General features: G+C 66.7%; 61 protein-coding genes (1 of these 61 cut by a window edge). 27 read left to right on the top strand and 34 right to left on the bottom strand.

Going from position 1 to position 53,989, the window contains the following annotated elements; all coding sequences use genetic code 11:
* The 5 genes from ATO6_RS00300 to ATO6_RS00280 all read left to right on the top strand — a co-directional run.
* Positions 1-1,375, top strand: the 3' portion of a protein-coding gene (locus ATO6_RS00300; RefSeq protein ID WP_088621966.1) for an acyl-CoA dehydrogenase. 341 nt of this gene lie to the left of the window's left edge; only the last 1,375 of its 1,716 coding nucleotides appear in the window; its start codon lies off the left edge, out of view; its stop codon occupies positions 1,373-1,375.
* Positions 1,375-2,424 carry an MBL fold metallo-hydrolase gene (locus ATO6_RS00295; protein WP_088621965.1) on the top strand — a complete coding sequence of 350 codons (1,050 nt, stop codon included), beginning with the start codon at positions 1,375-1,377 and terminating at the stop codon, positions 2,422-2,424. The genes ATO6_RS00300 and ATO6_RS00295 overlap by 1 nt, the downstream gene beginning before the upstream one ends.
* Positions 2,421-2,888, top strand: a complete 468-nt coding sequence (locus tag ATO6_RS00290) for a DUF6173 family protein (RefSeq protein ID WP_088621964.1) — start codon at positions 2,421-2,423, stop codon at positions 2,886-2,888. Before ATO6_RS00295 ends, ATO6_RS00290 begins: the two co-directional genes overlap by 4 nt.
* 102 nt (positions 2,889-2,990) lie before the next feature.
* Entirely contained in the window at positions 2,991-3,125 is a 135-nt protein-coding gene (locus ATO6_RS00285; RefSeq protein ID WP_088621963.1) for an aa3-type cytochrome c oxidase subunit IV, read from the top strand.
* Between the two features lie 34 nt (positions 3,126-3,159).
* Positions 3,160-3,768: a hypothetical protein gene (locus ATO6_RS00280; RefSeq protein WP_254919034.1), complete on the top strand. Its 609-nt coding sequence runs from the start codon at positions 3,160-3,162 to the stop codon at positions 3,766-3,768.
* Positions 3,769-3,771: 3 nt separating this feature from the next.
* On the opposite strand, the gene ATO6_RS00275 is transcribed toward ATO6_RS00280, so the two are convergent.
* Together ATO6_RS00275 and ATO6_RS00270 are read right to left on the bottom strand one after the other, a co-directional pair.
* Positions 3,772-4,098 carry an AzlD domain-containing protein gene (locus ATO6_RS00275; protein WP_088621962.1) on the bottom strand — a complete coding sequence of 109 codons (327 nt, stop codon included), beginning with the start codon at positions 4,096-4,098 and terminating at the stop codon, positions 3,772-3,774.
* Positions 4,095-4,823 carry an AzlC family ABC transporter permease gene (locus ATO6_RS00270; protein WP_088621961.1) on the bottom strand — a complete coding sequence of 243 codons (729 nt, stop codon included), beginning with the start codon at positions 4,821-4,823 and terminating at the stop codon, positions 4,095-4,097. The genes ATO6_RS00275 and ATO6_RS00270 overlap by 4 nt, the downstream gene beginning before the upstream one ends.
* Before the next feature lie 102 nt (positions 4,824-4,925).
* Between ATO6_RS00270 and mobA the strand changes: the two genes are divergently transcribed.
* A complete protein-coding gene (gene mobA, locus ATO6_RS00265; protein ID WP_088621960.1) occupies positions 4,926-5,528 on the top strand; it encodes a molybdenum cofactor guanylyltransferase MobA in 603 nt (200 codons plus the stop codon).
* Here mobA and ATO6_RS00260 read toward each other — a convergent pair.
* From ATO6_RS00260 to ATO6_RS00245, 4 genes are all read right to left on the bottom strand, one after another.
* Entirely contained in the window at positions 5,525-6,001 is a 477-nt protein-coding gene (locus tag ATO6_RS00260; protein WP_088621959.1) for a lytic transglycosylase domain-containing protein, read from the bottom strand. The two genes, mobA and ATO6_RS00260, sit on opposite strands and share 4 nt — an antisense overlap.
* Positions 6,002-6,094: 93 nt before the next feature.
* Positions 6,095-7,117 carry a hypothetical protein gene (locus tag ATO6_RS00255; RefSeq protein WP_088621958.1) on the bottom strand — a complete coding sequence of 341 codons (1,023 nt, stop codon included), beginning with the start codon at positions 7,115-7,117 and terminating at the stop codon, positions 6,095-6,097.
* Positions 7,118-7,188: 71 nt separating this feature from the next.
* Entirely contained in the window at positions 7,189-7,659 is a 471-nt protein-coding gene (gene greA, locus ATO6_RS00250) for a transcription elongation factor GreA (protein ID WP_088621957.1), read from the bottom strand.
* A 217-nt stretch (positions 7,660-7,876) separates the two neighbouring features.
* Positions 7,877-8,263: a VOC family protein gene (locus tag ATO6_RS00245; RefSeq protein ID WP_088621956.1), complete on the bottom strand. Its 387-nt coding sequence runs from the start codon at positions 8,261-8,263 to the stop codon at positions 7,877-7,879.
* A gap of 83 nt (positions 8,264-8,346) precedes the next feature.
* Here ATO6_RS00245 and soxR point away from each other — a divergent pair, with 83 nt between their 5' ends.
* The 4 genes from soxR to ATO6_RS00225 all read left to right on the top strand — a co-directional run bounded on the left by soxR (position 8,347) and on the right by ATO6_RS00225 (position 13,258).
* Positions 8,347-8,811 (top strand): redox-sensitive transcriptional activator SoxR, encoded by a 465-nt coding sequence (gene soxR, locus ATO6_RS00240; RefSeq protein WP_088621955.1) that lies wholly within the window; start codon positions 8,347-8,349, stop codon positions 8,809-8,811.
* A 134-nt stretch (positions 8,812-8,945) separates the two neighbouring features.
* Positions 8,946-10,592, top strand: coding sequence for an electron transfer flavoprotein-ubiquinone oxidoreductase (locus ATO6_RS00235; protein ID WP_088621954.1), 1,647 nt, complete (start codon positions 8,946-8,948; stop codon positions 10,590-10,592).
* A 127-nt stretch (positions 10,593-10,719) separates the two neighbouring features.
* Complete coding sequence (locus ATO6_RS00230) at positions 10,720-12,420, top strand: tetratricopeptide repeat protein (RefSeq protein WP_088621953.1); 1,701 nt, start codon at positions 10,720-10,722, stop codon at positions 12,418-12,420.
* Positions 12,407-13,258 carry a 4-(cytidine 5'-diphospho)-2-C-methyl-D-erythritol kinase gene (locus ATO6_RS00225; RefSeq protein ID WP_088621952.1) on the top strand — a complete coding sequence of 284 codons (852 nt, stop codon included), beginning with the start codon at positions 12,407-12,409 and terminating at the stop codon, positions 13,256-13,258. The genes ATO6_RS00230 and ATO6_RS00225 overlap by 14 nt, the downstream gene beginning before the upstream one ends.
* Before the next feature lie 4 nt (positions 13,259-13,262).
* Here ATO6_RS00225 and ATO6_RS00220 read toward each other — a convergent pair whose 3' ends face one another.
* Genes ATO6_RS00220 through ATO6_RS00205 form a run of 4 tightly spaced genes read right to left on the bottom strand, consistent with a single transcriptional unit; the run spans position 13,263 to position 16,177 of the window.
* Positions 13,263-13,868 (bottom strand): pyridoxamine 5'-phosphate oxidase family protein, encoded by a 606-nt coding sequence (locus ATO6_RS00220; RefSeq protein WP_088621951.1) that lies wholly within the window; start codon positions 13,866-13,868, stop codon positions 13,263-13,265.
* Complete coding sequence (locus ATO6_RS00215) at positions 13,837-14,601, bottom strand: 1-acyl-sn-glycerol-3-phosphate acyltransferase (protein ID WP_254919033.1); 765 nt, start codon at positions 14,599-14,601, stop codon at positions 13,837-13,839. The genes ATO6_RS00220 and ATO6_RS00215 overlap by 32 nt, the downstream gene beginning before the upstream one ends.
* The gene (locus ATO6_RS00210) at positions 14,598-15,503 is read right to left on the bottom strand and encodes an ABC transporter permease (RefSeq protein WP_088621950.1); all 906 of its coding nucleotides are present in this window, start codon (positions 15,501-15,503) and stop codon (positions 14,598-14,600) included. Before ATO6_RS00210 ends, ATO6_RS00215 begins: the two co-directional genes overlap by 4 nt.
* On the bottom strand, positions 15,500-16,177 hold the full coding sequence (locus tag ATO6_RS00205) for a cell division ATP-binding protein FtsE (protein WP_088621949.1): 678 nt from the start codon (positions 16,175-16,177) through the stop codon (positions 15,500-15,502). Before ATO6_RS00205 ends, ATO6_RS00210 begins: the two co-directional genes overlap by 4 nt.
* 161 nt (positions 16,178-16,338) lie before the next feature.
* On the opposite strand from ATO6_RS00205, the gene ATO6_RS25295 reads away from it, so the two are divergent.
* The gene (locus ATO6_RS25295; RefSeq protein WP_217898951.1) at positions 16,339-17,379 is read left to right on the top strand and encodes a zinc-ribbon domain-containing protein; all 1,041 of its coding nucleotides are present in this window, start codon (positions 16,339-16,341) and stop codon (positions 17,377-17,379) included.
* Between the two features lie 40 nt (positions 17,380-17,419).
* Here ATO6_RS25295 and ATO6_RS00195 read toward each other — a convergent pair whose 3' ends face one another.
* The 5 genes from ATO6_RS00195 to argH form a co-directional block, all read right to left on the bottom strand.
* Complete coding sequence (locus ATO6_RS00195; protein ID WP_088621948.1) at positions 17,420-20,050, bottom strand: TIGR02302 family protein; 2,631 nt, start codon at positions 20,048-20,050, stop codon at positions 17,420-17,422.
* A gap of 52 nt (positions 20,051-20,102) precedes the next feature.
* Positions 20,103-21,368 (bottom strand): diaminopimelate decarboxylase, encoded by a 1,266-nt coding sequence (gene lysA / locus ATO6_RS00190; RefSeq protein WP_088621947.1) that lies wholly within the window; start codon positions 21,366-21,368, stop codon positions 20,103-20,105.
* 129 nt (positions 21,369-21,497) lie between these two features.
* A complete protein-coding gene (locus tag ATO6_RS00185) occupies positions 21,498-21,812 on the bottom strand; it encodes a DUF2834 domain-containing protein (protein WP_088621946.1) in 315 nt (104 codons plus the stop codon).
* A complete protein-coding gene (locus ATO6_RS00180; protein WP_088621945.1) occupies positions 21,812-21,967 on the bottom strand; it encodes an argininosuccinate lyase in 156 nt (51 codons plus the stop codon). The genes ATO6_RS00185 and ATO6_RS00180 overlap by 1 nt, the downstream gene beginning before the upstream one ends.
* Positions 21,964-23,355 (bottom strand): argininosuccinate lyase, encoded by a 1,392-nt coding sequence (gene argH, locus ATO6_RS00175; RefSeq protein ID WP_088621944.1) that lies wholly within the window; start codon positions 23,353-23,355, stop codon positions 21,964-21,966. The genes ATO6_RS00180 and argH overlap by 4 nt, the downstream gene beginning before the upstream one ends.
* Positions 23,356-23,376: 21 nt before the next feature.
* On the opposite strand from argH, the gene ATO6_RS00170 reads away from it, so the two are divergent.
* Positions 23,377-23,940, top strand: a complete 564-nt coding sequence (locus tag ATO6_RS00170; RefSeq protein WP_088621943.1) for a TlpA disulfide reductase family protein — start codon at positions 23,377-23,379, stop codon at positions 23,938-23,940.
* Positions 23,941-24,074: 134 nt separating this feature from the next.
* On the opposite strand, the gene ATO6_RS00165 is transcribed toward ATO6_RS00170, so the two are convergent.
* Positions 24,075-24,689 (bottom strand): DNA-3-methyladenine glycosylase I, encoded by a 615-nt coding sequence (locus ATO6_RS00165; protein ID WP_088621942.1) that lies wholly within the window; start codon positions 24,687-24,689, stop codon positions 24,075-24,077.
* A gap of 71 nt (positions 24,690-24,760) precedes the next feature.
* Between ATO6_RS00165 and ATO6_RS00160 the strand changes: the two genes are divergently transcribed.
* The 4 genes from ATO6_RS00160 (at position 24,761) to ATO6_RS00145 (ending at position 28,821) form a co-directional block, all read left to right on the top strand.
* Complete coding sequence (locus ATO6_RS00160) at positions 24,761-25,627, top strand: EAL domain-containing protein (RefSeq protein ID WP_088621941.1); 867 nt, start codon at positions 24,761-24,763, stop codon at positions 25,625-25,627.
* 127 nt (positions 25,628-25,754) lie between these two features.
* Positions 25,755-26,930, top strand: coding sequence for an acetyl-CoA C-acetyltransferase (locus tag ATO6_RS00155; protein ID WP_088621940.1), 1,176 nt, complete (start codon positions 25,755-25,757; stop codon positions 26,928-26,930).
* Between the two features lie 181 nt (positions 26,931-27,111).
* Positions 27,112-27,834: an acetoacetyl-CoA reductase gene (phbB, locus tag ATO6_RS00150; RefSeq protein ID WP_088621939.1), complete on the top strand. Its 723-nt coding sequence runs from the start codon at positions 27,112-27,114 to the stop codon at positions 27,832-27,834.
* A 102-nt stretch (positions 27,835-27,936) separates the two neighbouring features.
* Positions 27,937-28,821 carry a DMT family transporter gene (locus ATO6_RS00145; protein ID WP_088621938.1) on the top strand — a complete coding sequence of 295 codons (885 nt, stop codon included), beginning with the start codon at positions 27,937-27,939 and terminating at the stop codon, positions 28,819-28,821.
* On the opposite strand, the gene ATO6_RS00140 is transcribed toward ATO6_RS00145, so the two are convergent.
* From ATO6_RS00140 to ATO6_RS00130, 3 genes are all read right to left on the bottom strand, one after another.
* Positions 28,814-28,975, bottom strand: coding sequence for a YdcH family protein (locus ATO6_RS00140; protein WP_088621937.1), 162 nt, complete (start codon positions 28,973-28,975; stop codon positions 28,814-28,816). The two genes, ATO6_RS00145 and ATO6_RS00140, sit on opposite strands and share 8 nt — an antisense overlap.
* Positions 28,976-29,078: 103 nt before the next feature.
* Positions 29,079-29,843: a tRNA1(Val) (adenine(37)-N6)-methyltransferase gene (locus ATO6_RS00135; RefSeq protein ID WP_088621936.1), complete on the bottom strand. Its 765-nt coding sequence runs from the start codon at positions 29,841-29,843 to the stop codon at positions 29,079-29,081.
* Positions 29,836-30,051 (bottom strand): DUF2007 domain-containing protein, encoded by a 216-nt coding sequence (locus ATO6_RS00130; RefSeq protein ID WP_088621935.1) that lies wholly within the window; start codon positions 30,049-30,051, stop codon positions 29,836-29,838. Before ATO6_RS00130 ends, ATO6_RS00135 begins: the two co-directional genes overlap by 8 nt.
* A gap of 66 nt (positions 30,052-30,117) precedes the next feature.
* Between ATO6_RS00130 and ATO6_RS00125 the strand changes: the two genes are divergently transcribed.
* A complete protein-coding gene (locus tag ATO6_RS00125) occupies positions 30,118-31,113 on the top strand; it encodes a polyprenyl synthetase family protein (protein ID WP_254919032.1) in 996 nt (331 codons plus the stop codon).
* Between the two features lie 100 nt (positions 31,114-31,213).
* Here ATO6_RS00125 and lpdA read toward each other — a convergent pair whose 3' ends face one another.
* From lpdA to ATO6_RS00055, 15 genes are all read right to left on the bottom strand, one after another.
* Positions 31,214-32,602, bottom strand: coding sequence for a dihydrolipoyl dehydrogenase (gene lpdA, locus ATO6_RS00120; protein WP_088621934.1), 1,389 nt, complete (start codon positions 32,600-32,602; stop codon positions 31,214-31,216).
* Between the two features lie 102 nt (positions 32,603-32,704).
* Positions 32,705-33,094 carry an MAPEG family protein gene (locus tag ATO6_RS00115; protein ID WP_088621933.1) on the bottom strand — a complete coding sequence of 130 codons (390 nt, stop codon included), beginning with the start codon at positions 33,092-33,094 and terminating at the stop codon, positions 32,705-32,707.
* Between the two features lie 15 nt (positions 33,095-33,109).
* On the bottom strand, positions 33,110-33,499 hold the full coding sequence (locus ATO6_RS00110; RefSeq protein ID WP_088621932.1) for an MAPEG family protein: 390 nt from the start codon (positions 33,497-33,499) through the stop codon (positions 33,110-33,112).
* 3 nt (positions 33,500-33,502) lie between these two features.
* A complete protein-coding gene (locus ATO6_RS00105; RefSeq protein ID WP_088621931.1) occupies positions 33,503-33,769 on the bottom strand; it encodes a DUF3303 family protein in 267 nt (88 codons plus the stop codon).
* A gap of 26 nt (positions 33,770-33,795) precedes the next feature.
* On the bottom strand, positions 33,796-34,182 hold the full coding sequence (locus ATO6_RS00100) for an MAPEG family protein (RefSeq protein WP_088621930.1): 387 nt from the start codon (positions 34,180-34,182) through the stop codon (positions 33,796-33,798).
* A gap of 186 nt (positions 34,183-34,368) precedes the next feature.
* Complete coding sequence (gene odhB, locus ATO6_RS00095; RefSeq protein ID WP_088621929.1) at positions 34,369-35,907, bottom strand: 2-oxoglutarate dehydrogenase complex dihydrolipoyllysine-residue succinyltransferase; 1,539 nt, start codon at positions 35,905-35,907, stop codon at positions 34,369-34,371.
* A 3-nt stretch (positions 35,908-35,910) separates the two neighbouring features.
* Positions 35,911-38,871 (bottom strand): 2-oxoglutarate dehydrogenase E1 component, encoded by a 2,961-nt coding sequence (locus ATO6_RS00090; protein ID WP_088621928.1) that lies wholly within the window; start codon positions 38,869-38,871, stop codon positions 35,911-35,913.
* A 37-nt stretch (positions 38,872-38,908) separates the two neighbouring features.
* Complete coding sequence (locus ATO6_RS00085) at positions 38,909-39,667, bottom strand: S9 family peptidase (RefSeq protein ID WP_088621927.1); 759 nt, start codon at positions 39,665-39,667, stop codon at positions 38,909-38,911.
* The gene (locus tag ATO6_RS00080) at positions 39,667-40,209 is read right to left on the bottom strand and encodes a DUF805 domain-containing protein (protein ID WP_088621926.1); all 543 of its coding nucleotides are present in this window, start codon (positions 40,207-40,209) and stop codon (positions 39,667-39,669) included. Before ATO6_RS00080 ends, ATO6_RS00085 begins: the two co-directional genes overlap by 1 nt.
* Positions 40,210-40,249: 40 nt before the next feature.
* Entirely contained in the window at positions 40,250-41,002 is a 753-nt protein-coding gene (locus ATO6_RS00075) for a hypothetical protein (protein ID WP_088621925.1), read from the bottom strand.
* Between the two features lie 149 nt (positions 41,003-41,151).
* Entirely contained in the window at positions 41,152-42,033 is an 882-nt protein-coding gene (sucD, locus tag ATO6_RS00070; protein WP_088621924.1) for a succinate--CoA ligase subunit alpha, read from the bottom strand.
* A 1-nt stretch (position 42,034) separates the two neighbouring features.
* Complete coding sequence (locus tag ATO6_RS24730; protein ID WP_141101902.1) at positions 42,035-42,469, bottom strand: hypothetical protein; 435 nt, start codon at positions 42,467-42,469, stop codon at positions 42,035-42,037.
* Positions 42,470-42,475: 6 nt separating this feature from the next.
* A complete protein-coding gene (gene sucC / locus ATO6_RS00065) occupies positions 42,476-43,669 on the bottom strand; it encodes an ADP-forming succinate--CoA ligase subunit beta (RefSeq protein WP_088621923.1) in 1,194 nt (397 codons plus the stop codon).
* A gap of 607 nt (positions 43,670-44,276) precedes the next feature.
* Complete coding sequence (mdh, locus tag ATO6_RS00060) at positions 44,277-45,239, bottom strand: malate dehydrogenase (protein WP_088621922.1); 963 nt, start codon at positions 45,237-45,239, stop codon at positions 44,277-44,279.
* Positions 45,240-45,438: 199 nt separating this feature from the next.
* Positions 45,439-45,744: a hypothetical protein gene (locus ATO6_RS00055; protein ID WP_088621921.1), complete on the bottom strand. Its 306-nt coding sequence runs from the start codon at positions 45,742-45,744 to the stop codon at positions 45,439-45,441.
* 322 nt (positions 45,745-46,066) lie between these two features.
* Between ATO6_RS00055 and ATO6_RS00050 the strand changes: the two genes are divergently transcribed.
* The 10 genes from ATO6_RS00050 to ATO6_RS00005 all read left to right on the top strand — a co-directional run bounded on the left by ATO6_RS00050 (position 46,067) and on the right by ATO6_RS00005 (position 53,933).
* On the top strand, positions 46,067-46,918 hold the full coding sequence (locus tag ATO6_RS00050; protein WP_088621920.1) for a CoA ester lyase: 852 nt from the start codon (positions 46,067-46,069) through the stop codon (positions 46,916-46,918).
* Between the two features lie 42 nt (positions 46,919-46,960).
* Entirely contained in the window at positions 46,961-47,506 is a 546-nt protein-coding gene (locus ATO6_RS00045; protein ID WP_088621919.1) for an NnrU family protein, read from the top strand.
* A 13-nt stretch (positions 47,507-47,519) separates the two neighbouring features.
* Entirely contained in the window at positions 47,520-47,723 is a 204-nt protein-coding gene (locus tag ATO6_RS00040; RefSeq protein WP_088621918.1) for a DUF1737 domain-containing protein, read from the top strand.
* Entirely contained in the window at positions 47,723-48,754 is a 1,032-nt protein-coding gene (locus tag ATO6_RS00035; protein WP_088621917.1) for a MaoC family dehydratase, read from the top strand. Before ATO6_RS00040 ends, ATO6_RS00035 begins: the two co-directional genes overlap by 1 nt.
* A 312-nt stretch (positions 48,755-49,066) precedes the next feature.
* Positions 49,067-49,450, top strand: coding sequence for a succinate dehydrogenase, cytochrome b556 subunit (gene sdhC / locus ATO6_RS00030; protein ID WP_088621916.1), 384 nt, complete (start codon positions 49,067-49,069; stop codon positions 49,448-49,450).
* A 10-nt stretch (positions 49,451-49,460) separates the two neighbouring features.
* Positions 49,461-49,832 carry a succinate dehydrogenase, hydrophobic membrane anchor protein gene (gene sdhD / locus ATO6_RS00025; RefSeq protein WP_088621915.1) on the top strand — a complete coding sequence of 124 codons (372 nt, stop codon included), beginning with the start codon at positions 49,461-49,463 and terminating at the stop codon, positions 49,830-49,832.
* Positions 49,833-49,842: 10 nt separating this feature from the next.
* Positions 49,843-51,648 (top strand): succinate dehydrogenase flavoprotein subunit, encoded by a 1,806-nt coding sequence (sdhA, locus tag ATO6_RS00020; protein WP_088621914.1) that lies wholly within the window; start codon positions 49,843-49,845, stop codon positions 51,646-51,648.
* Positions 51,649-51,717: 69 nt separating this feature from the next.
* Positions 51,718-52,797: a glycosyltransferase family 4 protein gene (locus tag ATO6_RS00015; RefSeq protein ID WP_176440777.1), complete on the top strand. Its 1,080-nt coding sequence runs from the start codon at positions 51,718-51,720 to the stop codon at positions 52,795-52,797.
* A gap of 69 nt (positions 52,798-52,866) precedes the next feature.
* Entirely contained in the window at positions 52,867-53,646 is a 780-nt protein-coding gene (locus ATO6_RS00010; protein ID WP_088621912.1) for a succinate dehydrogenase iron-sulfur subunit, read from the top strand.
* Positions 53,646-53,933 (top strand): hypothetical protein, encoded by a 288-nt coding sequence (locus tag ATO6_RS00005; protein WP_088621911.1) that lies wholly within the window; start codon positions 53,646-53,648, stop codon positions 53,931-53,933. Before ATO6_RS00010 ends, ATO6_RS00005 begins: the two co-directional genes overlap by 1 nt.
* The last annotated feature ends 56 nt before the right edge of the window (positions 53,934-53,989 follow it).

Genomic DNA, 53,989 nt, shown 5'->3' with positions numbered 1-53,989 from the left:
GGCCTCGGCCTCCTGCCTGTCGCTTGGCCTGAACCCGCTGCTCAGCCAGGGCCAGATCGAGGCGCTGGAGGCACATGCGCCCGACTGGATGAAGGAGCTCTACCTGCCCAAGCTGATCTCGGGCGAGTGGACCGGGACGATGAACCTGACCGAATCGCAGGCCGGCTCCGACGTCGGCGCGCTGCGCACCAAGGCCGAGCCGAACGGCGACGGGACCTACGCGGTCACGGGACAGAAAATCTACATCTCGTGGGGCGATCACGATTTCGGCGGCAACGTCTGCCACCTCGTCCTTGCCCGTCTGCCCGACGCGGCCCCCGGCACGCGCGGCATCAGCCTGTTCATGGTGCCCAAGTTCATCCCCGACGAGGACGGAAACCTCGGCGAAGCCAACTCGCTGCGCGTCGTCAGCCTTGAGCACAAGATGGGCCTGCACGGCTCTCCGACCTGCGTGATGCAGTTCGACGGTGCGAAGGGCTGGCTGGTCGGGCAGGAGCACAAGGGCATGGCCGCGATGTTCACCATGATGAACAACGCGCGCCTTGGTGTCGGCGTGCAGGGGATCGGCGCGGCGGACGGGGCCTATCAGCATGCGCTGGCCTATGCGCTGGATCGCAAGCAGGGCAAGACCCCGGTCGAGGGCTCCGGCGCGATCGTGGATCACGCGGATGTCCGCCGGATGCTGCTGACGATGAAGGCCGATCTCTTCGCCTCGCGCTGCATCGCGCTGGCCAATGCCGTGGCCGTCGACATGCAAAAGGCGGGCGCCGGGGCCGAATGGACGACGCGCGCCGCCGTGCTGACGCCGATCACCAAGGCCTTCGGGACCGAGGTCGGGATGCGCGTGGCGGAACTGGGCGTGCAGGTGCACGGCGGCATGGGCTTCATCGAGGAAACCGGCGCGGCGCAGTACAGCCGCGATGTCCGCGTCACCGCGATCTACGAAGGCACCAACGGCATTCAGGCGATGGATCTTGTCGGGCGCAAGATGATGGACGGCGGCGAAGGCATCTATGCCCTGCTCGACGAGATCGAGGAAACCGCCGAGGCGGCACGCGCGAATCTCCCCGAGATGGGTAGGGCGCTGTGGCAGGCCGCCGAGTCGCTGCGCGAGACGAGCGAGTGGATGGTCGCCCAGACCGACATGAATGTGCGTTTTGCAGGCGCGGTGCCTTATCTTATGGCATTCGCGCGGGTGCTGGGTGGTCATTTCCACCTGAAAGCCGCTATGCAGGAGGCCGAGGACGGGCCGCGCCGGAAACTCGCGCGGTTCTACATCGACCGGCTGCTGCCGGACCACACCGGGCTTCTGGCCCAGGCCATGGCGGGTGCCGCAGACCTCTATGCGCTCTCGCCCGAGGAACTGACTGCATGATGGACGGCACCGCCGCTTCGCTCCGCTACCCGCTGGAAACACCGCCCGAACCCGACCAGGCCATCGAGATCGCCGAAGGCGTCCTGTGGCTGCGGGTTCCGATGCCCACGGTCCTGAACCACGTCAACGTCTACGCGCTGGACGATGGCGACAAGGGCTGGACCATCATCGACAGCGGGCCGCATCGCCCGCAGACCGTCGAACAATGGGAGGCCCTGATGAAGGGCCCGTTGAAGGGCAGGCCGGTCTGGCGCGTTCTGATCACGCACCACCACCCGGACCACGTCGGCATGCTGGGCTGGTTCATGGAGCGGGGGGCGGAACACTGGACGTCCCGCGTGTCCTACCTGCTGTCGCGGATGCTGGTGCTGGACGTCGAGACCGAGGCGACGCCGCAGACCATCGCCTACTGGAAGACTGCGGGCATGCCGCCCGAGATGATCGCCAAGCGCAGCAAGCAGCGGCCGATGAACTTTGCCGACATCGTCCACCCGATCCCGCCCGGCTTTGTCCGGCTGCAGGAGGGCGAGACGGTCGAGGCCGGGGGCCGGACATGGGACGTGCGCCTCGGCGGCGGTCATGCGCCGGAACACATCACGCTGTGGTCCCGCGACTGCAATCTCGTCATCGGTGGCGACCAGCTGCTGCCGTCGATCTCGCCCAACGTGGGCGTGCAGGCGGCCGAGCCGTTCGCCGACCCGCTGGCCGATTGGCTGGAAGCCTGCGAGCGGCTTTCGACCTATGCACGCGAGGACCAGTTCGTGCTGCCCGGTCACAAGCTGCCCTATTACGGCCTGCCGACCCGCCTGAACCAGCTGATCGTGAACCATCACCACGGTCTGGACCGGCTGGTGGACTACATCGCGGAGCCCAAGACGGTGGTCGAATGCTTCCCGCCGCTGTTCAAACGGCAGATCGTCGAGGAGATCTATCACCTCGCCATGATCGAGGCCTACGCCCACCTCAACCACCTGATGTACGAGGGCCGCGCGACCCGCACACTGCGTGAGGACGGCGCCTATCTGTGGCAGGCGGTGCCGGGCAAATGACCGGTGATATCCGAACCTCGGCAGAAGTGGCCGAGGAATACGCCCTGCCGCGCCGGTTCGAGACGCATTCGGACCCCGAGGCCGGATGCGACGCGCCCGAACAGCTGGTGCCCAAGCCGGTGGAATCGAAAAGCCCGGCGGAATGGGCCTATGAGCGGCTGATCATCTACATCCAGAACTTCGAAAAGCAGCTGGACGCGGAGCACGAGGTCGCTATCGGACTGACCGGATCCGAAGTGGGCGTGCTGCGGATCGAGGGGATGGGCTATTTCGATCCCGACATCGTGACCTTCTACGGGACCGATACGGACGGGCTGAAGACGCAGCTGATCCAGCATGTCAGCCAGCTGAACGTGATGCTGCGGGCCCTGCCGCGGGCGCCGGATGCGCCTGTGCACCGGATCGGGTTCCGGCTGGCGGCCGATCTGGAAAAACAGGCCCGCGCCGAACCGGCCGAAGACTGAGGCGCGGGCGCGTCCTTTTGTGCGCATCCTCGGTCGTGACACACCTTTCGAAATGGGCTAATCAGCCCGTGACTGTCGAGATTCATCAGGGAAGACACTGACATGGCCGAACACAAGCATGGCGAAATGGACATGAGCGCGCAGGAAAAGACCTTCGCCGGTTTCATGAAGGCCGTGAACATCGTCGTGGTTCTGGTGATCTTCATCCTGCTCTTCATGGCTGTCTTCAACAGCTGATCCGAAGACCGGTCTTAGGGACAGGGGCTTTCCGATGCTGCGTTTCCTTCTCGCCGCACTGGCGCTGATCACGCTTGCCGCATGCGCCGGCGAAGGGGAACGCCGTGGCTCAGCCTCGCCCGAAGAGGTCTCGCGCGCGGTTTACCGGCATGGCGGCACGCCGTCGCTGACACTCTACACGATCGTGTCGAACTCCAGCGGATCGGGCGGCCACACCGCGCTGCACATCAACGCCTCGCAGAGCGTGATCTTCGATCCCGCCGGGTCGTTCCACCACCCCAAGACCCCGCGCCGGGGCGATGTGCTGTACGGCATCACGCCCGCTTTCGTGCGCGGCTATGAATCCATGCACGCCCGCGAAACCTATCACGTCGTCGCGCAGCGCATCACCGTGTCGCCAGAGGTCGCGGAGCGGGCGTTGCAGCTGGCGCTGACCAACGGGGCGGTCGGACAGGCACAGTGCGCCTCGGCCACCTCGGCCCTGCTGCGGCAGCTGCCGGGGTTCGAGGGCATCGCGCAGACGATGTATCCGGTGACGCTGCAGAAAAGCTTTCAGTCCATCACCGGGGTGCAGGGGCGGCGATACTACGAAGACGCCGCGCCGCCGGCCGGGGTCATGTCGCTCTCCGCGCCCGCGTTCTGAGCCTCAGCCCAGAAACGCCATCAATCCGAACAGCGTGGCCGCCCCGGCGGCAATCCCGGCGAAGATGTTGCGCGTCAGGATGCCGACGCCAAGCGTGGCGAAGGTCGCGCCAAGCCGGGCGGGATCCGGTTCGCCCCCGGTCGCGGCGGGCCACAGGACCAGCGGCGCGACCAGCGCGGGCAACACGGACACCGCCGTGTAGCGCAGGTGCCGCAGCAGCCACTCGGGCATCTGTTTGTTCCCCACGACGCCCAGAAAGACGAAGCGCAGGCCAAAGCTGCCGATGGCCAGCAGGACGATCACCACCCACAGTTCCACATGGTCGATCATGCCTCGGCCTCCTTGGGGGCAGCGCGGTGCCCGTCACGCCATTTCTCGGTCGCGGCCCCGGCCATCATCCCGGCGATACCGGACACCAGAAGCCCGAGGTTCAGCGGCATCCACGTCAGCAGCAGCGCGCAGGTCACTGCGGTAAAGCAGGCTGCCAGATGCGGGAGAGAGCGCAGCATCGGCGCGATCATCGCGATGAAGGTGATCGGCATGGCGAAGTCGAGCCCGAATTCGGGGGGAATGGCCTCTCCGATCATGGCGCCGACGATGGTGAAGACATACCAGAACGGACAGACCGGCGACATCACCCCGAAGAAATAGGCGATCCGCATCGGCACCGTCCATTCGGGGTTCTTTTCATAGGCCACGATGGAACAGGCATAGGTCTGGTCGACGGTGAAATAGGCGGCGATCGCGCGTTGCCAGAACGGCGCCGCCCCGATCCATGGCGTCAGCGACGCGGAATACATCGCCATCCGCAGGTTGACCGCCAGTGCGGAGACCAGCGCGATGACAACCGGCGCGTCGTTCTGCAGCAGTTGCAGCGCGGTGAACTGCGCCGCCCCGGCGATGACGGCGACCGAAAAGGCCAGCGCTTCGAACACGTTCAGACCGGCTTCGGTCGCGACGACGCCGAACAGCAGGGCAAATGGCGATACGACCAGAAAGAACGGCGCGCCGTCCCGGAAGCCCTTCCAGTAGGCGGATTTGACGGTGGAGGTCATGAGGGATTGTCCGTATGGATCCTGCCGGACACCTACCCGGAGGGACAGGAGGATGCAATTGCAGCACCGCGTTTGCCGGAGCCCCGCCGGGCGGGGGACGGAATGAAGGCGCCCGCGGGCGTGATCCTTGCCGGGGGGCAGGGGCGGCGGATGGGCGGGGCCGACAAGGCAGCGCTGCGGCTTGGCGGCCGCGCGCTGATCGACCACGTCGCGGACCGGTTCCTGCCGCAGGTCGATCCCGCGGCGATCAGCGCGAATGGCGATCCGGGCCGGTTCGCGCGCTTCGGCCTGCCGGTTCTGGCGGACGGCCCGGACGAGGGACTGGGTCCGCTGGCCGGGGTTCTCGCGGGGCTGGACTGGGCGGCGGGGGCAGGGGCCGACACGGTCGTCACCGTCTCGGTCGACACGCCGTTCCTGCCGCAGGACCTGGTGCCGCGCCTGCTGATGGTGACCGAGGGAATGACCGCCCCTCTGGCGGTGGCGGCGGGACCGGACGGCATCCATCCGACCTGCGCCCTGTGGCCGGTGGCGATCCGGGAAGACCTGCGCGCCGCGTTGCGGCAGGGCGTCCGGCGGATCGGAGCATGGGCCGAGGAAATGGGCGCGCGCCGGGCCTTCTTTCCGGATGGCGAGACGGCGTTCCTGAACCTGAACCGGCCCGACGACATCGCGCGGGCCGAGGCGCTGCTGGCCGGCGGGGCTTAGGCCAGCCCGACCTCTTTCAGCATCCCGCGCCGCTTGGCTTCGTAATAGTAGCCGCGCGCGTACCATTGCACCGCGCGGTCATAGCTGCCGTCGGCCAGCAGCCACGCGCCGCGCAGGTAACGCACCGCGTAGCGCAGGTTGGTGTCGGCGTCGTACAGCTGCTCGGGGCTGCCCCGGAACCCCATCGACCGGGCCGTCGCCGGAAGGATCTGCATCAGCCCGTAGTAGGGGCCGTTCCGCGCGCCGGGGCGGTGTGTGCTTTCGCGCACGATGACCCGCTGGACCAGCTGCACCGGCACGTCGTTCTCCTCGGCGTGCTTGATGATCAGCCGCCGCAGCGCGGGCGTTTCGTTCGGATAGAGCGGCGCGGCGAGCAGCGCCTTCTCTTCGCGCTTCTCCTGCCGACCGGCGCAGGCGGCGAGCGGCGTGCTGAGGGCGGCGATGACGAAGGTGCGGCGGGTGAGACGGCTCATGATGGGGTCCGGACTGTTGATCGCCGGACCGGATATCTCAAAGCAGAGATTCCGGCAAATGGTCCTTGGGACGCACCGGCAAGGCCTTGCCGATCAGTCGAACATCCCTGCAACACGGCCAAGCAGCATGAAGGCCCGCGCCGTCCGGGTCTCTCCCAGTTCCGAGATCTCGGCATCCGTCGCATCCTGTTCGAACGCCTGGAAATTGCGGTCGAACAGACGCAGGAAATGGTGCGCGGCATCGCGGAAGATCGGGTCCTGCTTCATCCGGCCATTGGTCAGCGCCAGCGAGGACCGGTCGCGGATCCCGCCAAGCGCGGCCACCGGCTTGCCGCGCGTGCCTTCGGCAAAGCGGCGCCAGACCTCGGGGCGGGCCATGTCGGGGCGCAGGTCGTCCATGTAGATGCCGTCATGGCTGAGCAGCGTCAGGATGTCCTGGCTGGCCTGTACCAGCTGCCCCGCCTTGCGGTCCTTCAGCGCGCGCCGCAGGGCGGCAAAGCCTTCCTCGTCCTCGGCGGTTTCGGGAAAGTTCAGCGCGCGGATGAAATCGCCCCGGTCGAGCGGCGGCGCCATGTCCTCGGCCGTGGTGCCAAGGGGCAGCGGGGCCTGATCGTCCTGCGGGGCGCTGCGCGCCTCGGGCTGTGCCGGGCGGACGGGCCGGGTCCGGTCCCGGTGCGAGGTGAAGGTCGCCAGCGCCGTTTCCGTCTTGCGCGCGGCGGCGGCAATCTCGTCCAGCCGCTTCGACACGGCGGGTTCCGCCGTCTGGGGCTGCTGCTGCGCCTGCGCCAGATAGGCCTGGCGGATCGCGTCGATCGCCGCCTGCAGCCGCGCGCTTTCCTCGCGCATGACGCGGGCCGCACGCGCGGTGGTCGCCGCCACCCAGATCATCGCGACAGGCATGAAGATCGCCAGCAGCGTGATGACAAAGCGCAGGCTGTCGAAGCTCGTCCCGCTCTGGATGTCGGGATCGCGGAGCAGCAGGAAAAAGAAGGCCGACCCGGCCAGCCAGATCAGCGAGACGGCAAGTGAGATCGATTCCACGGGCGTCATGCGGGACCGCTTGGGGCGGTCATAGATGCCGAGCGGCGTGGGGCGTGACTGCGAACCGTCGCTCATCAGCTGCCGAAAGTCCTGCGCAATTGCCTCAATGGGACGCGGCGGATTCGCCACGTCCCCTCTTTATGACGTCACTTGTAGACGATTTTAAGGATTTCGTAGGCGCGGTCCCCGCCCGGTGTGCGGACTTCGACCGAGTCGCCTTCGTCCTTGCCGATCAGCGCCCGTGCAATGGGCGATTTGATGTTCAGCAGGCCGGATTCGATATTGGCCTCGTGTTCGCCCACGATCTGCCAGGTCTTTTCCTCGTCCGTATCCTCGTCCACCACGGTCACGGTCGCGCCGAACTTGACCGATCCGTTTAGGGTGGTGGGGTCGATCACCTCGGCCAGGCCGATCACGCCCTCCAGCTCCTTGATCCGGCCTTCGATGAAGCTCTGCTTTTCGCGGGCGGAGTGGTATTCGGCGTTTTCCGACAGGTCGCCATGTTCGCGCGCCTCGGCAATGGCCTTGATGATTGCCGGACGTTCCACGGACTTCAGCTGCTTCAGCTCGGTTTCGAGCTTGGTGTAGCCGGTGCGGGTCATCGGTATCTTTTCCATCGGCCTGTCCTCGTACAGTCGAGAGTCAATGACACAGGGGCCCCGAGAGGCCCCTGTGCCGGATTTTTCCGTCGGAACACCTGACCTGAACCGGCGGTCGATTGCAAGGAAAACCGGCAGCATGAGCGGGGGGCTGCGAGGGGGCTCTGCCCCCGCCGCGGCCCGCGGGCCGCGACTCCCCCGGAGTTTTTCCGGCCAGATGAAGCAGGGGATCGCGCTAATGCTGGTGCGAGGCGACTTCCCATTCGATGCCGTCGGAATCGTGGAAATAGAAGCGGCGGCCGGGGGCGTAGTCGTTGAAATTGCCGGGTTCGAATCCCGCCTCCTTCACCCGTTCGGCCACCGCGTCGATGTCCTCGTCGGTGAAGACGGCAAGGTGGTTCAGCAGGCCGACGGTGCGGTACGTGTCCTGCGTGTTTCGCGCCGCGTCGCCGTAACCGAACAGGGCGATATAGCTGTCGTCTGTGCCGATATGCACCGTGTGGCCGGTCTGCATGGCGGGGCCTTCCCACCGGGTCTTCCAGCCGAAGACCCGTTCCAGCCAGGCGGCCGTCGCCTTGGGGTCGGTGACCGTGATGTTGGCGTGTTCGAGGCGGATGGTCATTGTCTTGCTCCTTGATTGCGATGGTCCAAGGGTGCAACCTCAGGTTCACTTGAGGTCAAACGCCAAGTATCGAGGAATGACAAATGGTTGCGCGCAGGGACGGCCTGACGATCGGCGATGTGGCGGAGCGGACGGGGCTGTCCGTCTCGGCCATCCGGCACTACGAAGCCGAGGGGCTCGTGACCGCGTGGCGCAACGCGGGCGGGCAGCGGCGGTTCGAGCGGGCGGATATCCGCAGGCTGTCCTTCGTGCTGATCGCGCAGCGGCTCGGCTTCACGCTGGCCGAGATCCGCACCCAGCTCGACCGGCTGCCGAAGGGGCGGGCGCCGACGGCGGGGGACTGGCGCGCGATCTCGGAAGGGTTCCGCGCCGATCTGGACCGCCGCATCGCGCAGCTGGAAAAGATGCGGGACGATCTGGACGGCTGCATCGGCTGCGGCTGCCTCTCGCTGGAACGGTGCAGCCTCTACAATCCGGACGACCGCGCGGCTCGTCTGGGCACCGGGCCGCGCTATCTGCTGGGGAACAGCGCCAAGGATGTGCAATGACGCGGCGTCGGGCCGCACTACCTGTGTCGGGGGACGCGGCTCTGGTATCGTTGAGATTGACCGCTTGGCAGGCAGCGTCTAAGTCCCTGCGAAACATTATTTCATAGAAGCCGCCCGAGGAGGGGAAGCCAGACATGTCCGAGATCGAACGCGAAGCCATGGAGTACGATGTGGTCATCGTGGGCGCCGGACCGGCCGGCCTGTCCGCGGCGATCCGCCTGAAGCAGCTCGACGAGAACCTGAGCGTCGTGGTGCTGGAGAAGGGATCCGAAGTCGGCGCCCACATCCTGTCCGGCGCGGTTCTGGACCCGTCGGGCCTCGACGCGCTGATCCCGGACTGGAAGGAAAAGGGCGCGCCGCTGAACGTGCCGGTGAAGGAAGACAACTTCTACATGCTGGGCGAGGCGGGCAAGATCCGCGTCCCGAACTTCCCGATGCCGCCGCTGATGAACAACCACGGCAACTATATCGTCTCGATGGGCAACGTCTGCCGCTGGATGGCCGAACAGGCCGAGGCGCTCGGCGTCGAGATTTTCCCCGGCATGGCCGCCTCCGAGGTCGTCTATGACGGCGACCGGGTGAAGGGCGTCGTCGCGGGCGTCTTCGGACTGGAGCCGGACGGGTCCTACGGCCCGAACACCGAGCCGGGGATGGAGCTGCACGGCAAGTACGTCTTCATCTGCGAGGGCGTGCGCGGATCGCTCGCCAAGGAGCTGATCGCGAAATACGACCTGTCGAAGGGCAAGGAACCTCAGAAGTTCGGCCTCGGCATGAAGGAAATCTGGGAGATCGACCCGGCTAAGCACCGCGAGGGCACCGTCAGCCACACGATGGGCTGGCCGCTCGGTTCGAACGCGGGCGGTGGCTCGTTCATCTACCACTTCGAGAACAACCAGGTGCTGATCGGCTTCGTCGTCCACCTGAACTACAAGAACCCGCACCTGTTCCCCTACATGGAATTCCAGCGGTTCAAGCATCACCCGATGGTCGCCGAGCTGCTGGAAGGCGGCAAGCGCGTGGCCTATGGCGCGCGGGCGATCACCGAGGGCGGCTATCAGTCGATGCCCAAGATGGTGATGCCGGGCGCGGCCCTGCTGGGCTGCTCGGTCGGCATGGTCAACGTGCCGCGCATCAAGGGCAACCATAACGCGATGCTGTCGGGCAAGGCGGCAGCCGAGGCGGCCTATGCCGCGCTGCAGGCGGGCCGCGAAGGCGATGAGCTGACCGATTACGAGACCGAGGTGCGCGAGGGCGCGATCGGCAAGGACCTCAAGAAGGTCCGCAACGTGAAACCGCTGTGGTCCAAGTACGGCCTGACCGCCTCGCTGGCGCTTGGCGGGCTGGACATGTGGACCAACACCTTCGGCTTCTCGCTGTTCGGCACCATCGGCCACGGCAAGACCGACGCGGCGGCGACGGAACCGGCGGACCAGCACAAGCCGATCGACTACCCCAAGCCCGACGGCAAGCTGAGCTTCGACCGGCTGACCAACGTCAGCTTCTCGATGACCAACCACGAGGAAAGCCAGCCCGCGCACCTGAAGCTGAAGGATCCCGAGGTCCCGGTGAAGATCGACCTGCCGAAATACGCGGGCCCCTCGCAGCGCTATTGCCCGGCCGGGGTCTACGAGTTCGTGCAGGAGGACGGGGCGGAGCCGAAGTTCGTCATCAACTTCCAGAACTGCGTCCACTGCAAGACCTGCGACATCAAGGACCCGCCGCAGAACATCAACTGGACCACGCCGCAGGGTGGCGACGGCCCGAATTATCCCAACATGTGATCAATGTTGCCGCACTAAGCGGATCATTGCAAAACTGTGACGCCGGGTGAGCAAATGCGCACCCGGCGTCATTGCGTCATGGCAGGCCGACCGTTAGTCTCGGGTGAACCTAGACAGGGGTAAGGGCATGGCATCGAAAAAGATCCGCGCGCTCATCGTGGCGGCGGTCCTGCAAGCTGCAGCCGCGCCGGTTCTGGCGCAGGGCGCATCCGGCGATTATCTGGCGGCGCGCCAGGCACGGCTGACCAACGATTACCGGACTGCGGTTCACTACTATGTCCGCGCGCTCGGGGCTGACCCCAAGAACGCACAGATGCTGGAAGGCGCGGCGCTGTCTCAGCTGTCGCTGGGCGAGCTGGATCGCGCGGTGCCGGTGGCGCAGCGGATGGCCAACAACGGCTATCGCAGCCAGATCGCCAGCATGATCCTGATCGCGGACGATGTCGTGCAGGGGCGCTGGCAGCAGGTGATCGACCGGGTCGAGGCCAAGGACGGCATCGGCCCGCTGGTCGACGGTCTGCTGGTCGCATGGGCCCGTGTGGGTCTGGGCGACATGGGCGCGGCGCTGCAGGCGTTCGACGACGTGGCCGAACAGCGCGGCCTGCGCGGCTTTGCGCTGTATCACCGGGCGCTCGCGCTCGGGATGGTGGGCGACTACGAGGCGGCCGAGGCGATCTACAACGGTGACCAGAACGGCCCGCTGCAGATGACCCGGCGCGGCGCGATGGCGCGGATCGAGGTGATGAGCCAGCTCGACCAGCACGCCGAGGCGCTGCGGCTGATCGAGGAGCTGTTCGGGCACGATCTGGACCCGGCGCTGGCGGATATGCGGACGCGGCTTGAACAGGGCGAGGTGCTGCCCTTCACCCATGTCCGGCAGGCGTCTGACGGTGTGGCCGAGGTGTTCTATTCCGTCGCCGCCGCCCTGCGGGGCGAGGCGTCCTATGACTACACGCTGCTCTATTCCCGGACCGCCGAAGCGCTGCGGCAGGATCATTCCGACGCCCTGCTGCTGTCGGCCGAGCTGCTCGAGGATCTGAACCGCCCCGAACTGGCGGTCGAGGCCTATCGCCGGGTGCCGCGCGAGAACCCTTCCTTCCATGCCGCCGAACTGGGCCGCGCGGATGCGCTGAGGGCGGCAGGCAAGTATGACGCGGCGATCGAGGTGCTGGCGCAGCTGGCGCAGTCGCACGGCACGCTGCCCGTGGTCTATGCCACGCTGGGGGATTTCCAGCGCGGGCAGAAGCATTTCGACGAGGCGGTCCGCGCCTATGACAAGGCGCTGGAACTCTACGGTGCAGACGACGGCGCGCGCTGGTTCGCCCATTACGCCCGCGGCATCTGTCACGAGCGTCTGGGTGACTGGGCCGAGGCCGAGGCCGATTTCCGCACCGCGCTCGCGCTGAACCCGAACCAGCCGCAGGTGCTGAACTACCTCGGCTATTCTCTGGTCGAAAAGGGCGACAAGCTCGACGAGGCGCTGGCTCTGATCGAGGAGGCCGCGGCGGCGCGGCCCGACAGCGGCTATATCGTCGACAGTCTCGGCTGGGTGCTTTACCGGCTGGGCCGTTATGAAGAAGCCGTCGGTCACATGGAACGCGCGGCGGAACTGATGCCGGTGGATTCCGTGGTCAACGATCATCTGGGCGATGTCTACTGGGCCGTCGGGCGCCAGATGGAGGCCGAGTTCCAGTGGCACCGCGCCCTGTCGTTCGAGCCGGAAGAGGACGAGGCCAAGCGCATCCGCCGCAAGCTCAAGGTCGGGCTGGACGCGGTGCTGGCCGAGGAAGGCTCCGAACCGCTGACCGTCGCCGGTGGCAAGCAGTAACACCGGGCCGGTCGCGGAACGGGTCACCGAATTCGCCCCGGCCAAGATCAACCTCGCGCTGCACGTCACCGGGCGGCGCGGGGATGGCTACCACCTTCTCGATTCTCTCGTGGCCTTCGCGGATGTCGGCGATGCGCTGACGGTCGCTTTGGCGGACCGTTCATCGCTGACGTTGACCGGTCCCCGTGCAGCCGGCGTGCCGGACGGCCCGTCGAACCTGTGTCTGAAGGCGGCGGCGTTCTTCGGCGCGGAGGCCGCGATCGCCCTCGACAAGCACCTGCCCGCCGAGGCCGGGATCGGCGGCGGATCCTCCGACGCGGCGGCGGTTCTCAGGGCGCTGGCCCGGCTGACCGGACGTGCGGTGCCGCCGGGGGCCGAGGCGCTTGGCGCCGACGTGCCGGTGTGCCTCCCCGCCCGTGCCGCCCGGATGCGCGGCATCGGCGAGGTTGTCGAACCGCTCGGTGACTGGCCCGCGATCCCGGCTGTGCTGGTCAATCCCGGCGTTCCGGTGCCGACGCCCCGCGTGTTCGCGGCGCTCGACCGGCGGGACAATCCGCCGATCCCCGATCCGATGCCTGTGCCTGCAAATGCGCGCGATGCTGTCGCCCTGCTGGCACGCCTGCGCAACGATCTGGAGCCGCCGGCCATAGCGGTCGCACCGGCCATCGCGGACTGCCTCTCGGCCCTTTCCGCCCGGCCGGGCTGTGCGCTGGCGCGGATGTCCGGGTCCGGCGCGACCTGTGTCGGGCTGTTCCCCGAGGGCGGCGCGGACGAGGCGGCGGCTGCCATCGCCGCCGCGCATCCCGAATGGTGGGTCGTCCCGACCGTCCTGCGCTAGCGTCCTACCAGAGCGAACTCTTGGCCCGCTCCGGCCATTCCTGATCGTAGCTCTTGCCGTCGAAGGCACCGCTGGTCATTTCGGTCAGGATGTCGCCGGGCGAGGGCAGGGCCGCGCTTTCGTCCCCCGCCGTCCAGACCCGCGCGCGCATCAGGGCGCGGGCGCACTGGGAATAGACCTCGGCGATGCGGATCACGATGACCGTGCGCGGCAGTTTGCCCTGATGTTCGAACCGTGCCAGCAGGTCGGCATCCGCCGTGACCTTTGCCGTTCCGTTCACCCGGATCACGCTGTTCGATCCCGGCACGAGGAACATCAGCGAGATGCGCCCGTCCCGCACGATGTTGCGCAGGGTGTCGATCCGGTTGTTCCCGCGCCAGTCCGGCATCGCCAGCGTGCGGTCGTCCAGTTCCAGCACCACCGGGCCGTCGTCGCCGCGCGGGCTGCCGTCCGTGCCCTCGGGGCCGACGGTCGAGACCATGCACAGGCGCGAGGCCATGATCCATTTGCGATAAGTGGGGGTCAGGCGGTCGGCGACCTTCTTGATCGCTGCCTCGCCTGGGGTGCCGTAATGCGCTTCAAGCGCCTCGATCGTGTCCAGATACTGCATGGGGGTCGAATCCTGCCTCTCGCATCAGGTCGTTTGAGCGCGTCTCGACCATCTCCTCGAGATGCGCCATGAACTCCGCCCGCTCCAGCCCCGGCGGGATCGGGTCCAGAAACTCGACGATCGCGGTGCCCGGTTTGCGCATGATCCCGCGCCGGGGCCAGAACACGCCGACATTGGTGGCGGCGGGAATGCAGGTCTGGCCCAGTTGTTCGTACAGCACCGCACTGCCCACCTTGTAGGGCACCTGACGGCCGGGCGCGACCCGTGTGCCCTGCGGATAGATGATCATCTGGCCCGGAGGCGCGGTGCCCGCCGTCACGCCCGCCATCATCTGGCGGATCGCCTCGGCCCGCTTGCCCCGGTTCACCGGCACGCAGCCGATCCGCAGCGCATACCAGCCGAGGATCGGGGCAAAGCGCAGGACGGATTTCATGATGAACTTGGGCCGGGGCACGTGGTGCACGATGATGATGATGTCGAGGAACGACTGATGCTTGGAGGCGATCAGCACCTCGCCGGTCGGGGGCGTGCCACGCACTTCGGATTTCAGGCCCAGCATCCAGCGGGCGGTCCACATCACCCAGCCGGAATAGTAATGCACCCCGGAATAGGCGCCGCGCCGGTCGAAAATGGCCCAGGGCAGGAACGCGATCCCGGCGATCAGCATGGCGACATACATCTGCCCGTTGAAGAGCAGCGACATCACCCACTGGACCGGGCCGCGCCGCATCATGGCAGGTCCCTCAGCGTGCGCTGCGCGGCGGCGCGGGTGGCCCAGAAGGCCACCACCCCGGCGGCGGGGGGCAGGATGAGCGGCCACAGCCAGTGCACACCACGGAACCCGAGGCCGGTCAGGAATCCGCCTTCGTCCTGCGCCGAGGGCAGGATCGACACGGCGACCAGTCCCAGCACCATGCCGATCCCGGCACCGGTCAGGGCGCGCAGGGTGAACCGGCGCACGAAAGCGCGGGTGATATAGGTGTCCTGCGCGCCGACCAGCCGCAGCACCGCGATCACCTGCTGGTTCGCGGCCAGCGCGGCCTGTGCGGCCAGCGTGATCATTGCCGCCATCGCCGTGCCGATCAGCACCAGCGACACGAGCCCCAGCAGCCGCAGCCGCGAGGCCGCCTGAACCAGCGGTCGGCGCCAGCGGGTGTGATCGTCCAGCACCGCGCCCGGCACCTCGGCCTGCAGGCGCAGGCGCAGGCCGGCGGCGTCATAGCCGTCCCCATCCTCGACGATCTCGATCAGCTGCGGGATCGGCAGGTTCTCGACCGGGACGTCGGGGCCGAACCACGGCTCCAGCAGCGCGCGCTGTTCCTCGGGGGTCATGGCGCGGGCCGAGGCGACGCCCTCGGTCGTCTCCAGCACCCTCAGCGCGGCGGCGGTCTGCCCTTCGAGCTGTCCCGCGGGCGCCGAGATACGCAGTGTGGAGGTGCGGGCGAGCGCGTCCGACCAGCGGTCGGCCAGCCGCCCGGTGGCCAGCGAAAGCGCCAGCGCGAACACGGCGAGAAAGGTCATCACGGCGGCGGCGAACAGCGTCAGACGCGCGGTGAAGCCGGTCGGTGGCACCACCCGGTCGGCCTGCGCGTCGCCTTTGAAAAGGTCCGTCACTGCGGCAATCGCGGTCTTCACAGATCGGCCCCCGCAAGCTGCAGCCGCCGCTGCGCGATCCGCAGCACCCGCGCCTGCACCTGGCTTTTCGCGGCGCGGATCAGGCTCAGGTCGTGGGTGGCGATCAACACGGTCTTGCCCATGCGGTTCAGCTCGATCAGCAGGGTCATCAGCCGCTGCGACATTTCCCAGTCGACGTTGCCGGTCGGCTCGTCTGCCAGGATCACGTCCGGCGACATGATGACGGCGCGTGCGAGCGCCGCGCGCTGGCGTTCCCCGCCGGACAGTTCCGGCGGCCGGGCGCCCGCGCGGTGGCTCAGCCCGACCCAGCTCAGCAGGTCCTTGAGGTTGACCTGTTCCTGCAGCGTGTCGCGGCCCGAGACGACCAGTGGCAGCGCGACGTTTTCCGAAATCGGCAGGTGGTCGAGGAACTGGCAGTCCTGATGCACCACGCCGATGCGCCGACGGGTCAGGGCGATCGCGTCGCGATCCATGCCGCGCACGTCCTGTCCGAACAGGCTGGCCTGTCCGGCGGTCGGCATCAGGGCGGCGTAACACAGCTTGAGGAACGTCGTCTTGCCCGACCCGGACGGACCGGTCAGGAAGTGGAACGACCCGGGGGAGAGCTTGAGGGAAACATCGCTCAGCAATTCCCCGCCGCCGTAGTTGTAGGCCACGTTCTCAAGTTCGATCACGGACGGCGCCCCCGGCTCACGAGGTTCCTTTTGCACAAGTGTCACGCTGCTTTCAATCGCGAAACACTGCTTTTCTTTGCTCTTTTCTGGCAGGCCCTAACAACATATGGTGTCGGCAACGTGGTCAGGGGATGATGCCGTCTGGGCAGAACGGAGTTTGCATGAGGCTGACATGCCCGAACTGCGGCGCCCAGTACGAGGTGCCGCTGGAAGTCATACCGACCGACGGGCGGGACGTGCAGTGTTCCAACTGCGGTGTCACGTGGTATCAGCACCATCCCGACAACATGCCGGACCCCGATCAGCCGCCGCGCGAAGCGCCTGCGGATCCTGATGGCGTGGCGCCTGAACGCACTCCCGATGCTGCGGCGGAAGAACCCGAGCCCGAGCCCGAGCCCGAGATCGAGAACGCCTTCGCGGAAGACGACGAGGACAACGACTTCGCGGACGAGGATGACGTCGAGGAGGCGGTCGGGCTTGCCGACGACGACGATCCCGAGGACCAGTCCTACGAGGACGAGGATTATCCGGAGGACGACGGAAACCTTTCCGACGAAGACGCCTACGAGGACGAAGAGGAAGAGGATGGCGCGACCAACGCCCCGGCCCCGATCCCGGTGGCCGCTGCCCGCGTGACGCCGCGCCGCAGGCTGTCCGAGGATGTGACCTCGGTCCTCAAGCAGGAGGCGGATTTCACCCTGCGCAGCCGCAGCCGCGCGGCCGATCCGCTGGAAAGCCAGCCCGAGCTGGGTCTCGGCGAACCCGAGACAGAGGCGGCACGCCGCGAGCGGCAGGCGCGGGAGCGCATGTCCAAACTGCGGGGCGAGGTCACCAAGGCCCCGGCGCCTCAGCAGGAAGAGGAAGCCAGCCAGGGGGCGTCACGGCGCAACCTGCTGCCCGACATCGACGAACTTTCATCCTCCCTGCGCAGCAAGGGCGAGAAGGTCGAAAAAGCCCAGGTATCCGCCGAGTCGGACATCCGGGTTCAGCGGCGCGGGTTCCGCACCGGGTTCGGGCTGGTGCTGCTGATTACCGCGCTGCTCATCATCCTCTACCTGCGGGCCGACTGGCTGGCCGTGCGGGTCCCGGCGCTGGCGGATTCGCTGGCCGCCTATGTGGAGATGGCCAATTCCCTGCGTTTCTGGCTGGACACGCAGGTGCACCGGCTTGTGGGCTGGCTGAATGCGATGAACGCCGAGTGAACCCACCCCGCCCCGTTTGCGCGGGGCAGGGTCGTGTGGTTCAGAACCGTTCCATCAGGCGGCGGAGATACTCGAGTTCGACATCCGGCCGCTCGCCCTCGCCGGACCGGCGGCGGATCTCGTCCAGCAGTTCCCGCGCCCGGCGATAGACGTCCTCGCCCTGCAGCATCTCGCGGTCATTGCCCATCGACCCGTTGGTCCCGGCATTGCGCCCCAGCGGGTCATTGCGTTCGCCGCCGACGTTGCCCTGCATTTCGCCCTGACCGCCGCGCATCTCGCGCTGTTCCTCGGCCATCGCCTCGCCCAGGTTGCGCAGCCCGTCGCGGAGCGCTTCCATCGCCTCTGACTGGCGGTCGATCGCTTCGGCCAGGTCCTGGTTGCGCAGCGCCTCCTCGGCGCCACGCATCGCGCGGTCGGCACGGTCGAGCGCATCGCGCGCCGCCTCGCCGGCCTCGCCGCCAAGGTTCGGCAGCGACCCGCGCTGGCGGTTCAGCTCGTCCCGGAGCTGCTGCTGGCGTTCGGCGAGCGAGCGTTCGTCATTGCCGTTGCCCTGCGCCTCGCCGCCCGGCTGACCCTGGCCCTGACCCTGCGACTGGTTCTGGCCCTGTCCGCCCTGATCGTGCTGCTGGCCACGGCCCATGCCGCCGTTGCGGCCCTCGTTGCCTTGGCTCTGGCCGGCGTTGGCGCCGGGGTTGAACTGTTCCTGCAGGTCGCGGAACGCCTGATCCGACAGGCCCTGCTGGTCGCGGAGCGTCTCGGACAGCCCCTCCATCGCCTGGTCGCCGGGGGTCTGGCCCTGGCCGCCCTGGCCTTGGGTGACGCGCATGTTCTCCATCATCTGCTGGAGCTCTTCGAGCGCCTGTTGCGCCTCGGCCATGCGGCCCTGCTCCATCAGTTCCTGGATGCGGTCCATCATGCGCTGCAGGTCGTCCTGCGACATCTGCATACCCTGCTGCTGCTGGCCGTTCTGGGCGTTCTCCTCGCCGTTCTGCTGCTGCTCCTGCTGGGCCTGCCGCGACAGCTGGCGCAGGTAATCCTGCGTGGCGTCGCGCAATTCCTGCATCAGGCGCGCGATTTCCTGTTCCGAGGCACCGTTCTTCATCGCCTCGGACAGTTTCTCCTGCGCCGCGCGCATCCGCTCCATCGCGTCGCCGATGTCGCCGTCTTCGATCACGAGCGCCAGTTCCCAAAGCGCCTCGGCCATTTCGTCCCGCTTTTCAGGGGTGAGGGCGTCATGAGAGGTCATGGCGTCCAGACGCCGCATGATCGTGCGCAGGCGGAGATAATGGGTTTCCTTTCGGAACAGCCCCTCGGGCTGCCAGGACACGGCCTTGAGCACCTGCGCGACGCGGCGGCCGTTGTCGATGTTCCACAGCAGGTCGCGCCGCATCTCGATCACCACGGCGGCCAGCGGGTCAAAGAACCGGCGGGCGGCCAGCGTGATTTCCTGCCCCTCGGTCACGCCGTTCTGGCCCGCCGCGTCGGTGGCGGTCAGGTCGATCTTGACCGGCATGTTGGCCCAGGGATGCTTGGAAAAGTCCTCGATCAGCGTCTCCTCGAAATCCGCGCGCGAGCCCGAGATCGGCACCGGCAGGGGCATCACGATCGGGTCCTGCGCCTCGGGGTCGATGGCCAGGCCATAGCGCCGTTCGATCCGGTCGAGGTCCAGCGTGATGACGGCCTCGCCGCCCTCGACGCCGTAGTCGTCGGTGGCGGAGAAGGGCAGGGACATGCGGCCCTCGAAATTCGCCTCGGCCTCGCCGGTCAGTTCCACATGGGGGCGCTGGTCGGCGATGACGGCGATATCCCACGCCTGTCCGTTCGGCCCGTCGATGGTCAGCGACCCGTTGCGGGCGACCACGAATTCCTGGCTGGCGGCGGTCGGATCCATCCCCTCGCCGATGCGGCCGGACACGGATTCCTCGACCGTCAGCGCGCCGGGGGTGCCGTAGAGGCGCAGGGTCACGCGGCTGCCCTGCGCGACTTGCACGTCATGGGTGTCGATGTCGTTGAGGTAGAGCACGGGCAGACCGGTATAGGCGGGCGGTTCGACCCAGCCTTCCCAGCTGGGGCCCGTCGCGGCGACGGCGCCGCCGGGGGCCATGCCGGTGACGGAGCCGACCCGCCAGACCGAGCCGAAGAGCACGGCGATCAGGAAGGCGGTCAGCGCGACGTAACGCATGCCGAAGGGATCGAAGGTTGCGACCCTCAGGTCCGGCTCCACCGCTTTCGCGGTTTCCGCGCGGGTGGCCATCCGGGTGCGGTGCGCCTGCCAGAGGCGGGTCGAGGCGGCGTCGTCGGACCCGAGCGCCTGTGCGTCGCGCAGCGCCGTCAGCGGGCGGCCGACGAGCGAGGAATCGAGACGCTCGAACGCCTCTTCCCTGCGGGGCCAGCGGAACTTCCACAGCCCGCGCCCGAGGAACCACAGCCCGGCCAGTGCCGCCACGACTGCAGTGCCCCAGACGGTCTCCACAGTGGCGATGTCCTGAAGGCCCAGCATCAGGGCCGCGAGGATGGCGATGATCAGCGACCACAGCGGCCAGAAGGCGCGGGCCATGCGTTCCGCCACCATGCCGATCCGCGTCAGCGCCAGCGGCAGGCGCAGCCGGGTCATGGTGCGGTTCAGAAGGGCGTCGGTGACGGGGGTGCGTGCCGTGTGGTGATCTGCCATGCCTCTTTCCCGGCCGTGAGATAAAGCGCGGGCGTCGGCCGAAGCGTCTAGGTCACAACCATTGAGGAATGGTATCGCGCTTTATCATCTCGTCAAAGCTTGGCCTCTCGCGGATGACAGCGAATTGATCGCCCTTCACCAGCACTTCGGGGATCAGCGGACGGGAATTGTACTCGCTCGACATCACCGCGCCGTAGGCACCCGCGGACCGGAAGGCGACCAGATCGCCGTCCGACAGCGGCGTCATGTGGCGGCCCTTGGCGAAGGTGTCGCCGCTTTCGCAGACCGGGCCCACGATGTCATAGGCGATCCGCTCCGTGCCCGGCGCGGGTTCGACGACCGGCTCGATATCGTGGTGCGCGTCGTACATCGCGGGCCGGATCAGGTCGTTCATCGCGGCGTCGAGGATCAGGAAGCGGCGGTCCTCGCCCTCCTTCACATAGATCACCTCGCTGACCAGCAGGCCCGCGTTGCCCACCACCAGACGGCCCGGCTCGATCTCGATCTCGCAGCCCTTGTCGCCCAGTATCTCCTTGATCAGGTTGCCGTATTCGATCGGCAGCGGCGGCGCCTCGTTGTCGCGCGTGTAGGGGATGCCCAGCCCGCCGCCGAGGTCCAGACGCCGGATGTCATGGCCGTCGGCGCGCAGCGCGTCGGTCAGTTCGGCGACCTTGAGGAAGGCGTTGCGATAGGGGGCGAGCTTGGTCAGCTGCGAGCCGATGTGGACGTCGATGCCCACGACATCGATACCGGGCAGGGCGGCGGCCTCGGCATAGACCGCGCGGGCGCGGCTGATCGGGATGCCGAACTTGTTCTCGGATTTGCCGGTGGCGATCTTGGCGTGGGTCTCGGCGTCGACGTCGGGGTTCACCCGGATGGTGATCGGCGCTTTGACGCCGAGCGAGACGGCGACCTCGCTCAGTGCCCGCATTTCGGGCTCCGACTCCACGTTGAACTGGCGGATGCCGCCGGTCAGGGCCGCGCGCATCTCCTCTCGGGTCTTGCCGACGCCTGAGAACACGATTCGATCCCCCGGCACGCCCGCCGCGACGGCCCGCGCGTATTCGCCGCCCGACACGACATCCATGCCCGCGCCGAGCTCGGCCAGCGTCTTCAGGATCGCCTGGTTCGAGGCGGCCTTCATCGCGTAGCAAACGAGGTGGGGCATCCCCTCCAGCGCCTCGTCGAAGAGGCGGAAGTGACGGGTCAGGGTGGCGGTCGAATAGACGTAGAACGGCGTGCCGACGGCGGCCGCGATCTCGGGCAGCGGGACGTCCTCGGCGTGGAGGATGCCGTTCTTGTAGAGGAAATGGTCCATGTGCCTGCTGTCCTTGGTCCGCCGCGCGGTTCCATTAGCAGAGGTCGCGGGACGGCAAAAGGGCCGCTCGTCCGGCCCTTGCGCGCCGACCTCGCGAGACGCGCGCGTCAGGGCGCGGTGAGCGGCGGGTCAGACCGGCCGGGTCCGCAGAAAAAGGTAGAGCGGCAGGCCGCAGCTCACCCCGATCAGGAAGGTCGCGGGGATCGCGATCAGCGCCGACCAGTTCCGGCGGACCAGCGTTTCGGCGATGATCCAGACCGTCAGCGTGACGGCGGCGATGGTCAGGTCCCAGACCAGCCCCGAGGACGCGGCATTGGCGTGCCATGCCTCGACCATGCCGGACAGGCTGACGCCGTGCTGGGCGAACCACGTCAGGAAGTAGTACATCGGATGCACCGCGCCCCAGATCGCGAGCGCGAGGTAGACCATCCTGAGCGGCGACATCACCAGCTCTTCGTGATGCCGACGGTGGCGTAGCCCGAGAAGGTCACGCCGTCCTGTGCCGGGGCCGGCTGGTTGCGCGAGGGCGGCACGGGCTCTCCGTCGATGCCACAGGCGGCCAGCAGGGCGAAGGTGATGAGGGCGGTCATGGTTTTCATTCCAGCGACTCCTTCCAGCGGGCGACCTGTTCGCGCACCCGCGTGCCCGAGGTTCCGCCATAGGACATGCGGCTGGCAACCGAATTGTCGACCCCGAGGACCGAGTAGACCTCCTGCGTGATGTCCGCGTGGCCCGACTGAAGCTCCTTCAGCGTGAGGTCCGGCAGGTCGCAGCCCTTCCTCTCGGCCAGCGCCACCAGCGCGCCGGTGACATGATGCGCCTCGCGGAAGGGCAGGCCGAGCGAGCGGACCAGCCAGTCGGCGAGGTCGGTGGCGGTCGAGAAACCGGCCGAGGCCGCCGCGCGCAGGTTGTCGCGGTTGGCGTTCATGTCGCGGACCATGCCCTCCATCGCGGCCAGCGCCAGCATCAGGCTGTCAGCGGCGTCGAAGACCTGTTCCTTGTCCTCCTGCATGTCCTTGGAATAGGCCAGCGGAAGGCCCTTCATCACCATCATCAGCGCCACGTTCGCCCCGAAGATCCGGCCCACCTTGGCGCGGATCAGTTCGGCGGCGTCGGGGTTCTTCTTCTGCGGCATGATCGACGAGCCGGTGGAGAAGCGGTCGCTGAGCGTGACGAAACGGAACTGGGCCGAGGACCAGATCACCAGCTCCTCGGCAAAGCGCGACAGGTGCATCGCGCAGATCGAGGCGCAGGAGAGAAACTCCAGCGCGAAGTCGCGGTCGCTGACGGCGTCCAGCGAGTTGGCCATCGGCCGGTCGAAGCCGAGCGCCTTCGCGGTCTTCTCCCGGTCGATCGGGAACGAGGTGCCGGCCAGGGCGGCCGCGCCGAGGGGGCTTTCGTTCATCCGCGCGCGGGCGTCGGTGAAGCGCGACAGGTCGCGGCTGAACATCTCGACATAAGCCAGCATGTGGTGACCCCAAGTCACCGGCTGCGCGGTCTGCAGGTGCGTGAAACCGGGCATGACCCAGTCCGCCCCGGCCTCGGCCTGCGCCAGCAGCGCGGCGATCAGCGCCCGCAGCCCGCCGGTCGCGGCGTCGATCTGGTCGCGCACCCAGAGGCGGAAATCGGTCGCCACCTGGTCGTTCCGGCTGCGCCCGGTGTGCAGCCGCCCGGCGGGATCGCCGATGATCTCCTTCAGCCGCGCCTCCACGTTCATGTGGATGTCTTCCAGCGCGGTCGAGAACTGGAAAGTCCCGGCCTCGATCTCTGACAAGATGGTGAGCAGGCCTTCCCGGATCGCCTCGGCATCGCTATCGCTGATGATGCCCTGCGCCGCCAGCATCGCGGCATGGGCCCTTGACCCGGCGATGTCCTGCGCGGCCAGCCGTCGGTCGAACCCGATCGAGGCGTTGATCGCCTCCATGATCGCGTCCGGCCCGGCGGCGAAACGGCCGCCCCACATCCGGTTCGAGGTCTGATCGCTCATCGGGCACCTTTCGGAGGTCACATGAAAATTCTCAGGTCAGCGCTCCTTTATACGGGCTTGATCCTCGGTGCAAACGCCGCCCTCGCCGGGCCGATGCAGGACGCGATCGAAGGTGCCAAGGGCACCGCGCTGAACAAGCTGGCCGTGCATTCGGAGCCGCAGGCGATGCCCGACGTGGCCTTCGAGGGGGCTGGCGGGCAGACGACGATGGCGGCCTATCGCGGCAAGGTGGTGGTGCTGAACTTCTGGGCCGTCTGGTGCGCGCCGTGCCGGGAAGAGATGGAGACGCTGTCGGCCCTGCAGGCAGAGTTCGGGGGCGATGAGTTCGAGGTTGTTACCGTCGCCACCGGCCCGAATGCGCCGCCAGCCATGGACAAGTTCCTGGACGAGATCGGCGTGACCAACCTGCCCAAGCATCGGGATCCCCGCTCGGCCTTCGCGCGGGCAGCCGGGGTGCTGGGGCTGCCGGTGACGCTGGTGCTGGACCGCGAGGGCCGGGAACTGGCGCGGCTGGTCGGACCCGCGGACTGGCATTCGGACGAGGCGCGGGCGATGGTCGGCGCGCTGATCGGGGTGTCTGGCTAGTCGGCGAGGTTAGAGGGGGGGGCTTTCCCAGCGGATGCTCAGCATCCGCGTTGCCGACAGAGTGAAAGCGCAGCTTTCGCGGAGTCGGTGACCCCCGCCGCGGGCTTTGCCCGCGACTCCCCCCGAAGGTATTTTTAACCAGAAGAAGCAGGGGACCTGGTCTGCTGGCCCGTTCGCGGGCCCGGCATGGCCGCGATACGCTCGTGGCAGTGGCAGCCCGTCAGGTGGTCGTTGACGAGGCCGCAGGCTTCCATGAAGGCGTAGACGATCGTGGGGCCGCAGAAGCGGAAGCCGGCTTTCTTGAGGTCCTTCGAAACCTGCGCGGAAAGCGGGGTTTCCGGTGGCACCTCGGCCTGAGTGGCGTAGCGCGGCTGCAGCGGCTGGCCGTCGACGTAATTCCACAGAAAATTGGCAAAGCCCTGGCGCGCTTCGATTTCCTGCCAGGCGCGGGCGTTGCGGATCGTCGCCTCGATCTTGCCGCGATGGCGGATGATGCCGGGATCGGCCAGCAGGCGCGTGACCTCGGGTTCACCCCATTCGGCGATACGATGCGGGTCGAAGCCTTCGAAGGCCGCGCGGAAATTGTCGCGTTTGCGCAGGATGGTGATCCACGCGAGGCCCGCCTGAAAGCCGTCCAGCACCAGCTTTTCCCAGAGCGCGCGACCATCGTGTTCCGGCACGCCCCATTCGGTGTCGTGATAGGCCAGATAGATCGGGTCTGGACCCGCCCATGGACAGCGGTTTGTCATTTTCGGCCTGCGGGCTTTAGCGATCTGTTCATGTTTCACCCCCATTGTGGCGGGAAGCGGCGGAGAGAGCAATGGCAAGGCGATCTGGAACCGGGAATGGCGGCGGGCGGCACGGTCCGGGCCTCTCGGATGTCCCCGAGGACGAAGCGAATCCCCTGTCGGCTGCCCTGTCGTGGCGCGGGGCCGATGTGCTGCTGTCTGTCCGGGAGACGGTGGCGCATGGCCAGCTGGCGCTGGCTTACCAGCCGGTCATGCAGGCGGGGCGGACCGACAGGGTCGCATTCTATGAGGGGCTGGCGCGGGTCTATGATCCCGGCGGGCGGATCATCCCGGCACGCGACTTCATCGCCGCGATCGAGGAGACGGAGACCGGGCGCGACCTCGATGTTCAGGCGCTGGCCATCGGGCTGCAGGTTCTGGCGGAACAGCCTGACGTTCGCCTGTCGATCAACATGTCGGCCCGGTCCATCGGCTACCCGGACTGGATGCGGACGCTGAAGCGCGGGCTGATGCATGATCCGACCGTGGCGGAACGGCTGATCCTGGAAATCACGGAAAGCTCGGCCATGAGGGTGCCGGAACTGGTGACAAACTTCATGTCGCGGCTGGCGCGGCAGGGGATCAGCTTTGCGCTCGACGATTTCGGGGCTGGCTTCACCTCGTTCCGCTACCTGCGGGATTTCCAGTTCGACCTGATCAAGATCGACGGCCAGTTCATCCGCGGCATTGCGCAGAACCCCGACAACCAGGTGCTGACCCGCGCGCTCAGCATGATCGCCGAACAGTTCGACATGTTCACCGTGGCCGAGGCGGTGGAACGGGCAGAGGATGCGGCATGGCTGATCACGAACGGCATCGACTGCCTGCAGGGCTATTACTACGCCGCGCCAACGATCCATCCCCCGTGGGAGGAAGCGGCGGACAGCCGGTCGGCCTGACGGCGGCGTTCTGCCGCGGCGTCAGGAGCGGTTGCGACTCATTGTGACGCCACGTCAATTCATATATGCAGCGAGACATGGAGGCGTGGGGCGAGAATTTCCTGCGTCATTATATGGAGGATGATCCATGACGAATGTCGTAATTGCATCCGCGGCCCGGACCGCTGTCGGCTCTTTTTCCGGTTCCTTCGCAAACACACCCGCACATGACCTGGGCACCGCCGTGCTCGAGGCGCTGGTGGCGCGCGCAGGCATCGACAAGGCTGACGTTTCCGAAACCATTCTGGGGCAGGTGCTGACCGCCGGTCAGGGCCAGAACCCCGCACGTCAGGCGCATGTCAACGCCGGTCTGCCGATCGGCTCCGCCGCCTGGGGCATCAACCAGGTCTGCGGCTCGGGCCTCCGGGCCGTGGCGCTCGGTGCACAGCACATCATGCTGGGCGATGCCGATGTCGTCGCCGCCGGCGGGCAGGAGAACATGAGCCTCAGCCCCCACGTCGCGCATCTGCGCGCCGGTCACAAGATGGGCGACGTCAAGTACATCGACTCGATGATCCGCGACGGTCTGTGGGACGCCTTCAACGGCTACCACATGGGCCAGACGGCTGAAAACGTTGCCGAAAAGTGGCAGATCAGCCGCGACCAGCAGGACGAATTCGCCGTCGCCAGCCAGAACAAGGCCGAAGCGGCCCAAAAGGCCGGCAAGTTCGATGACGAGGTCGTGCCCTTCGTGATCAAGACCCGCAAGGGCGAGGTCACGGTCGACAAGGACGAATACATCCGTCACGGCGCGACCAAGGACGCGATGGACAAGCTGCGCCCGGCCTTCACCAAGGACGGCTCGGTCACCGCGGCCAACGCCTCGGGCATCAACGACGGCGCGGCGGGTGTCCTGCTGATGTCCGCCGAGAACGCGGAAAAGCGCGGCATCGAACCGCTCGCGCGGATCGTGTCCTATGCGACCGTCGGCCTCGACCCGTCGATCATGGGCGTCGGCCCGATCTACGCCTCCCGCAAGGCGCTGGAAAAGGCCGGCTGGAAGCCCGAGGATCTCGACCTCGTGGAAGCCAACGAAGCCTTCGCCGCGCAGGCCTGTGCCGTTAACAAGGACATGGGCTGGGATCCGTCGATCGTGAACGTGAACGGCGGCGCCATCGCCATCGGCCACCCGATCGGTGCCTCGGGCGCGCGAATCCTCAACACCCTGCTGTTCGAGATGAAGCGCCGCGATGCCAAGAAAGGCCTCGCCACGCTCTGCATCGGCGGTGGCATGGGCGTCGCCATGTGCGTCGAGCGTCCGTAAGCGGATCGCCACCGGAGAAAGGCGCCTCAGGGCGCCTTTTTTCATGTCCTGCCAAAGATTTGTGCCAGATATGCCTATCCGCGACGGGAAAGCTGCAAATTTCATCGCGCAACATTGTTGCGTATCATCTATCTGACGGGTAACAGAGTTACCAAGAATTCCTACGGAGGAGGAGAGATTCATGGCCAGAACGGCACTCGTGACCGGCGGCTCGCGCGGGATCGGCGCGGCGATTTCCAAGGCGCTCAAGGATGCGGGCTATAACGTCGCCGCGACCTATGCGGGCAACGACGAAGCCGCCGCCAAGTTCACCGAGGAAACCGGCATCAAGACCTACAAGTGGAACGTCGCGGATTACGACGAGTCCAAGGCCGGGCTCGAGAAGGTCGAGGCCGAGGTCGGCCCGATCGACGTGATCGTCGCCAACGCGGGCATCACCCGTGACGCGCCGTTCCACAAGATGACCCCGGAACAGTGGCATCAGGTGATCGACACCAACCTGACGGGCGTCTTCAACACGGTGCACCCGGTCTGGCCGGGCATGCGCGAGCGCAAGTTCGGGCGGATCATCGTGATCTCGTCGATCAACGGCCAGAAGGGCCAGTTCGGCCAGGTCAACTATGCCGCGACCAAGGCGGGCGATCTGGGGATCATCAAGAGTCTCGCACAGGAAGGCGCGCGCGCCGGGATCACCGCGAACGCGATCTGCCCCGGCTACATCGCGACCGACATGGTCATGGCTGTGCCCGAGAAGGTGCGCGAGGCGATAATTGGCCAGATCCCGACCGGGCGCCTCGGCGAACCCGAAGAGATCGCGCGCTGCGTGGTCTTCCTTGCCGCGGACGACGCGGGCTTCATCAACGGCTCCACGATTACGGCAAACGGTGCCCAGCACCTCGTCTGATCGAAGCGACTGCCGTGGAAAGGGCTGGCCAGGGAGGAGGGCCGGCCCTTTCGCTTTTCCGGGCGATTGACAGCCCGCGCGGGGTGGCGCATCCCGGCCGCCATGGATCCGAAACACCGCGCCACCCTGATCGGGGGCCTCGCCATTCTGATGTGGGCGCTGCTGGCGCTGTTCACGGTCGGCAGCGTGCCGGTGCCGCCGCTCCAGCTGAACGCGATGTGCTTTGCAATCGGCGGGGCGCTCGGGGTGATCTGGCTGGCCGGAACAGGCGGCGCGGCGCGGCTCAGGGGCGTGTCGTGGCGGGTCTATGCCTTCGGCACGGCGGGGCTGTTCGGCTATCACGCGCTCTACTTCGCCGCCCTGAGGCTGGCGCCCCCGGCCGAGGCGGGGCTGATCGCCTATCTCTGGCCGCTGCTGATCGTTCTGTTCTCGGCCCTCCTGCCGGGCGAGCGGCTGCGCGCCGGGCATGTGCTTGGCGCGCTTCTGGGCTTTGCCGGGGCCGCGTTGATCGTCGCGCGGGGGGCCGGGTTCGACAGTGCGGCGCTGCCGGGCTACGCGCTGGCACTGTGCTGTGCGCTGACGTGGTCGGGCTATTCGGTCCTGTCGCGGCGGCTCGGGGCCGTGCCGACCGAGACGGTTGTGATCTTCTGCATCGGGACCGCTGTCTTGTCGCTACCGCTGCATCTGGCGTTCGAGAACACCGTCTGGCCATCGACGGCGCTTGGCTGGGGCTCGGTTCTGGGGCTGGGCCTCGGACCCGTAGGGCTCGCCTTTTACGTGTGGGACCACGGAGTGAAAAAGGGCGACATCCAGCTTCTCGGCGTGGCGAGCTATGCCGCGCCGCTGCTGTCTACTCTGCTGCTGGTTGCAGCGGGGATAGCCCCGCCAAGCCTGCGCCTGGCGGCGGCTGCACTTTTGATTACGGGCGGCGCGGCGCTGGCCGCACGGGCCAGCCTTGCACGCCGGGTCGGTCCTGAGATCAGCTGAGGCGGGAGATCTGTTCCTTGATCCGCAGCTTTTCTTTCTTCATCTGCCGGATTTCCTGGTCGGAGGTTCCGGGCGACCGCTGTGCCTGATCCACGGCGGCCGAGAGGATTTGGTGTTTCTTCTTCAGTTCTTCGATATGCGAACCCAAGCTCATCATTCTCTCCTCTCTGATGTGGCTATGAAGAAAGTGGACCACACTTTCATATTTCTGTCACGCTGCACCTGCGCAGTATGAAAGAGCGGCACTTAACAGCCGATTACGAGGAGAAGCTGAAGTCGAACTCTGCCGCGGAGCGGAGAATCGCCCCGGCGGTCTCGGTGTAGTCCGCGCGGTCGCCCTCGTGCACGGCGCCCCGGTGAACGATCAGCCCGTGATGCAGACGGAAGCGCGCGCGCCCGCCCTTGCGCCCGCGCAGCAGGAAGAGCTGCGATTCGCGGCCTGTGCGGGGGATCAGCGGTTTGAGTTCGAGCGAACCGAGATGCGCGGCGAAGGCGGTCAGCAGGTCGGGCAGACGTTCGACGCGGTGGATGAAGGTGACGGTCCCGCCGGGGGCGCAGCGGCGGGCGGCGGCCTGAACCCAGAGCGCGAGAGGTGTGTCCTCGCCAAGGGCGGCCTCGCGGCCCGTGTCCGCCGCGGACAGTGAGGCGCTGCGGTCGAAATAGGGCGGGTTCGCGATGACGTGGTCGAACTGGCGCTGCCGGAGCGCGGCGGGCATCTCCGTGAGGTCCCCGGTGACGACGTCCATGGCGATCCCGTTCTCGGCGGCGTTGCGGGCGGCCAGCGTGGCGTAGTCCGGCTGACGTTCCAGCCCGGCGAGGATCAGGCCGGGCACGCGGGTCCCGGCGCAGAGGGCGGCGGCGCCGGTGCCGCAGCCGAGGTCCAGCAGGCTCTGACCGGGACGGGCGGGCGTGGCGGCGGCGAGAAAGACGGGATCGACCCCGGCGCGGTAGCCCCGGCGCGGCTGCCAGAGGCGCAGCCGCCCGCCGAGAAAGGCGTCGTGGGTCAGATCGGCGTCATCCATCCGTCTCTAACCCGTTGTCGCGCAGGGTTTCCAGCGCGTCCTCGTAATCGGCGTCGATCACCATCAGGCGACGGGGGAAAATCCCGATGGATCCTTCGAGGACGCTCATGTTTACGTCCATTTCGAAGCAGTCTATACCCTCGCCCTGAAGCAGGGCGCGGGCGAATGCGATGACGGTCGGATCGGTGCTGCGCAGGATCTGTTTCATGTCGGGGACTTAATGGCAGGCCCGCCCGGTTGTCGAGGGCGCTGCTCCGGCGGAAGGGGATGACGCGTGGACCAGATTGCCACCAAACCGCACGAGGCGCTCGCGGCGCTGCTGTCCGACGACCTGTCGGCTGTCAACGGGCTGATCCGTCAGCGCATGGCCTCGCGTCACGCGCCGCGCATTCCGGAGGTGACCGCACATCTGGTCGAGGCCGGCGGCAAGCGGCTGCGGCCGATGCTGGTGCTGGCCGCGGCGCGGCTGTGCGGCTACGGCGGGCCGCATCACGTGAGCCTGGCCGCGACGGTGGAGTTCATCCACACCGCGACGCTGCTGCACGACGACGTGGTCGACGAGAGCAACCAGCGGCGCGGGCGGCCTACGGCCAACCTGCTCTGGGACAACAAGTCTTCGGTTCTGGTGGGCGACTACCTGTTCGCGCGGGCGTTCCAGTTGATGGTCGAGACCGGGTCGCTCCGGGTGCTCGACATCCTGTCGAATGCCGCCGCGACGATCGCCGAGGGCGAAGTGCTGCAGCTGACGGCGGCGCAGGATCTGCGGACGACCGAGGACACCTATCTGCAGATCGTGCGGGGCAAGACGGCGGCCCTGTTTTCGGCCGCGACCGAGTCCGGGTCGGTGATCGCGGGGGCGGACGAGCGCGTGGTGGACGGGCTGCGCGACTATGGCGACGCGCTCGGGATCGCGTTCCAGATGGCGGACGATCTGCTGGATTACCAGGGCGACAGCGGGGCGACGGGCAAGAACGTGGGCGACGATTTCCGTGAGCGGAAGATGACGCTGCCGGTGATCCGGGCCATCGCCGCCGCCGATGCGGACGAGCGGGCGTTCTGGGACCGGACGATCGGCAAGGGGCGGCAGGAGGACGGCGACCTCGAGCGGGCGCTGGAGCTGTTCGACCGGCACGGCACGCTGGCCTCGACCCGCGACACGGCCTTCGACTGGGCGGCGCGGGCGCGCGCTGCGTTGGAGGTGGTGCCGGAGCATCCGGTGAAGGGGCTCATGTCGGACCTGGCGGACTACGTGGTGGCGCGGCTGCGCTGAGGCGGGCCGCTCGCCGCGCCCTGACGCGCGCGTCTCGCTTTGGGCGCGTAAATGAAAACGGCCCCGGAGTGCGGGGCCGTTCGTGTTTTCGTCCAACGGTTTACGCGTGGATCGGGCCGTCGCCGCAGGCGAGCGCGGCTTCGCGCACGGCCTCGGAGTAGGTCGGATGCGCGTGGCAGGTCAGCGCGAGGTCCTGCGCCGAGGCGCCGAACTCCATCGCGACGCAGATCTCGTGGATCAGGTCGCCCGCCGCCGGGCCTATGATATGCGCACCGAGGATGCGGTCGGTTTCCTTGTCGGCGAGGATCTTGACGAAGCCCTCGGCGGCGAAGATCGCCTTGGCCCGCGCGTTCCCCATGAAGGAGAACTTGCCGACCTTGTAGGCGCGGCCCGCCTTCTTGAGCGTGTCCTCGGTTTCGCCCACCGACGAGACCTCGGGGTGGGTGTAGATCACGCCGGGGATCACGCCGTAGTTCACGTGGCCATGCTTGCCCGCGATGACCTCGGCCACCGCCATGCCCTCGTCCTCGGCCTTGTGGGCCAGCATCGGGCCGGTGATGGCGTCGCCGATGGCATAGATGCCCTTGACGTTGGTCGCCCAGTGGCTGTCGGTCTTGACCTGCCCGCGGTCGGTCATCTCGACGCCCAGATCGGCCAGCCCCAGGCCATCGGTGTAGGCCTTGCGGCCGGTGGCGACGAGGACCACGTCGGTATCCACGGTCGCTTCGCTGTCGTCCTTGCGCAGTTTGTAGGTGACGGTCGCCTTGCCGCCCTTGGTCTCGACGCCCTGAACGGCCGCGCCCATGATGAACTCCATCCCCTGCTTCTTGAGGATGCGCTGCAGCGTGCGCTGCACCTCGGGGTCCATGCCGGGGGTGATGTGGTCGAGGAATTCGACAACCGTCACCTCGGCCCCGAGGCGGGCATAGACGGAGCCCATTTCCAGCCCGATGACGCCCGCGCCGATGACGACCATCTTCTTGGGCGTCTTGGCCAGCGACAGCGCGCCGGTGGAGGTCACGACGGTCTTTTCGTCGATCTCGATGCCGGGCAGCGAGGAGGGAACGGAGCCGGTGGCCACGATGATCGACTTGGCCTCGTGCACCTCGTCACCGACCTTGACCTTGCCGGTCTCGGGGATCGAGCCCCAGCCCTTGAGCCAGTCGATCTTGTTCTTCTTGAACAGGAATTCGATGCCCTTGGTGTTCTGGTCGACCACGTCCTGCTTGTAGGCCTGCATCTGTTTCCAGTCGACCGAGGGCGACTTGCCCTTGAGACCCATGGTGGCAAAGTTGTGCTCGGCCTCGTGCAGCTGGTGGGTGGCGTGCAGCAGCGCCTTGGAAGGGATGCAGCCCACGTTCAGGCAGGTGCCGCCGAGGGTCTCGCGCCCTTCGACACAGGCGGTTTTCAGTCCCAGCTGGGCGCAGCGGATCGCGGCCACGTAGCCGCCCGGTCCCGCGCCGATGACGATCACGTCGTAGGATGCCATGGAAGTCTCCTTTGTCCTGTTTTCCGGCGTCGGTTTCGCGTCGGTATCACATCGATGGTGCGTCGGTATCTCGGGAACAGTCCGGACACCGGTTGGCAAGGTTCAGGTCAGGGCCGCGATCAGCATCGCGGCGGTTGCGAGAAGCCCCGCGCTCCAGATCAGCGAGCGCCAGGGCACCCAGCCGAAAAGGTAGGCGGGGACGTAGAGGATGCGGGCGATCAGGTAGATCAGCGCATAGATCGCGGTGATCGTATCCGCCTTGTCCGCATAGGTCACGACCATGACCGCGATCCCGAAGAGGATCAGCCCTTCGAAATGGTTGTTCATCGCGCGGTAGGCCCGGCCGGCCATCCCGGTCAGCAGGACTGGTTCGTCCCGCGGCCTCAGGGCCGCACGGCGGCCGACCTGCCGCTGGCCCAGAACCGAGTAGAGGGCGATCTGGGCGATCTGCAGCAGGGCGGCGAGGGCGAGGACGGTCAGTTCGGGGGTCATCGGGTCGTGGCGTCCTCAGAAGAAGGCGGCGGCGATCATCGCGAAGGTCGCGACGAAGCCCACGGTGAAGATCAGCGACCGCCACGGGGCCCAGCCGTAGAGATAGGCGGGGACATAGACCGCGCGGGCGGCCACGTAGACCCATGCGCAGGTGGCGGTGAACCACGAGTTCTGGCCGGTCAGCTGGACGATGACCACGGCGGAAATGAACAGACCGATGTTTTCGGTGTGGTTGTTCAGCGCCCTGCGCAGCCGCTCCGTCGAGGTGGAGAGCGGGGGCAGGTTGTCGCGGGGCGAGGCATTGCCCTCGGGGCCGACATCCTGCGTCAGGTGCTTCTGCGCAAGGAACATCACGACCGCATGGATCAGGGCCGTGGCGGCGAGGGCGGCGAGTTCGGGGGTCATGCCTCAGGCCGTCCTCAGGAAATGCGCCTGTGACCCGGTGACCCCGGCGCGGCGGCCATGGGTGTCGGCGGCGGCGCGTTGCAGCCAGGCTTCGGCCTTGGCGCGGTCGTTGGCCTCGAACAGGCACCACAGGGTGTTGGCCCCGTCCTCGGTCCAGAGCTGGAGCAGGCTGAGACCCGCGTTGCGCTGGTCCTCGGCGTCGTCCGAAAGGGCGGCGCGCAGGGCGGCGGGGTCGGTGGTGTCGAGACGGCAGAGGAGTTGCAGGGACATCGGGTCGGGCCTTTCGCTTCCGGGTGTCAGAGCGCCAGAAGATAGAGCCAGAAGGTCATTGCGAAACCCACGAGCCAGACAATCGTGCGGACCCACGGGATGCCGAGCGCGTAGACGATGACATAGGCGATGCGGGCGAGCAGGAAGATGTAGGCCGCGATAAGCGCCGCGCCGCCGGTCACGCCCTGCTGGGCGAGGATCAGGACGGGCGGGGCGAAAAGGGCCATGGCGACAACGGAGTTCATCTGCGCCCGGTCGAGCCGCCCCGCCGCGCCGCCGAGCGACGGCAGGGTTTCGCGGTTGCCGACGAGCTGGGTCAGTTCGAGCTTCTGCGAGGCGGCGAGGACCTGCACGAGGATCGTGATCAGGACGACGAGGCCGTAGAGGGCGAGGACGGAGGTGAGGGAGGTCACGGTATGGCTCCTTTCCGGGGCTCGGGTGGGGCGGGCGGGGAAACCCCCGCCCTACGGGTGCGGCCTTGCGCATGGCGGGCCGTTCCCCGACCTGCGCTGCGGCCCTTTGCAGGGCGGGGGTCAGCCCGCCCCGATTGTCCCGGCCACGGTGTCCCGGCGCAAGGCGGGGTCAGACCCCGGCCTCCGTCACAGGTCCATCAGCAGCCGGCGCGGATCCTCGAGCGCCTCTTTCACGCGGACGAGGAAGGTCACGGCGCCCTTGCCGTCAACGATCCGGTGGTCGTAGCTGAGGGCGAGGTACATCATCGGACGGATCTTGATCTCGCCGTTCACGACCATCGGCCGGTCCTGGATCTTGTGCATGCCGAGGATGCCCGACTGCGGGGGGTTCAGGATCGGCGAGGACATCAGCGAACCGTAGACGCCGCCGTTCGAGATCGTGAAGGTCCCGCCCTGCATCTCGCCCATCGAGAGCTTGCCGTCGCGGGCGCGGCGGCCCTTCTCGGCGATCGCTTTTTCGATCTCGGCGAAGGACATGGTGTCGACGTCGCGGATCACCGGCACGACGAGGCCCTGCGGGGTCCCGGCGGCGATGCCCATGTGGACGAAGTTCTTGTAGACCACGTCGGTGCCGTCGATCTCGGCGTTGACCTCGGGCACCTCTTTCAGGGCGTGGCAGCAGGCCTTGGTGAAGAAGGACATGAAGCCCATGCGGACGCCGTGCTTCTTCTCGAACTCGTCCTTGTAGGTGTTCCGGATCGCCATCACCTCGGTCATGTCCACCTCGTTGTAGGTGGTCAGCATGGCGGCGGTGTTCTGCGCGTCCTTGAGGCGGCGGGCGATGGTCTGGCGCAGGCGGGTCATCTTGACCCGTTCCTCGCGGTCGGCATCGGCGGCCGGCGACGGGGCGCGGGCCTGTGCAGCCGGTGCGGGCGCCGAGGACGAGGAGGCGGAGGACGCGGCCGCGATGGCCTTCTGCACGTCCTCTTTCATGATGCGCCCGTCACGGCCGGTGCCGGTGACCTGATCGCGCGAGATGTTGGCCTCGGCCATCGCCTTTTTCGCGGCGGGGGCGTCCTCGACATCCTTGCCGCCCTTGGCGGCGGGGGCCTCTTCGGGCTCTTTCGTGCCCGCATCGGCCTTGGCCGCGCCTGCGCCCGAGCCGCCCATGACGGCCAGCTGGCCGCCCGCTTCGACGGTGGTGCCTTCGGCGGCGAGGATCTTGGTCAGCACGCCCGCGGCGGGGGCCGGAACCTCGACCGAGACCTTGTCGGTTTCCAGCTCGCACAGCATCTCATCGGCCTCGACGCTGTCGCCTTCCTTCTTGAACCAGGTCGCGACGGTCGCCTCGGTCACGGATTCACCCAGCGTGGGGACCATGACCTTGACCTCCTTGCCGCCCGCGCCGCCGCCGGCGGCCGGCTTGGCCTCCGCCGGTTTCGCCTCGGGTTCGCCGCGCGGCTTGGTCTCTTCCGGCCCGGCGTTGCCTTCCTCGGAGATGGAGCCGAGCAGGGCGTTCACGCCCACCGTCTCGCCTTCCTTGGCGACGATGTCACCCAGCACGCCCGCGGCGGGCGAGGGGACCTCGACCGTGACCTTGTCGGTTTCGAGTTCGCACAGCATCTCGTCCACGGCGACGGCGTCGCCGGGCTTCTTGAACCATGTGGCGACGGTCGCCTCGGTGACGCTTTCGCCCAGGGTGGGGACGCGGATTTCGGTGCTCATGCCTTATTTCCCTTCGATGGTCAGCGCTTCGTCCACGAGCGCCGCTTGCTGTGCCTTGTGTTGCGACCCCAGGCCGGTGGCGGGCGACGCGGTTGCGACGCGGCCGGCGTATTGGGGACGCGTGTGCTTGGCCTTGATGCGGCCGAGCACCCATTCGATGTTCGGTTCGATGAAGCTCCAGGCGCCCTGGTTCTTGGGCTCTTCCTGGCACCACACCATGTCCGCGTTCGGGAAGCGCTCCAGTTCCTTGACCAGCGAGATGGCCGGGAAAGGATAGAACTGCTCGATCCGCAGGAGGTAGATGTCGTCGATCCCGCGGGCGTCACGCTCCTCGAGCAGGTCGTAATAGACCTTGCCCGAGCACATGACGACGCGCTTGATCTTGTCGTCCGCGACCAGCTTGGTGTCCGAGTTGCCATACTGGGCGTCGTCCCAGAGCACGCGGTGGAAGCTGGAGCCGGTGGTGAAGTCCGCCGCCTTGGAAATCGCGAGCTTGTGCCGCAGCAGCGATTTCGGCGTCATCAGGATCAGCGGCTTGCGGAAGCTGCGGTGCAGCTGGCGGCGCAGGATGTGGAAGTAGTTCGCCGGAGTCGTGCAGTTCGCGACGATCCAGTTGTCCTGACCGCACATCTGCAGGAACCGTTCCAGACGGGCCGAGGAGTGTTCCGGACCCTGGCCTTCGTAGCCATGCGGCAGCAGGCAGACGAGGCCGGACATCCGCAGCCATTTGGACTCGCCCGAGCTGATGAACTGGTCGAACATGATCTGCGCGCCGTTGGCGAAGTCGCCGAACTGCGCTTCCCACAGGGTCAGGGCGTTCGGTTCGGCCAGCGAGTAGCCGTATTCGAAGCCCAGCACCGCGTATTCCGAGAGCATCGAGTCGATGACCTCGTAATGCGCCTGCCCGTTGCGGATGTTGTTCAGCGGGTAATAGCGTTCCTCGGTTTCCTGGTTGATCAGGCCCGAATGCCGCTGGCTGAACGTACCGCGGGTGGAATCCTGACCGGCCAGACGGACCGGATAGCCTTCGGTGAGCAGCGAGCCGAAGGCCAGCGCCTCGCCCGTGGCCCAGTCGAAGCCTTCGCCGGTTTCGAACATCTGCTTCTTGGTTTCCAGCAGGCGTTCGACCGTCCGGTGCAGGGGGAAGCCGTCGGGCGCGGACGACAGCGCCTTGCCGATCTCCTTGAACGTCTCCTCGGCGATGGCGGTTTCGCCGCGCTGGTAATCCTCCTGCTCGCGCTCGAGACCCGACCATTTGCCGTCCAGCCAGTCGGCCTTGTTCGGCTTGTAATCCTTGCCGGCCTCGAACTCCTCGTTCAGGTGGGACTGGAACGCGGCCTTCATGTCCTCGATCTCGCCCTCGGGGATCAGGCCGTCCTTGACCAGACGATCGGTGTAGAGGCTGAGCGTCGTCTTGTGGCCCTTGATTTTCTTGTACATCACCGGGTTGGTGAACATCGGCTCGTCGCCTTCGTTGTGACCGAAGCGGCGGTAGCAGAAGATGTCGATGACCACGTCCTTGTGGAACTTCTGGCGGAACTCGGTCGCGACCTTGGCGGCGTGCACCACGGCCTCCGGATCGTCGCCGTTCACGTGGAAGATCGGCGCCTCGACCATCAGGGCGATGTCCGTCGGGTAGGGCGACGAACGCGAGAAGTGCGGCGCGGTGGTAAAGCCGATCTGGTTGTTTACGACGATATGGATCGTGCCGCCGGTGCGGTGCCCGACGAGGCCCGAGAGGCCGAAGCACTCGGCCACGACTCCCTGACCGGCAAAGGCCGCGTCGCCGTGCAGCAGCACGGGGATGACGGCGGTGCGGTTATGGTCGTTCAGCTGCGCCTGTTTCGCGCGCGCCTTGCCGAGGACGACGGGGTTCACCGCCTCGAGGTGCGAGGGGTTGGCGGTCAGCGACAGGTGCACGGTGTTGCCGTCGAATTCACGGTCCGACGACGCGCCGAGGTGGTATTTCACGTCGCCCGACCCGTCGACATCCTCGGGCTTGAAGCTGCCGCCCTGGAATTCGTTGAAGATCGCGCGGTAGGGCTTGTTCATCACGTTGGCGAGCACGTTCAGGCGGCCGCGGTGCGGCATGCCGATCACGACCTCCTTCGCGCCGAGGTTGCCGCCGCGCTTGATGATCTGCTCCATCGCGGGGATCAGCGCCTCGCCGCCGTCGAGGCCGAAGCGCTTGGTGCCCATGTACTTGACGTGCAGGAACTTCTCGTAGCCCTCGGCTTCGACCAGCTTGTTCAGGATGGCGCGGCGGCCTTCCTTGGTGAACTTGATCTCCTTGTCGAAGCCCTCGATCCGTTCCTTCAGCCAGCCGGCTTCCTCGGGGTTCGAGATGTGCATGTACTGCAGCGCGAAGGTGCCGCAGTAGGTCCGCTTCACGATCTCGATGATCTGCCGCATCGGCGCGACGTCGAGGCCGAGGACCTTGTCGAGGAAGATCGGCCGGTCCATGTCGGCCTCGGAGAAGCCGTAGGATTTCGGGTCAAGCTCCGGATGCGCGCTTTCGTCCCGCATCCCCAGCGGGTCGAGGTCGGCGGCAAGGTGGCCGCGGATCCGGTAGGCCCGGATGATCATCAGCGCACGGACGGAGTCGAGCACGGCGCGCTTGATCGCCTCGTCCGTGACCTCGATCCCCTTTTCGGCGGCCTTGGCGCGGATTTTCTCGCCCGCGCCCTTCGCCTCGGCGGGTTGCGGCCACATGCCGTCCAGCGCGGCGGTCAGGTCGTCGTTCGGGGTCGGCGGCCAGTCGGCGCGGGTCCAGGATGCGCCCTGCGCCTCGGCCTTCACGCTGCGGTCGTCGTCGCCGAGGCTCTTGAAGAACGCGGCCCAGCTTTCGTCCACCGACGCGGGATCGTTGGCGTAGCGGGCGTAGAGCTGTTCGAGGTATTCCGCGTTGTGCCCCTGCATGAAGCTGGAGGCGTGGAAGACGTCGTTTGAGCTTTGGTCGGTCATGAGAGCACCTTGGGGATGAGTCGTTCGGCGGTTTCGGTCACTTGAGGACCTGTTTCACCAGGCCCAGTGTCCGGTCCTGGTAGGTACGGAAGCCGTGGCCGCCGCCCGAGGGAATTTGCAGGGTGACGCGCGCACCGGCCCGTTTGGCCAGCGCGGCGTATTCTTCGGCGAAGCGGGGCAGGGTGTTGCTGTCGCCGCGATTGGTCAGCAGGATCACGGTCGTGCCCTTGCGCAGTCCGCCGACCACGTCATGCGGCGACTGGCTCTGCGTCCAGTTGTTGCTGCCTTTCCGGCTGACGCGCCACGCGGGGACGTTGCAGGGGCAGCCGACGAGGACCGCAACGTCGATCAGGCCGGGATACAGGCCGTTGACGATCGCAGTCTGCGCCGCGCCGCCGGAATGGCCGACGACGATGGTGCGGCCCGGCTTGAGCGACTGCCGCATGGCCGAGATCGACTGCGCCAGAAGCTGGTTGTTGCGCTTTGTGTAGTGGTCCTTGGACGAGTTTTCGCCGGGGCTGCGGCCGGTGCGACCGCTGAAGCCGGGACGCGTCAGCGCGACGACCGTGCTGCCGGGGGCCTGCGCCGCGACGGACTTGGCGAAATCCGACATGCGTCCTTCGCCCGGACCGCTGTCGCCGTGCAGGACGACCACCAGGTTGCGGTTGCCCTGTCCGAAGACCTCGCCCTTGAGCTGGCCCATGTCCAGCGCCGCGGCGGGCAGGGCCAGCGCCATGATGGCCATCAATGCGGGGACAAGCCCGGCCGCAAGACGTCGTGTCGCATGAAGTCTCATCACACCGTTCCCTCTGTCATCTGCGCGCGCGGGGGCGGACCCCACTGGTTGGTTTCAGGCTGTGTCGGTCGTGTCAGCCAGAACAGGACGATCAGGGGCGACAGGGCGAGCACGATCAGGGCAAGGATCAGGATCACGCCGACGATGCCGGTGAAAAGCCCCGATATGTCGCCGCCGACGATCAGGTCGAAGCCGCCGACCATGCCGATGAAGGACGCGATGCCCACCATCGCGATCAGCGGATACAGCACGTAGAGCCCGGACCGGCCCGTGTCGTGCATCCGCCGCCATGCCGCCGCCAGCGCGGGCAGGAGCGTGGCGAGCGAGAACAGCCCGCCGATCGGGCCGTCGCTGCTGGCCGAGACGGAGGTGTCGGTCACGACGACCTCGCCCGTGCCGAAGATCATGGCGTCGAGGATCCCGGCCACGATCTGGCCGATGAACAGGAACAGCACGAACCACCAGTATTCCGGGCGCGAGGCGCGGCCCGAGAAGGTGACGTATTTGCGGAAGCAGGTGCGGATCGAGTCGGTGAAGCTCATGTGCGGGCCTCGTTCGGGGTATCTGCTGGATGAGCGCGCATCAGGTCATGTTCCCGTGGCTGGCCATGGCGTGCAGGTAGAGCCAGGGGCGTTGGCCGTTCTCGCCCGCGACGAACCAGTGCCTGCGGTCGAAGATCCGCGCATCGCCGCGCTGTGCCGTCCCCCGGCGCCAGTCGAGGCTGCGGCTGCCGCGTGTCCACGCGGCGGTGTGGTAGCCGTCGGTGGGTTCGGCGAACTGGCGATAGACGGCGGCTCCGGTCAGCGCGGGAAAATGCGCGGCCATGTCGGTCCCGCTCATCAGCGCGAGCGTGACGCTGCCGCCGCAATAGCTGTCGGTGGCCAGCGCGATGCGGATGTCGGCGGATGCGTGGCGGAAAAAGCCGGTGGCGGAAGCCATCTGTCCCATATCGGTGCCAGCCCAGCCGGGGGCGGGGCGGCTCCAGACGCCGCGCCGGTCGAAGCGGGGACCGTCGGGGGCGTTGCCGGCGGCACGGATGCGGCCACGGTGCAGCCGCAGCGGCCAGTCGCGGCGCGGGGGCAGGGGGCTGGCATAGGCCCAGTCGAGGTAGTGCGCCTTGCGGATCGCCCGCAGGGCGCGGGCGTCGGCGGTAAAGGCGAAACCGCCGCGTTCCAGCGCACGGCGCACGCTGTCGGCCCGCTCAGCCGTATGGCGTATCCGGGGCTGCGGCGCGCCGTCGCGGCCGGTTTCGCGGGGCAGAAGCAGGCAGGCCGCGTCGAGCACGGCCAGATCGGGTGCCACACGGGTGCGGGACACGGAGGGGACGCCGGTCATGGGCGTGCCTCCGGCAGTGCGGAACGACGGCGCTCACCCAAGCTGGGTGACGGGTCCTGCGCGTCCTGACTTTTGTCCGTCTGGCCCATGGCCGTTTCCCTGGTTCAACTCCGGGCGGGGATCGCCCGGAGCGGTCTTTTCGTCCGGCCTCAGCCGATGGCCTTCAGCACGGCCTCGCCCAGTGCCGCGGGGCTGTCCGCGACCACGATCCCGGCGCTCTTCATCGCCTCGATCTTGTCCTCGGCGCCGCCCTTGCCACCGGCGACGATGGCGCCCGCGTGGCCCATGCGGCGGCCCGGAGGGGCGGTGCGGCCCGCGATGAAGCCCGCGGTCGGCTTGGACCGGCCCTTTTTCGCCTCGTCCTTCAGGAACTGCGCGGCTTCTTCCTCGGCCGAGCCGCCGATCTCGCCGATCATGATGATCGATTGCGTCTCGGGATCGGCCAGGAACATCTCCAGCACCTCGATATGCTCCGTCCCCTTGATCGGGTCGCCGCCGATGCCGACAGCGCTGGACTGGCCCAGCCCCGCATCGGTGGTCTGTTTCACAGCCTCATAGGTCAGCGTTCCCGAGCGGCTGACAACCCCGACGCTGCCACGTTTATGGATGTGTCCGGGCATGATGCCGATCTTGCAGGCGCCGGGGGTGATGACGCCCGGGCAGTTCGGCCCGATCAGGCGCGACTTGGAGGTCCGGAGCGCGGCCTTCACCTTCATCATGTCGAGCACCGGAATGCCCTCGGTGATGCAGATGATCAGCGGCATTTCCGCGTCGATCGCTTCGAGGATCGAGTCCGCGGCGAACGGCGGCGGAACGTAGATGACAGAGGCATTCGCCCCGGTCACGTCGATCGCTTCGTGCACCGAGTTGAAGACCGGCAGGTCCAGATGGCTCTGCCCGCCTTTGCCGGGGACGACGCCGCCGACCATCTTGGTGCCGTAGGCAATCGCCTGTTCGGTGTGGAAGGTGCCCTGAGAGCCGGTGAGGCCCTGGCAGATCACCTTGGTGTTTTCGTCTACGAGAACGGCCATGTCAGGCCTCCTTGACTTTGTTTTGTACAGATTCGCCCGGAGCAAAAACTTCCGCGCGAAAATATCCTGTCGAAGGGTCAAAACGGGTAATTGCCCAAAAGCCCTTGCGCCTTTCCACTTGCCAGGGTTCCGCATTGCCGAACCCTTTCTGTGGATCACCGTCACAGAGGACCACGTCAATCCTCCGCTCAAACCTTTGGATCGCTTCCATTATATGCTGCTTGCGGAGCGAATTTCCCGATTGACCTATCCAGTACTCAGCATCGTCCAAACTGGGAAATGCTTCCCAATAATCGATGTAAGGTCGCTTATTTTCGACGCCCTTAAGTTGTGTGAACAAGGCAAGGCAAACGCCGGAATCGCTCGCTGCTGACCAATCCCTGCGATTATTGACTAAGCAGTAGCCGAGTTCGTTGAATGCCGCGCCGTAGTTCATCCGAACTCAGCCCTTCACCGCTTTGACGATCTTCTCGGCGCCGTCGGACAGGTTGTCGGCGGCCACGACGTTCAGGCCGGAGTTCGCGATGATCTCCTTGCCCTTCTCGACGTTGGTGCCTTCCAGCCGGACGACCAGCGGAACCTTCAGGCCGACTTCCTTGACCGCCGCGACCACGCCTTCGGCGATGACGTCGCAGCGCATGATGCCGCCGAAGATGTTGACGAGGATGCCTTTGACGTTCGGGTCCGAGGTGATGATCTTGAACGCCTCGGTCACCTTCTCCTTGGTCGCGCCGCCGCCGACATCGAGGAAGTTGGCGGGTTCGGCACCGTAGAGCTTGATGATGTCCATCGTCGCCATGGCCAGACCCGCGCCGTTCACCATGCAGCCGATCTCACCATCGAGCGCGATGTAGTTCAGGTCGTACTTGGAGGCGGCGAGTTCCTTGGGGTCTTCCTCGGTCTCGTCGCGCAGCGCCTGGATGTCGGAATGGCGGTAGAGCGCGTTGCCGTCGAAGCCGAGCTTGGCGTCGAGCAGCTTGAGGTTGCCGTCCTTCATGACGATCAGCGGGTTGATCTCCAGCATCTCCATGTCCTTCTCGGTGAAGGCCTTGAAGAGCTTGCCCATCAGGTCGACACAGGCCTTGACCTGCTTGCCTTCGAGCCCGAGGGCGAAGGCGATGCGGCGGCCGTGGAACGGCTGGTAGCCGGTCGCGGGCTCGACAGAGAAGCTGAGGATTTTCTCGGGCGTCTTGGCCGCGACTTCCTCGATGTCCATGCCGCCCTCGGTCGAGCAGACGAAGGAGATGGCCGAGGTCTGGCGGTCGACGAGCAGGGCGAGGTAGAGCTCGCGCTCGATGTCCGAGCCGTCTTCGATGTAGATGCGGTTGACCTGCTTGCCCGCCGGGCCGGTCTGGTGCGTCACGAGGGTGCGGCCAAGCATCTTCTTGGCTTCCTCGGCGGCTTCCTCGACCGACTTGGCAAGGCGGACACCGCCCTTGTCGCCTGCGTCGGCTTCCTTGAACTTGCCCTTGCCGCGGCCGCCGGCGTGAATCTGCGCCTTGACCACCCAGAGCGGGCCATCAAGCTCGCCCGCCGCGGTCTTGGCCTCTTCCGCCTTCAGAACCGCGCGGCCGTCCGATACCGGACATCCGTATTCGCGGAGAAGTGCCTTGGCCTGGTATTCATGGATATTCATGAAATCCGTCCCTTCTGCTGCTGGTGCGGGCGTAATGCCACTACCTTGCCATGGCATGAACGGATTTTTTCAGACAATCGGGGTTTTCCGCCGAATTTCTTTGATTTGTGATCACAGGCAGAAATCGTGTGATCACAAAGGGGAAATGGTGATACCAAATCAGGTCGGGAGTGGCGGCGAAGCCAAGAGACTCATGGGGTTGGCGCCCGTCCTTCGGGTTGGTTCGGCGCGGTTGCAGCCGAGCGGGCAGGGTCGGGGGCGCCCGTGCGGTCCGCTATGAACTTGTGCGAAAGAGTCATTTTCAAATCAGTTCTGCAACCCGTCTCCAGAGGCGGGGGCGTTTCGATCAGTTCCCAACAGGCGCGGAATCAAGGCGAAGCCGCCGCGCCAAGCGGCTGCCCGTCCCGGCGGGTAGGCGCTGTGAAATCCGCGCGATGACCCTGGGCAAAGGTGGGGTGTGGCGGGATAAAACGCGCCGTTCAGTCGTCGGGAGCGCCCACCCACGGGCAGGCTCCCAACGTGGTCAATTCAGGCAGGCGTCGGCTGGCCCCGTCACAAACGAAAAGGCCCGGCACAGGGCCGGGCCTTTCCACGAAATGCTGACCTATCAGGCGAGCGAGCCGTCGATGCCCTTGCAGGCCTCCACGAGACCCTTCACCGCGTCGACCGACTTGTCGAACATGGCCTGTTCGTCCTTGTTCATCTTGATGTCGACGATGCGCTCGATGCCGCCCGCGCCGATGATGGTCGGGACGCCGACATACATGCCTTTCAGGCCGAACTCGCCTTCGCAGTAGGCCGCGCAGGGCAGCAGGCGCTTCTGGTCTTTCAGATAGGCTTCGGCCATCTCGATGGCGGAGGTCGCGGGCGCGTAGAAGGCCGAACCGGTCTTCAGCAGGCCGACGATCTCGGCGCCGCCGTCACGGGTGCGCTGGATGATCGCGTCGAGCTTGTCCTGCGTGGTCCAGCCCATCTCGACCAGGTCGGGCAGCGGGATGCCACCGACGGTCGAGTAGCGTGCCAGCGGCACCATCGTGTCGCCGTGGCCGCCCAGAACGAAGGCGGTGACGTCCTTCATGGACACGTCGAATTCGAGCGACAGGAAGTGGCGGAAGCGGGCGCTGTCCAGCACACCGGCCATACCGCAGACCTTGTTCGCGGGAAGGCCCGAGAACTGCTGCAGCGCCCAGACCATCGCGTCGAGCGGGTTGGTGATGCAGATGACGAACGCGTCCGGTGCGTGGGCCTTGATGCCTTCCCCGACGGATTTCATGACCTTGAGGTTGATGCCCAGCAGGTCGTCGCGGGACATGCCCGGCTTGCGCGGCACACCGGCGGTGACGATGCAGACGTCCGCGCCTGCGATGTCCTCGTAGCTCTGGGTGCCCTTGAGCTTGGCGTCAAAGCCCTCGGCGGGGCCCGATTCTGCGATGTCGAGTGCCTTGCCTTCGGGAACGCCCTCGGCGATGTCGAACAGGACGACGTCGCCCAGTTCCTTCATCGCTGCGAGGTGAGCAAGCGTGCCGCCGATCTGGCCCGCGCCGATCAGGGCAATCTTGGGTCTGGCCATTGGATTTTCTCCGGTCCGTTGGAAATCTCCGGCGAAGCCCTAGGCGTTTCGCACGCGCCGCGCAAGGGCGCTCCATGCGCGCGGTGGCACTCGGCCGCGCGGAGGGCGACATTTTCCTGATCGGAGTCAATGTCTTGGGCAGGGCGCATCACATGGATGCGGCCTGAATGCGCCGCCGGTTCGCGCGCGACCGGTGCCCTCAGGCGGGATCCGACAGGTCCGGCAGCGACTCGGCCAGCGCCTCGAAGGCCTCGCCACTGGCGACGAGGCATGTCAGGCCCGAAGCGTTCGTCACCGTGATCGTCCAGGTGCCCGAAGCGTCCGAGGCAAAGACCTCGACCACCATGTTGTTGGCGCTGACGCCGATGGCGCGGCGGTTCTCGCCGTATTTCTCGGCCAGTCCCTCGACCACGTTGTGGCGGGGCGCGCAGGGGGTGCCCTGCGCGGCGGATTGGGTGGCGAGAATGGCCATAGCGATGGCGGCGGTGAGGGTGACAATCTGCATGGGTCCGTCCTGTGGTTCGTCCTGTGGCGGGGAACCGGTCGACTGGCCTGCCCGGCGGGGCGACGGCCCGTCCCCTGATGTCTGGTCCTTGCGGCACGGGTCCCCGTGGACCGGCGGCCAAGCCGCGGGATCGCCCGTGTCACGATGAAAGATGCCGGACCGGGGCCGAAGATGTGGTTAATCGCGCGGCCGTTGCATCGGATGCCAGCTATTTTGCCGATCCTCCGGGCGGGTGACGCTGCCGCGCGGCGAAGTGATGCTTGAAATTTCCCGTCGATCAGTGCGATGGACACGCAACATTCTTTCCAGAGGGACTCGCATCATGGACGCCGCAACCCGCCCCTACCGCTCCGTTCTCTATATCCCCGGCTCCAAGGAGCGGGCACTGGACAAGGCGCGGGGCCTGCCGGTCGATGCGATCATCTTCGACCTCGAGGACGCGGTGACGCCCGATGCGAAACCCGCGGCGCGCGATACGCTGAAGGCGGCGCTGACGCAGGGCGGCTACGGTGACAAGGCGCGGATCATCCGGATCAACGGGCTGGACACCGAATGGGGCGCGGACGACGCCAAGGTGCTGAAGGATGCGGACGCCCATGCCTTCCTGCTGCCCAAGGTCAACTCGGCCGCCGACGTGCAGGCGCTGGCCGATATCGTGGGCGACGCGGACATCTGGTGCATGATCGAAACGCCGCTCGGCGTGTTCAACGCGCTGGAGATCGCGGCGCATCCGTCGGTGAAGGGCTTCGTCGCCGGCACCAACGATCTGGCCAAGGAGCTGAACTGCCGCTCGCGCGATGATCGGCTGCCGATGATGTTCGCGCTCCAGCAGATGCTGCTGGCCGCGCGGGCGCATGGCGTGGTCTGCGTGGATGGCGTCTACAACCAGTACCTGAACGAGGAAGGTCTGGCCGTAGAATGCGAACAGGGCCGCGACCTCGGCTTCGATGGCAAGACCCTGATCCACCCTGCGCAGGTCGAGGGCGCGAACAAGGCGTTCGCCCCGACCGAGGCCGAAATCGACCTCGCCCGCCGTCAGATCGCGGCGCACGAGGAGATCGAGCGGACGGGGCAGGGCGTTGCGGTCGTGGACGGCAAGATCGTCGAAAACCTGCATGTCGAAACCGCACTCAAGACGCTCGCCAAGGCGGATGCCATTGCCAAGATGGGCTGACGCGCAGAGTGTGACGCCGATTCACTTGGAAAGGCCGATGTCATGACGCTGCTCGTTCTCGGGGTTCTCCTCTGGGCGCTTGCCCATTTCTTCAAGCGCCTCGCGCCCGCCGCGCGGGGCCGGATGGGCGATGCCGGGAAGGGCGCGGTCGCGGTTGCGCTGGTGGTGTCCGTGCTGCTGATGATCTTCGGCTACCGCATGGCCGAGGGCGCGTTCTTCTGGGGCCGCCATCCCGCGACGGTCGGGATCAACAACCTGCTGATGATCGCCGCGCTCTACTTCACCTCGCCGGGCCCCAAGAAGGGCGCGCTGTTCTACCGGATGCGGCACCCGATGCTGACCGGGTTCCTGCTGTGGTGCATCGCGCACCTGCTGGTGAACGGCGACACGCCGTCCTTCGTTTTGTGGGGCGGGCTGGGTATCTGGGCGATCGCCGAGATGGTGGTCATCAACCGGGCGGAACCGGGCTGGACGCCGCCCGCCAAGGGGTCGATCGGCAAGGACGCCATGTTCGCGGCCATCTCGGTCGTGCTTCTGCTGGTCATCGGCTGGGTTCACACCTGGCTGGGCTATCCGACCTTCGGCTGAGATTGGAGACGAGATGAAACTCTACCGACTGCTGACCGAGGACGACACCTCGGCCTTCTGCCACAAGGTGACGGCGGCGCTGAACAAGGGCTGGGCGCTGCACGGCTCGCCCGCCTACGGGTTCGACGCGACGACCGGCAAGATGCGCTGTGCGCAGGCCGTGGTGAAAGAGGCGCCGGGCGATTACACGCCGGACACGAAACTGGGGGAACAGTGATGGCCAAGACCAATCCGGGCCGGTTTTTCGAGGATTACAGGGTCGGCGAGGTGATCCACCACGCCGTGCCGCGCACCGTTTCGGGCGGCGAGCGGGCGCTTTACCACGCGCTCTACCCGGCACGTCATGCGCTCTATTCCTCGGACGAATTCGCGCGGGCCTGCGGGCTGCCGTCCAGCCCGGTGGACGACCTGATCGCGTTCCACATCGTCTTCGGCAAGACGGTGCCCGACATCTCGCTGAACGCCGTCGCCAACCTCGGTTACGCCGAAGGGCGCTGGCTGAAGCCGGTCTACGCGGGCGACACGCTGCATTCCTCGTCCGAGGTGATCGGGCTGAAGGAGAACTCCAACGGCAAGACCGGCGTGGTCTATGTGCGCACGACCGGAACGAACCAGCACGGCGAGGCCGTGATGGAGTATGTCCGCTGGGTCATGGTGCGGAAGAACAACCTCGACGCGCCTGCCCCCGAAGCGGTGGTGCCGGAACTGAACGGGGTGATCCCAGCGGGTGACCTGCTGCTGCCCGAGGGGCTGAACTTCTCGAACTACGATTTCACGCTGGCGGGCGAGGCGCACCGGTGGGGCGATTACGAGGTGGGCGAGGTGATCGACCATGTCGATGGCGTCACCATCGAGGAAGCCGAGCACATGATCGCCACGCGCCTGTGGCAGAACACGGCCAAGGTGCATTTCGACGCGACCTTCCGGCCCGACGGGCAGCGGCTGATCTATGGCGGGCACGTGATCTCGATGGCGCGGGCGCTGTCGTTCAACGGGCTGGCCAATGCGCAGATGATCGTCGGTCTGAACGGCGGGGCACATGCGAACCCGTGCTTCAGCGGAACGACCGTCAAGGCATGGTCCGAGGTGCTGGACAAGGCCGAAACGGACGCGCCGGGCGTTGGCCTGGTGCGGTTGCGGCTGGTGGCGACGTCGGACGGGTCGGTCGGGGATCTGAAAGATGACGCCGGGAAATACCGGTCGGGCGTGCTGCTCGATCTGGATTACTGGGCGGCGATGCCGGTCTGACGATTGATCTGGTTGCCCGGGCAATCGGATCATGCCTCTGGCGGAGTGAGCCGCCTCCCGGAAAGCGACCGGTGGGCGGTTTCCGCCGCGAAAGGTCCGAGCCATGCGGCCGCACATAGCAGGGGATCGTGTTGATTCCCTTGCGTAACCGAGAGCCGCCTAGTTTGTGATCACGCGTCGAATATTTGTGATCACACTTGGCGCGGCGGGTGGTCGCGCGGCGGGAAAATCGTCATGTATGCGATGGCATGGTGATGACAAGGCCGGAAAAATGAGTATCAAGGCCCCGAGAGATACCGGAAAGGAAAGCTCATGGCTGACGTGAAAAGGGTCGAGCGCCCGCTTTCTCCTCACCTTACCATCTACCGCTGGCATATCCCGATGCTCACGTCGATCCTGACGCGTGTGACGGGTAACGCGCTGGTCGTGTCGGTGATCCTGTTCGTCTGGTGGCTGCTGGCCGCCGCTGTCGGGCCGGACTACTTCGCCACCGCCAATGCCTTCGTCACCAGCTGGTTCGGCGACCTGATCTTTACCCTGTCGCTGCTTGGGCTCTGGTATCACTACCTCGCCGGTCTGCGGCACCTGATCTACGACGCGGGCCGGGGTCTGGACATCCCGACCGCCGAGAAACTCGGCTGGGCCTGCCTGATCGGATCGGTCGTGCTGACCGTACTGACCCTGCTGATCGTGTAAGGAGACCGAGATGCGTTACCTGACCGACCGCAAACGGGCCGAGGGCAAGGGCGCCGCGCACAGCGGCACCGACCATCACTGGTACATGCAGGTGAGCGCCGTCGGCCTCGCCCTGATCGTGCCGATCCTGATCTACATCATCGGCAACGCCATGGGCGGCACGCACGAGGAGGTCGTCGCGACCTTCGCGCGGCCTGTCCCGGCGATCCTCACCGGCCTCGCGCTGGTCGTGGGGATGCAGCACTTCCGCAAGGGGGCGCAGATGATGATCGAGGACTACTGGCGCAAGTCCACCAAGAAGGTGCTGATCATGGCCGTCATCGTGCTGAGCTACGGCATCACCGCCACGGGGCTGTTCGCCCTCGTCAAGATCGCACTCTGAGGTAAGAACAATGGCCGCATACGAATACGAGACGCATGAATATGACGTCGTGGTTGTGGGCGCCGGCGGCGCGGGGCTGCGGGCGACGCTGGGCATGGCGGAGCAGGGGCTGCGCACGGCCTGCGTGACCAAGGTGTTCCCGACGCGGAGCCATACCGTCGCGGCGCAGGGCGGCATCGCCGCCTCGCTGTCGAACATGGGCCCGGACCACTGGCAGTGGCACATGTACGACACCGTCAAGGGCTCGGACTGGCTGGGCGACACCGACGCGATGGAATACCTCGCCCGCGAGGCGCCCAAGGCGGTCTACGAGCTGGAGCACTACGGCGTGCCGTTCTCGCGCACCGAGGAAGGCAAGATCTACCAGCGGCCCTTCGGCGGCCACACCACCGAATTCGGCGAAGGCCCCGCCGTGCAGCGGACCTGTGCCGCCGCCGACCGGACCGGCCACGCGATCCTGCACACGCTCTATGGCCAGTCGCTGAAGCAGAAGGCCGAGTTCTACATCGAATACTTCGCCATCGACCTGATCATGAGCGAGGACGGCGTCTGCACCGGCGTCGTCTGCTGGAAACTGGACGACGGCACCTTCCACATCTTCTCGGCCAAGATGGTCGTGCTGGCGACGGGCGGCTACGGCCGTGCGTATTTCAGCGCAACCTCGGCCCACACCTGCACCGGTGACGGCGGCGGGATGGTGGCGCGCGCCGGTCTGGCGCTGCAGGACATGGAATTCGTGCAGTTCCACCCGACCGGCATCTACGGCTCGGGCTGCCTGATCACCGAGGGCGCACGCGGCGAGGGCGGCTATCTGACGAACTCCGAGGGCGAGCGGTTCATGGAGCGCTATGCGCCCCAGTACAAGGACCTCGCGCCGCGCGACTACGTCTCGCGTTCGATGACCATGGAGATCCGCGAAGGGCGCGGTGTCGGGGAGCGGAAGGACCACATCTTCCTCAACCTCAACCACCTGCCGCCCGAGGCGCTGGCCGAACGGCTGCCCGGTATCTCGGAATCCGCGAAGATCTTCGCCGGTGTCGACGTCACGAAGGAGCCGATCCCGGTTCTGCCGACCGTGCACTACAACATGGGCGGCATCCCGACGAACTACTGGGGCGAAGTCATCAACCCGACCGCCGACAACCCGAACGCCATCGTGCCGGGCCTGATGGCCGTCGGCGAGGCAGGCTGCGCGTCGGTGCACGGGGCGAACCGCCTCGGCTCCAACTCGCTGATCGACCTCGTGGTCTTCGGCCGCGCGGCGGCGATCAAGGCGGGCAAGATCGTGAACCCCGACAGCGCGAACCCGGTGATGAACCAGGCCTCGATCGACAAGGCCTTCGACCGGTTCGACACCCTGCGCAATGCCAAGGGCGGCATCGCGACCGCCGATCTGCGGCTTGAGATGCAGCACACGATGCAGTCCGACGCCGCCGTGTTCCGCGAAGCGAAGACGCTGGAGGAAGGCGTCGAGAAGATGACCGCGATCGCGGCCAAGATGGGCGACCTCAAGGTCACCGACCGCAGCCTCGTCTGGAACAGCGACCTGATGGAAACGCTGGAACTGACCAACCTGATGCCGAACGCGCTCGCGACGATCTATGGCGCCGAGGCGCGCAAGGAGAGCCGTGGCGCGCATGCGCACGAGGATTTCCCGAACCGCGACGACGAGAAGTGGCGCGTCCACACCATCGCGCGGGTCGACGGCAACAAGGTCGACCTCAGCTATCGCGACGTGATCAAGGACCCGCTGACCACCGAATCCGAAGGCGGGATCGAGCTGAAGCGCATCGCGCCCAAGGCACGGACGTTCTGACGGGTCATGTCGCTTGCCGCGTCATACGAAGGTGCCGATGACACGCCCGGTGTCCGTGGAGACCGGGACGTGACGCGCGCCGACGCGGTGCTGCCGAAACTGCGGGTCTATCCCTCGGTCGGGGACAACCCCTATCAGGCGCTGCTCTACAGCGCGTTCGGCGATGTCGTGAGGATGGAGCGTCTGCGGCGCCCGCAGCTGCTGCGTCGGTTCGGCTTTGTCGGCAAGGCCGAGGTCCTGCATTTCCATTGGGAAGACGGCACCTTCTGGAAGGTGAAGTCGCCCTGGATCGTGCGCTGGCGGACCGGGATCGTCCTGCGGATGCTGAACCGGCACAAGGCCTCGGGCGGCAAGATCGTCTGGACGGTCCACAACGAACGTCCACACCGCGCGGGCGAGTTCCACGAAGGCTTCCGCACGCTCCGAAGCTGGCTGGTGGAGAATGCGGACCTCGTCCATGTGCATTCCGAGGCCGCGCGCGACCTGCTGATCGAACAATGGCCGGTCGATCCGGCGCGCATCGCCGTTGTTCCGCATTCGAGCTATGCCGGGTTCTACGCCCCCCAGGCCTCGGTCGTGCCCGGCACCAAGGCCGAGGGTGTCGCGGACCTGCTCTTCTTCGGGTCGCTCAACACCTACAAGGGCGTGGATGCCCTGATCGGGGCGGTCGGCCGCGACGGGCTGGGCGGAGCGGTCCGCAAGCTGACCATAGCCGGGTCCTGCGTGGCCTCGCGCCGGGCCGAGCTGCGCACCGCGCTCGCGGATGCCACGTTCGAAGCGGATCTGCGGCTTGGCAGGGTCCCCGACGACAAGGTCGCGGGTCTGATGAACCCGGGCCAGTTCATGGTCCTTCCCTACCAGCGCACGCTGACGTCGGGCGTGGCGCATCTGGCGATCACCTTTGGCCTGCCGGTCATCGGCCCGCGCCTTGGCGGAATTGCCGAGGGGCTGCCCGAGGCGGCGCGGGACCTGCTCTACGATCCCGAGGCCCCGGACGGGCTCGCCGATGCCATCCGGCGTGCTGCGGCCCTGTCGCCCGAAGAGTACCGCGCGCTGTCTGCCGCCTGCATCGCACATGCCGAAGCGATCGCGCCCGAAACCCAATCCCGGCGGCTGATCGCCGTCATGCAAGAGCGGGGGATCCTGTGATGACCCGCCCTGCCACCGCAAAGACAGCGCCGGGCCAAGCCCCGTCGCGGTTAGAGACAGGAGTAAGACATGGTTGAACTCGCCCTTCCGAAGAATTCCCGGATCCGGACCGGCAAGACCTGGCCCAAGCCCTCGGGCGCGACCAATGTCCGGGCGTTCCACATCTATCGCTGGAACCCCGATGACGGCGAGAACCCGCGTGTCGACACCTATCACCTCGACATGGACAAGTGCGGCCCGATGGTTCTGGACGCGCTGATCAAGATCAAGAACGAGATCGACCCGACCCTGACCTTCCGCCGGTCCTGCCGCGAAGGCATCTGCGGATCCTGCGCGATGAACATCGACGGGCGGAACACGCTGGCCTGCATCTTTGGCCTGGACGAGATCAAGGGCGACGTGAAGATCTACCCGCTGCCGCACATGTCGGTGGTCAAGGACCTGATCCCCGACCTGACCCATTTCTACGCACAGCATGCCGCGATCATGCCCTGGCTGGAAACCAAGACGAACCGCCCGGCGAAGGAGTGGAAGCAGTCCATCGAGGACCGCAAGAAGCTCGACGGTCTGTATGAATGCGTGATGTGCGCCTCGTGCTCGACCGCCTGCCCGAGCTACTGGTGGAACAGCGACAAGTACCTCGGCCCCGCCGCGCTGCTGCACGCCTACCGCTGGATCATCGACTCGCGCGATGAGGCCACGGGCGAACGGCTGGACGACCTCGAGGATCCGTTCAAGCTGTACCGCTGCCACACGATCATGAACTGCGCCAAGACCTGCCCCAAGGGGCTGAACCCGGCGGCGGCGATTTCGGAAATCAAGCGGATGATGGTCGAGCGCGCGGTCTGATGCCGCCCGAAGACCTGCCATCGCTGGACTTCAAGAGCCCGGAGGATCTGGATCAGATCCTCCGTCTGCTTTCGCGGCGCCTGCACTACATCAACCGCGTCTCGGGCGAGAGCCACTACATGTGGACTCTCGCCGAACTGCTGGCAGCCACCGGCGATCTGGCCAGGGCGATCAACGACCGGGAGGTCACGGCGCCCTTCGGCAACGGCTATGCGCCGGGCGAACTGGACCAGGCCGGACGGCGGGACCTGATGCTGGCGCTGCTGTCGGACCGGATGCCGGGCTGAGCCGGTGCTGATCGTCGTCGGCCTGCTGATCGCCTTCGTCATCGTCGCGCTGACGG

Source organism: Oceanicola sp. 22II-s10i, from assembly GCF_002210105.1.
GTDB lineage: Bacteria > Pseudomonadota > Alphaproteobacteria > Rhodobacterales > Rhodobacteraceae > Pseudooceanicola.
Note: the sequence above shows the minus strand (reverse complement) of the source record. Positions and strands in the feature narration are given on the sequence as shown.

Excerpts from the sequence above, each read along its gene's own strand:
- ATO6_RS00220 (WP_088621951.1), bottom strand. The coding sequence starts at position 13,868 with ATGCAGTATCTGGACACGATCGAGGCGCTTGAAGCGCATTACGGCACC.
- ATO6_RS00040 (WP_088621918.1), top strand. The coding sequence starts at position 47,520 with ATGAAACTCTACCGACTGCTGACCGAGGACGACACCTCGGCCTTCTGC.
- soxR (WP_088621955.1), top strand. The coding sequence starts at position 8,347 with ATGGTTGCGCGCAGGGACGGCCTGACGATCGGCGATGTGGCGGAGCGG.
- sdhA (WP_088621914.1), top strand. The coding sequence starts at position 49,843 with ATGGCCGCATACGAATACGAGACGCATGAATATGACGTCGTGGTTGTG.
- ATO6_RS00050 (WP_088621920.1), top strand. The coding sequence starts at position 46,067 with ATGGACGCCGCAACCCGCCCCTACCGCTCCGTTCTCTATATCCCCGGC.
- ATO6_RS00135 (WP_088621936.1), bottom strand. The coding sequence starts at position 29,843 with ATGGATGACGCCGATCTGACCCACGACGCCTTTCTCGGCGGGCGGCTG.
- mdh (WP_088621922.1), bottom strand. The coding sequence starts at position 45,239 with ATGGCCAGACCCAAGATTGCCCTGATCGGCGCGGGCCAGATCGGCGGC.
- odhB (WP_088621929.1), bottom strand. The coding sequence starts at position 35,907 with ATGAGCACCGAAATCCGCGTCCCCACCCTGGGCGAAAGCGTCACCGAG.
- ATO6_RS00275 (WP_088621962.1), bottom strand. The coding sequence starts at position 4,098 with ATGATCGACCATGTGGAACTGTGGGTGGTGATCGTCCTGCTGGCCATC.
- ATO6_RS00075 (WP_088621925.1), bottom strand. The coding sequence starts at position 41,002 with ATGACCGGCGTCCCCTCCGTGTCCCGCACCCGTGTGGCACCCGATCTG.
- ATO6_RS00005 (WP_088621911.1), top strand. The coding sequence starts at position 53,646 with ATGCCGCCCGAAGACCTGCCATCGCTGGACTTCAAGAGCCCGGAGGAT.
- greA (WP_088621957.1), bottom strand. The coding sequence starts at position 7,659 with ATGGAAAAGATACCGATGACCCGCACCGGCTACACCAAGCTCGAAACC.
- ATO6_RS00185 (WP_088621946.1), bottom strand. The coding sequence starts at position 21,812 with ATGTCGCCGCTCAGGATGGTCTACCTCGCGCTCGCGATCTGGGGCGCG.
- sdhD (WP_088621915.1), top strand. The coding sequence starts at position 49,461 with ATGCGTTACCTGACCGACCGCAAACGGGCCGAGGGCAAGGGCGCCGCG.
- sucD (WP_088621924.1), bottom strand. The coding sequence starts at position 42,033 with ATGGCCGTTCTCGTAGACGAAAACACCAAGGTGATCTGCCAGGGCCTC.
- ATO6_RS00145 (WP_088621938.1), top strand. The coding sequence starts at position 27,937 with ATGGATCCGAAACACCGCGCCACCCTGATCGGGGGCCTCGCCATTCTG.
- ATO6_RS25295 (WP_217898951.1), top strand. The coding sequence starts at position 16,339 with ATGAGGCTGACATGCCCGAACTGCGGCGCCCAGTACGAGGTGCCGCTG.
- ATO6_RS00170 (WP_088621943.1), top strand. The coding sequence starts at position 23,377 with ATGAAAATTCTCAGGTCAGCGCTCCTTTATACGGGCTTGATCCTCGGT.
- ATO6_RS00045 (WP_088621919.1), top strand. The coding sequence starts at position 46,961 with ATGACGCTGCTCGTTCTCGGGGTTCTCCTCTGGGCGCTTGCCCATTTC.
- phbB (WP_088621939.1), top strand. The coding sequence starts at position 27,112 with ATGGCCAGAACGGCACTCGTGACCGGCGGCTCGCGCGGGATCGGCGCG.
- ATO6_RS00235 (WP_088621954.1), top strand. The coding sequence starts at position 8,946 with ATGTCCGAGATCGAACGCGAAGCCATGGAGTACGATGTGGTCATCGTG.
- argH (WP_088621944.1), bottom strand. The coding sequence starts at position 23,355 with ATGAGCGATCAGACCTCGAACCGGATGTGGGGCGGCCGTTTCGCCGCC.
- ATO6_RS00010 (WP_088621912.1), top strand. The coding sequence starts at position 52,867 with ATGGTTGAACTCGCCCTTCCGAAGAATTCCCGGATCCGGACCGGCAAG.
- ATO6_RS00230 (WP_088621953.1), top strand. The coding sequence starts at position 10,720 with ATGGCATCGAAAAAGATCCGCGCGCTCATCGTGGCGGCGGTCCTGCAA.
- ATO6_RS00285 (WP_088621963.1), top strand. The coding sequence starts at position 2,991 with ATGGCCGAACACAAGCATGGCGAAATGGACATGAGCGCGCAGGAAAAG.
- ATO6_RS00255 (WP_088621958.1), bottom strand. The coding sequence starts at position 7,117 with ATGAGCGACGGTTCGCAGTCACGCCCCACGCCGCTCGGCATCTATGAC.
- ATO6_RS00180 (WP_088621945.1), bottom strand. The coding sequence starts at position 21,967 with ATGAAAACCATGACCGCCCTCATCACCTTCGCCCTGCTGGCCGCCTGT.
- ATO6_RS00295 (WP_088621965.1), top strand. The coding sequence starts at position 1,375 with ATGGACGGCACCGCCGCTTCGCTCCGCTACCCGCTGGAAACACCGCCC.
- ATO6_RS00115 (WP_088621933.1), bottom strand. The coding sequence starts at position 33,094 with ATGACCCCCGAACTGACCGTCCTCGCCCTCGCCGCCCTGCTGCAGATC.
- ATO6_RS00290 (WP_088621964.1), top strand. The coding sequence starts at position 2,421 with ATGACCGGTGATATCCGAACCTCGGCAGAAGTGGCCGAGGAATACGCC.
- ATO6_RS00090 (WP_088621928.1), bottom strand. The coding sequence starts at position 38,871 with ATGACCGACCAAAGCTCAAACGACGTCTTCCACGCCTCCAGCTTCATG.
- ATO6_RS00080 (WP_088621926.1), bottom strand. The coding sequence starts at position 40,209 with ATGAGCTTCACCGACTCGATCCGCACCTGCTTCCGCAAATACGTCACC.
- ATO6_RS00280 (WP_254919034.1), top strand. The coding sequence starts at position 3,160 with ATGCTGCGTTTCCTTCTCGCCGCACTGGCGCTGATCACGCTTGCCGCA.
- ATO6_RS00155 (WP_088621940.1), top strand. The coding sequence starts at position 25,755 with ATGACGAATGTCGTAATTGCATCCGCGGCCCGGACCGCTGTCGGCTCT.
- ATO6_RS00085 (WP_088621927.1), bottom strand. The coding sequence starts at position 39,667 with ATGAGACTTCATGCGACACGACGTCTTGCGGCCGGGCTTGTCCCCGCA.
- mobA (WP_088621960.1), top strand. The coding sequence starts at position 4,926 with ATGAAGGCGCCCGCGGGCGTGATCCTTGCCGGGGGGCAGGGGCGGCGG.
- ATO6_RS00165 (WP_088621942.1), bottom strand. The coding sequence starts at position 24,689 with ATGACAAACCGCTGTCCATGGGCGGGTCCAGACCCGATCTATCTGGCC.
- ATO6_RS00140 (WP_088621937.1), bottom strand. The coding sequence starts at position 28,975 with ATGAGCTTGGGTTCGCATATCGAAGAACTGAAGAAGAAACACCAAATC.
- sdhC (WP_088621916.1), top strand. The coding sequence starts at position 49,067 with ATGGCTGACGTGAAAAGGGTCGAGCGCCCGCTTTCTCCTCACCTTACC.
- sucC (WP_088621923.1), bottom strand. The coding sequence starts at position 43,669 with ATGAATATCCATGAATACCAGGCCAAGGCACTTCTCCGCGAATACGGA.
- ATO6_RS00245 (WP_088621956.1), bottom strand. The coding sequence starts at position 8,263 with ATGACCATCCGCCTCGAACACGCCAACATCACGGTCACCGACCCCAAG.
- ATO6_RS00215 (WP_254919033.1), bottom strand. The coding sequence starts at position 14,601 with ATGATGCGGCGCGGCCCGGTCCAGTGGGTGATGTCGCTGCTCTTCAAC.
- ATO6_RS00130 (WP_088621935.1), bottom strand. The coding sequence starts at position 30,051 with ATGAAACAGATCCTGCGCAGCACCGATCCGACCGTCATCGCATTCGCC.
- ATO6_RS00105 (WP_088621931.1), bottom strand. The coding sequence starts at position 33,769 with ATGTCCCTGCAACTCCTCTGCCGTCTCGACACCACCGACCCCGCCGCC.
- lpdA (WP_088621934.1), bottom strand. The coding sequence starts at position 32,602 with ATGGCATCCTACGACGTGATCGTCATCGGCGCGGGACCGGGCGGCTAC.
- ATO6_RS00110 (WP_088621932.1), bottom strand. The coding sequence starts at position 33,499 with ATGACCCCCGAACTCGCCGCCCTCGCCGCCACGGCCCTGATCCATGCG.
- ATO6_RS00260 (WP_088621959.1), bottom strand. The coding sequence starts at position 6,001 with ATGAGCCGTCTCACCCGCCGCACCTTCGTCATCGCCGCCCTCAGCACG.
- ATO6_RS00035 (WP_088621917.1), top strand. The coding sequence starts at position 47,723 with ATGGCCAAGACCAATCCGGGCCGGTTTTTCGAGGATTACAGGGTCGGC.
- ATO6_RS00270 (WP_088621961.1), bottom strand. The coding sequence starts at position 4,823 with ATGACCTCCACCGTCAAATCCGCCTACTGGAAGGGCTTCCGGGACGGC.
- lysA (WP_088621947.1), bottom strand. The coding sequence starts at position 21,368 with ATGGACCATTTCCTCTACAAGAACGGCATCCTCCACGCCGAGGACGTC.
- ATO6_RS00055 (WP_088621921.1), bottom strand. The coding sequence starts at position 45,744 with ATGCAGATTGTCACCCTCACCGCCGCCATCGCTATGGCCATTCTCGCC.
- ATO6_RS24730 (WP_141101902.1), bottom strand. The coding sequence starts at position 42,469 with ATGAACTACGGCGCGGCATTCAACGAACTCGGCTACTGCTTAGTCAAT.
- ATO6_RS00195 (WP_088621948.1), bottom strand. The coding sequence starts at position 20,050 with ATGGCAGATCACCACACGGCACGCACCCCCGTCACCGACGCCCTTCTG.
- ATO6_RS00160 (WP_088621941.1), top strand. The coding sequence starts at position 24,761 with ATGGCAAGGCGATCTGGAACCGGGAATGGCGGCGGGCGGCACGGTCCG.